54 protein-coding genes (1 of these 54 running past the window's edge) are annotated in these 57671 nt (G+C 55.5%); 32 read left to right on the forward strand and 22 right to left on the reverse strand.

The genetic code is table 11. From position 1 onward, the window contains the following. Positions 1 to 73 precede the first annotated feature (73 nt). On the reverse strand, positions 74 to 1924 hold the full coding sequence (locus tag ACCD05_RS05895; protein ID WP_413391658.1) for a DNA cytosine methyltransferase: 1851 nt from the start codon (positions 1922 to 1924) through the stop codon (positions 74 to 76). A 146-nt stretch (positions 1925 to 2070) separates the two neighbouring features. Beyond that, entirely contained in the window at positions 2071 to 2655 is a 585-nt protein-coding gene (locus tag ACCD05_RS05900) for a PIN domain-containing protein (RefSeq protein ID WP_413391660.1), read from the reverse strand. A gap of 828 nt (positions 2656 to 3483) precedes the next feature. Here ACCD05_RS05900 and ACCD05_RS05905 point away from each other — a divergent pair. The 5 genes from ACCD05_RS05905 to ACCD05_RS05925 all read left to right on the forward strand — a co-directional run bounded on the left by ACCD05_RS05905 (position 3484) and on the right by ACCD05_RS05925 (position 8936). Beyond that, complete coding sequence (locus tag ACCD05_RS05905; RefSeq protein WP_413391662.1) at positions 3484 to 4503, forward strand: ATP-dependent DNA ligase; 1020 nt, start codon at positions 3484 to 3486, stop codon at positions 4501 to 4503. A 162-nt stretch (positions 4504 to 4665) separates the two neighbouring features. Then, on the forward strand, positions 4666 to 5259 hold the full coding sequence (locus ACCD05_RS05910) for a hypothetical protein (protein WP_413391664.1): 594 nt from the start codon (positions 4666 to 4668) through the stop codon (positions 5257 to 5259). Between the two features lie 53 nt (positions 5260 to 5312). After that, positions 5313 to 7295, forward strand: a complete 1983-nt coding sequence (locus ACCD05_RS05915) for an AAA family ATPase (protein WP_413391666.1) — start codon at positions 5313 to 5315, stop codon at positions 7293 to 7295. Continuing rightward, positions 7292 to 8119, forward strand: a complete 828-nt coding sequence (locus ACCD05_RS05920; protein WP_413391667.1) for a metallophosphoesterase — start codon at positions 7292 to 7294, stop codon at positions 8117 to 8119. Before ACCD05_RS05915 ends, ACCD05_RS05920 begins: the two co-directional genes overlap by 4 nt. After that, complete coding sequence (locus tag ACCD05_RS05925; RefSeq protein ID WP_413391669.1) at positions 8112 to 8936, forward strand: hypothetical protein; 825 nt, start codon at positions 8112 to 8114, stop codon at positions 8934 to 8936. The genes ACCD05_RS05920 and ACCD05_RS05925 overlap by 8 nt, the downstream gene beginning before the upstream one ends. Before the next feature lie 152 nt (positions 8937 to 9088). On the opposite strand, the gene ligD is transcribed toward ACCD05_RS05925, so the two are convergent. Further along, positions 9089 to 10156 (reverse strand): non-homologous end-joining DNA ligase, encoded by a 1068-nt coding sequence (ligD, locus tag ACCD05_RS05930; protein ID WP_413391671.1) that lies wholly within the window; start codon positions 10154 to 10156, stop codon positions 9089 to 9091. A gap of 176 nt (positions 10157 to 10332) precedes the next feature. Between ligD and ACCD05_RS05935 the strand changes: the two genes are divergently transcribed. The 6 genes from ACCD05_RS05935 to ACCD05_RS05960 all read left to right on the forward strand — a co-directional run bounded on the left by ACCD05_RS05935 (position 10333) and on the right by ACCD05_RS05960 (position 16969). Next, positions 10333 to 10644 (forward strand): hypothetical protein, encoded by a 312-nt coding sequence (locus tag ACCD05_RS05935; RefSeq protein WP_413391673.1) that lies wholly within the window; start codon positions 10333 to 10335, stop codon positions 10642 to 10644. 14 nt (positions 10645 to 10658) lie between these two features. Then, positions 10659 to 10871: a DUF2945 domain-containing protein gene (locus ACCD05_RS05940; RefSeq protein ID WP_413391675.1), complete on the forward strand. Its 213-nt coding sequence runs from the start codon at positions 10659 to 10661 to the stop codon at positions 10869 to 10871. A gap of 810 nt (positions 10872 to 11681) precedes the next feature. Continuing rightward, positions 11682 to 12341: an ABC transporter ATP-binding protein gene (locus tag ACCD05_RS05945; RefSeq protein WP_413391677.1), complete on the forward strand. Its 660-nt coding sequence runs from the start codon at positions 11682 to 11684 to the stop codon at positions 12339 to 12341. Beyond that, complete coding sequence (locus ACCD05_RS05950) at positions 12338 to 14746, forward strand: ABC transporter permease (protein ID WP_413391679.1); 2409 nt, start codon at positions 12338 to 12340, stop codon at positions 14744 to 14746. Before ACCD05_RS05945 ends, ACCD05_RS05950 begins: the two co-directional genes overlap by 4 nt. Further along, complete coding sequence (locus tag ACCD05_RS05955; protein ID WP_413391681.1) at positions 14736 to 15809, forward strand: lipocalin-like domain-containing protein; 1074 nt, start codon at positions 14736 to 14738, stop codon at positions 15807 to 15809. Before ACCD05_RS05950 ends, ACCD05_RS05955 begins: the two co-directional genes overlap by 11 nt. Positions 15810 to 16198: 389 nt before the next feature. Continuing rightward, complete coding sequence (locus ACCD05_RS05960) at positions 16199 to 16969, forward strand: alpha/beta fold hydrolase (protein ID WP_413391683.1); 771 nt, start codon at positions 16199 to 16201, stop codon at positions 16967 to 16969. A 416-nt stretch (positions 16970 to 17385) separates the two neighbouring features. Here the strand turns inward: ACCD05_RS05960 and ACCD05_RS05965 are convergent, their stop codons facing one another. The 3 genes from ACCD05_RS05965 to ACCD05_RS05975 form a co-directional block, all read right to left on the reverse strand. Continuing rightward, a complete protein-coding gene (locus ACCD05_RS05965) occupies positions 17386 to 17646 on the reverse strand; it encodes a hypothetical protein (protein ID WP_413391685.1) in 261 nt (86 codons plus the stop codon). Positions 17647 to 17744: 98 nt separating this feature from the next. After that, positions 17745 to 18335 (reverse strand): hypothetical protein, encoded by a 591-nt coding sequence (locus tag ACCD05_RS05970; protein ID WP_413391687.1) that lies wholly within the window; start codon positions 18333 to 18335, stop codon positions 17745 to 17747. Between the two features lie 132 nt (positions 18336 to 18467). Next, on the reverse strand, positions 18468 to 18899 hold the full coding sequence (locus ACCD05_RS05975; protein WP_413391689.1) for a hypothetical protein: 432 nt from the start codon (positions 18897 to 18899) through the stop codon (positions 18468 to 18470). A gap of 607 nt (positions 18900 to 19506) precedes the next feature. On the opposite strand from ACCD05_RS05975, the gene ACCD05_RS05980 reads away from it, so the two are divergent. Further along, positions 19507 to 20148, forward strand: a complete 642-nt coding sequence (locus tag ACCD05_RS05980) for a helix-turn-helix transcriptional regulator (RefSeq protein WP_413391691.1) — start codon at positions 19507 to 19509, stop codon at positions 20146 to 20148. Between the two features lie 48 nt (positions 20149 to 20196). Next, complete coding sequence (locus ACCD05_RS05985) at positions 20197 to 21675, forward strand: hypothetical protein (protein ID WP_413391693.1); 1479 nt, start codon at positions 20197 to 20199, stop codon at positions 21673 to 21675. 39 nt (positions 21676 to 21714) lie between these two features. Here ACCD05_RS05985 and ACCD05_RS05990 read toward each other — a convergent pair whose 3' ends face one another. From ACCD05_RS05990 to ACCD05_RS06015, 6 genes are all read right to left on the reverse strand, one after another. Then, positions 21715 to 22152 carry a hypothetical protein gene (locus tag ACCD05_RS05990; RefSeq protein ID WP_413391695.1) on the reverse strand — a complete coding sequence of 146 codons (438 nt, stop codon included), beginning with the start codon at positions 22150 to 22152 and terminating at the stop codon, positions 21715 to 21717. Positions 22153 to 22290: 138 nt separating this feature from the next. Further along, positions 22291 to 22731 (reverse strand): hypothetical protein, encoded by a 441-nt coding sequence (locus ACCD05_RS05995; RefSeq protein WP_413391697.1) that lies wholly within the window; start codon positions 22729 to 22731, stop codon positions 22291 to 22293. Positions 22732 to 22957: 226 nt separating this feature from the next. After that, positions 22958 to 23578, reverse strand: a complete 621-nt coding sequence (locus tag ACCD05_RS06000; RefSeq protein ID WP_413391699.1) for a Pycsar system effector family protein — start codon at positions 23576 to 23578, stop codon at positions 22958 to 22960. Then, entirely contained in the window at positions 23575 to 24330 is a 756-nt protein-coding gene (locus ACCD05_RS06005) for an adenylate/guanylate cyclase domain-containing protein (RefSeq protein ID WP_413391701.1), read from the reverse strand. The genes ACCD05_RS06000 and ACCD05_RS06005 overlap by 4 nt, the downstream gene beginning before the upstream one ends. Positions 24331 to 24332: 2 nt before the next feature. Beyond that, positions 24333 to 25289, reverse strand: coding sequence for a hypothetical protein (locus ACCD05_RS06010; RefSeq protein WP_413391703.1), 957 nt, complete (start codon positions 25287 to 25289; stop codon positions 24333 to 24335). Further along, positions 25289 to 25558 (reverse strand): hypothetical protein, encoded by a 270-nt coding sequence (locus ACCD05_RS06015; RefSeq protein ID WP_413391705.1) that lies wholly within the window; start codon positions 25556 to 25558, stop codon positions 25289 to 25291. The genes ACCD05_RS06010 and ACCD05_RS06015 overlap by 1 nt, the downstream gene beginning before the upstream one ends. Positions 25559 to 25731: 173 nt before the next feature. Between ACCD05_RS06015 and ACCD05_RS06020 the strand changes: the two genes are divergently transcribed. Beyond that, positions 25732 to 25944: a hypothetical protein gene (locus ACCD05_RS06020; protein WP_413391707.1), complete on the forward strand. Its 213-nt coding sequence runs from the start codon at positions 25732 to 25734 to the stop codon at positions 25942 to 25944. 101 nt (positions 25945 to 26045) lie between these two features. Then, complete coding sequence (locus ACCD05_RS06025) at positions 26046 to 27284, forward strand: hypothetical protein (RefSeq protein WP_413391709.1); 1239 nt, start codon at positions 26046 to 26048, stop codon at positions 27282 to 27284. A gap of 90 nt (positions 27285 to 27374) precedes the next feature. Here ACCD05_RS06025 and ACCD05_RS06030 read toward each other — a convergent pair whose 3' ends face one another. Further along, positions 27375 to 27926: a TetR/AcrR family transcriptional regulator gene (locus tag ACCD05_RS06030; protein ID WP_413391711.1), complete on the reverse strand. Its 552-nt coding sequence runs from the start codon at positions 27924 to 27926 to the stop codon at positions 27375 to 27377. Positions 27927 to 28017: 91 nt separating this feature from the next. On the opposite strand from ACCD05_RS06030, the gene ACCD05_RS06035 reads away from it, so the two are divergent. From ACCD05_RS06035 to ACCD05_RS06050, 4 genes are all read left to right on the forward strand, one after another. Continuing rightward, on the forward strand, positions 28018 to 28779 hold the full coding sequence (locus ACCD05_RS06035) for an SDR family NAD(P)-dependent oxidoreductase (protein ID WP_413391713.1): 762 nt from the start codon (positions 28018 to 28020) through the stop codon (positions 28777 to 28779). A gap of 547 nt (positions 28780 to 29326) precedes the next feature. Further along, entirely contained in the window at positions 29327 to 30286 is a 960-nt protein-coding gene (locus ACCD05_RS06040; RefSeq protein ID WP_413391715.1) for a S1C family serine protease, read from the forward strand. A 34-nt stretch (positions 30287 to 30320) separates the two neighbouring features. Then, the gene (locus ACCD05_RS06045) at positions 30321 to 30995 is read left to right on the forward strand and encodes a hypothetical protein (RefSeq protein ID WP_413391717.1); all 675 of its coding nucleotides are present in this window, start codon (positions 30321 to 30323) and stop codon (positions 30993 to 30995) included. Positions 30996 to 31059: 64 nt separating this feature from the next. Then, entirely contained in the window at positions 31060 to 31992 is a 933-nt protein-coding gene (locus tag ACCD05_RS06050) for a DUF4365 domain-containing protein (protein WP_413391719.1), read from the forward strand. Between the two features lie 17 nt (positions 31993 to 32009). Here the strand turns inward: ACCD05_RS06050 and ACCD05_RS06055 are convergent, their stop codons facing one another. After that, entirely contained in the window at positions 32010 to 32807 is a 798-nt protein-coding gene (locus tag ACCD05_RS06055; RefSeq protein WP_413391721.1) for a hypothetical protein, read from the reverse strand. A 169-nt stretch (positions 32808 to 32976) separates the two neighbouring features. Between ACCD05_RS06055 and ACCD05_RS06060 the strand changes: the two genes are divergently transcribed. Continuing rightward, complete coding sequence (locus ACCD05_RS06060; RefSeq protein ID WP_413391723.1) at positions 32977 to 33834, forward strand: hypothetical protein; 858 nt, start codon at positions 32977 to 32979, stop codon at positions 33832 to 33834. A gap of 113 nt (positions 33835 to 33947) precedes the next feature. On the opposite strand, the gene fucP is transcribed toward ACCD05_RS06060, so the two are convergent. The 4 genes from fucP to ACCD05_RS06080 form a co-directional block, all read right to left on the reverse strand. After that, positions 33948 to 35213, reverse strand: a complete 1266-nt coding sequence (gene fucP, locus ACCD05_RS06065; RefSeq protein ID WP_413391926.1) for an L-fucose:H+ symporter permease — start codon at positions 35211 to 35213, stop codon at positions 33948 to 33950. A gap of 161 nt (positions 35214 to 35374) precedes the next feature. After that, complete coding sequence (gene flgD / locus ACCD05_RS06070) at positions 35375 to 35875, reverse strand: flagellar hook assembly protein FlgD (protein WP_413391725.1); 501 nt, start codon at positions 35873 to 35875, stop codon at positions 35375 to 35377. A gap of 244 nt (positions 35876 to 36119) precedes the next feature. Beyond that, on the reverse strand, positions 36120 to 36485 hold the full coding sequence (locus ACCD05_RS06075; RefSeq protein WP_413391727.1) for a VOC family protein: 366 nt from the start codon (positions 36483 to 36485) through the stop codon (positions 36120 to 36122). Between the two features lie 296 nt (positions 36486 to 36781). Further along, on the reverse strand, positions 36782 to 37771 hold the full coding sequence (locus ACCD05_RS06080; protein WP_413391729.1) for an MBL fold metallo-hydrolase: 990 nt from the start codon (positions 37769 to 37771) through the stop codon (positions 36782 to 36784). A gap of 112 nt (positions 37772 to 37883) precedes the next feature. On the opposite strand from ACCD05_RS06080, the gene ACCD05_RS06085 reads away from it, so the two are divergent. The 7 genes from ACCD05_RS06085 to ACCD05_RS06115 all read left to right on the forward strand — a co-directional run bounded on the left by ACCD05_RS06085 (position 37884) and on the right by ACCD05_RS06115 (position 48159). Then, positions 37884 to 42320: a hypothetical protein gene (locus ACCD05_RS06085; RefSeq protein WP_413391731.1), complete on the forward strand. Its 4437-nt coding sequence runs from the start codon at positions 37884 to 37886 to the stop codon at positions 42318 to 42320. 307 nt (positions 42321 to 42627) lie between these two features. Then, positions 42628 to 43059 (forward strand): organic hydroperoxide resistance protein, encoded by a 432-nt coding sequence (locus ACCD05_RS06090; RefSeq protein WP_413391733.1) that lies wholly within the window; start codon positions 42628 to 42630, stop codon positions 43057 to 43059. A 137-nt stretch (positions 43060 to 43196) separates the two neighbouring features. Further along, positions 43197 to 44099, forward strand: a complete 903-nt coding sequence (locus tag ACCD05_RS06095) for a TIGR03571 family LLM class oxidoreductase (protein ID WP_413391735.1) — start codon at positions 43197 to 43199, stop codon at positions 44097 to 44099. A 30-nt stretch (positions 44100 to 44129) separates the two neighbouring features. Continuing rightward, positions 44130 to 44882 carry an LON peptidase substrate-binding domain-containing protein gene (locus ACCD05_RS06100; protein WP_413391737.1) on the forward strand — a complete coding sequence of 251 codons (753 nt, stop codon included), beginning with the start codon at positions 44130 to 44132 and terminating at the stop codon, positions 44880 to 44882. Positions 44883 to 45249: 367 nt separating this feature from the next. Further along, entirely contained in the window at positions 45250 to 46383 is a 1134-nt protein-coding gene (locus ACCD05_RS06105) for a hypothetical protein (protein WP_413391739.1), read from the forward strand. Positions 46384 to 46722: 339 nt separating this feature from the next. Then, positions 46723 to 47487 (forward strand): DNA-processing protein DprA, encoded by a 765-nt coding sequence (locus tag ACCD05_RS06110; RefSeq protein ID WP_413391741.1) that lies wholly within the window; start codon positions 46723 to 46725, stop codon positions 47485 to 47487. Continuing rightward, positions 47488 to 48159, forward strand: coding sequence for a phosphoribosyltransferase (locus ACCD05_RS06115; RefSeq protein ID WP_413391743.1), 672 nt, complete (start codon positions 47488 to 47490; stop codon positions 48157 to 48159). It begins immediately after the preceding gene. A gap of 550 nt (positions 48160 to 48709) precedes the next feature. Here ACCD05_RS06115 and ACCD05_RS06120 read toward each other — a convergent pair. Then, a complete protein-coding gene (locus ACCD05_RS06120; protein WP_413391744.1) occupies positions 48710 to 50545 on the reverse strand; it encodes a methyl-accepting chemotaxis protein in 1836 nt (611 codons plus the stop codon). A 250-nt stretch (positions 50546 to 50795) separates the two neighbouring features. Between ACCD05_RS06120 and ACCD05_RS06125 the strand changes: the two genes are divergently transcribed. The 3 genes from ACCD05_RS06125 (at position 50796) to ACCD05_RS06135 (ending at position 52384) form a co-directional block, all read left to right on the forward strand. After that, positions 50796 to 51278: a hypothetical protein gene (locus tag ACCD05_RS06125; RefSeq protein ID WP_413391746.1), complete on the forward strand. Its 483-nt coding sequence runs from the start codon at positions 50796 to 50798 to the stop codon at positions 51276 to 51278. 40 nt (positions 51279 to 51318) lie between these two features. Continuing rightward, entirely contained in the window at positions 51319 to 52062 is a 744-nt protein-coding gene (locus ACCD05_RS06130) for an SDR family NAD(P)-dependent oxidoreductase (RefSeq protein ID WP_413391748.1), read from the forward strand. A 94-nt stretch (positions 52063 to 52156) separates the two neighbouring features. After that, positions 52157 to 52384: a hypothetical protein gene (locus ACCD05_RS06135; RefSeq protein ID WP_413391750.1), complete on the forward strand. Its 228-nt coding sequence runs from the start codon at positions 52157 to 52159 to the stop codon at positions 52382 to 52384. A 12-nt stretch (positions 52385 to 52396) separates the two neighbouring features. On the opposite strand, the gene ACCD05_RS06140 is transcribed toward ACCD05_RS06135, so the two are convergent. Together ACCD05_RS06140 and zwf are read right to left on the reverse strand one after the other, a co-directional pair. Continuing rightward, positions 52397 to 53080, reverse strand: a complete 684-nt coding sequence (locus ACCD05_RS06140; protein WP_413391752.1) for a gamma-glutamylcyclotransferase — start codon at positions 53078 to 53080, stop codon at positions 52397 to 52399. Positions 53081 to 53124: 44 nt separating this feature from the next. Next, a complete protein-coding gene (gene zwf / locus ACCD05_RS06145) occupies positions 53125 to 54651 on the reverse strand; it encodes a glucose-6-phosphate dehydrogenase (protein ID WP_413391754.1) in 1527 nt (508 codons plus the stop codon). A gap of 194 nt (positions 54652 to 54845) precedes the next feature. Between zwf and gnd the strand changes: the two genes are divergently transcribed. After that, positions 54846 to 55871 carry a phosphogluconate dehydrogenase (NAD(+)-dependent, decarboxylating) gene (gene gnd, locus ACCD05_RS06150; RefSeq protein WP_413391756.1) on the forward strand — a complete coding sequence of 342 codons (1026 nt, stop codon included), beginning with the start codon at positions 54846 to 54848 and terminating at the stop codon, positions 55869 to 55871. An 85-nt stretch (positions 55872 to 55956) separates the two neighbouring features. Here the strand turns inward: gnd and ACCD05_RS06155 are convergent, their stop codons facing one another. Then, positions 55957 to 56727 carry an alpha/beta hydrolase gene (locus ACCD05_RS06155; RefSeq protein WP_413391758.1) on the reverse strand — a complete coding sequence of 257 codons (771 nt, stop codon included), beginning with the start codon at positions 56725 to 56727 and terminating at the stop codon, positions 55957 to 55959. Positions 56728 to 56879: 152 nt separating this feature from the next. On the opposite strand from ACCD05_RS06155, the gene ACCD05_RS06160 reads away from it, so the two are divergent. Then, positions 56880 to 57671: the 5' portion of an AraC family transcriptional regulator gene (locus ACCD05_RS06160; protein WP_413391760.1), read on the forward strand. It continues 201 nt past the right edge of the window; 792 of the gene's 993 nt are visible here — the first part of the coding sequence; it begins with the start codon at positions 56880 to 56882; its stop codon lies beyond the right edge, outside the window.

Below are 57671 nucleotides of genomic sequence, written 5' to 3' on the forward strand. Positions count from 1 at the left end.
AGGTTTCTCCGCATGATTCATGCTGAGAATGAGCGATCTTTCGATACCGCGCTACGCGGGATGGCCTACCCGCTTACAGTGGGACACGCGTATACCTTTTCAATACTCTGTCGCCGAGGCGGGGAAGATCGCTCCGCTGCGGACTAAATCCGGCGTTCCGCCAAAGATGCGCCGAGGAGCCGCGTGGTTGAACTCGGTGCCTGTCCAAGTCTGGTGCCACTTGATCGCCGTACGTGTATGCCCAAGCCTTCGCCCATTCGTCGTAGTCACGCTGCGCTTCACTTCGATCCTGCGAATCTTCAACGACCTCAAGGGCGTCGTTTCCAAAGAGCGCCTTTTTGACCTCGTAAGCGCCAAAGTCGCTTAGCTCTGGGAAGGCGGTGGTCCAAATCGCTGGTCCGACGGTCGCCTTTTTCGTCGACCGCGTCGGAGCGCAAAGGTCTCCAAGCTCATTTTTGATCCCGACCAAATACATTCGGGTCCGGTCCTGCGGAACGCCAAATTCCTGGGCGTTAAGCCTCCATTTTTTGGTCTTATAGCCAAGATTTGCAAAACTAGCGATCAGATCTTGCCGAAACTCGTCGTTGCGAAGCTCGCCGAACGCGAGGCCTGTCTCAAAGAAAAATGCCTTAGGATTCAGCGTCTCAATGAGTGATACGGCACGGCTGAAAAGCTCACCTTCTCTGATCTTTTTATAAGAGAATGGTGCAATCGGGAACGAGGCTGAGACCAGGTCCAAGTTAGCTGCCCTCCTTTTCGTCCCACGCCATACATTAATTTCCGCAAAACTCACGGGGGCGGCGAGGTCGGCCTTAACAACATGCCATCCCCGCCGATTGAATTTGAGAGTTCGCAGGCTGTCCGGGTCTCTATCGACGAGGCCGTGCACGTAATATCCTGCTGCCTCGATGCCGAGGGCCTGTCCACCGCCGCTTGCGCAGAGGTCCAATGCATTCAGCTTCCTTACATCACGGGGATCTATCTCTTCTTTCAGACGGAAGTCGTATTCGGTGGCGAGATCAGCGAGGAATCTGATTGCATCGAAAGACGACCACTTATAGTGGGCCGAGAACTCTCCAGGCATGCTGCCATCGAAGGTTGGCTGGGACATGGCTTCGAGAGAGAAGTGAGCTTGAGCGAGAAAGGCCTTATCCGGAGAGTGATTAGCAATATACGCCCACTCCCGCATCGGCGCAGCGCTTCCTGGAAAAATGGCCCTCATCAAATTCAGCAACTCTGCTGACGTCGCGATAATATCAGCTAGTAACGTGTTCTGGCTTTCACGGAAGAAAGAATAGCGAGGAGAAGAGCTAACTCGCCAAGAGCGTTTTGGCGTTCGATTTACGTATGAAGATCGGCGAGAATGTTTTTCCATCATACCGAAAAGCTTTGTCGCGATCCCCCGGAAATTCTTTTCAACAATGCGATTCTCCTCGGCAAACGCATTCTCGAAGGCCGCCCTGCTGCTCTCGAAAGCGCGATGTCCCTGACTTGTTTTCTTGCGGGCAATTCGTTCTGAAATACCCAGGATTTCGTCATGGGTGACGGCACTGTCTCTCTTTATAGCTCTAGCTGCGAGCGCCCGGGAGTCGTCATCGATCTTCACGAGCGCACGATACTGTTCGAAGTGTACGTCCTCGCCCGCGATCTCGGTCTCCACGTTTGCGAGGCGGGCAGTCAGATTGGCGAACGTCTGGTATTCCGCGTCGGTATATCCGAGGTCCCTCATCACGACCTCGACGTTAGCGCGCCCACCCTTTGTCAGCACATCGACGTCGGAGACGAGTTTGGGGATCTGCACTTTTATATCACTGCGGATTCGCGCCAAGTGTGCTCGCGCTCGAACAAGCCGCTGCTCCGACTTCGAGAGTTGTTTGCCCTTCGTGGTTTCAGAGGTATTCTTGTTCGGTGTCGATTTCGGCATAAAGGTCGCCCACATTTGAGATGAGGGCAATCTTCCAGACAAGGATTTCCGTTACGCAAAGGAGCGAGGTAAACTTTTGGTTGCGATCGCTTTTTTCCCTATTCGAGGACCTCACTACCGTCCGAAGAGGATCCCATGTTGGATGGTCAGCCGATAACGGGGGCAACCAGGTCAAGGGTGGACGATGCATTGTCGTCGTTTGCAGTCTCGATGGGATATCTCTCGGACAGCGGCTCCATTCGCCGATGCCATATGCCTTCCTTCGGATCGTAGATGCCGGGCAGGGGATAGATGGCGTCAATCATCATGAAGTCTCTGACGTTCATCGTCGCGATCGGAAGCCTTCTGGCGAGTGCCGCTGCCGCTATGTGAAGATCCTGGCCACCTCGCGGTTTGCCAGTGACCTTGCCTTCACTGTTCAACTGGCGCTCCCACAAATTCTTGAGTTTGTTGTCCGCGATCAAGACGCCCATAATCTCGATCACATCGCGGTCGGTTTCAACAATCGGTAGGCCGCTTCGCATCAATTCATGGTACCAAGCGCTCAGCTTAACCGCCTTCAACGGGTTGGTCGCGCAAACTTGGGTTATGCCCATCATCAGCTCGATCAGAGCACCTGCTGGGAGATAGAACTGCTCAGTAGCCTCCAGGAAGCGCATTATGCGTGGGTCCGGATCCGGCAAGTTGGTCTCACTGATTACGCACGTATCAAGCAAAAACGCTGTGGTCATTTGCGGACGCTCCGTTTGCACAAAGCGTGGCGATGATATGGTTAACGTGAGCTTGACGTTGCCGTGCAAGATTTTACCCGGCGAGCGGTGTGCGTTTCAGTGGCTGCCGTCGTGAGAATCGTGGTAAGGAGTTCCTGTAAGACGTTCGGGTCCTGGGTCCATGAAAACCACGGAAATCCTTGATATCGGGGCCGATAAGAATGAGCTCCGCGAATTCCTTGAGCTTGCTCGGGATAATGGGCCTGTGCGGGTCCAAATCGGGGACGCGATTTATACGGTTAAGGTGAGCCCTGATTCCGTGTCAACATCTGCAAAAAGCTTCCTGACGAAGGGTGCGCAGGGCAGAAGCCAATCTTGATAGCCATCGCGGCGCGCTTCTGTGTGAGGCCTCAGCGCAAACAAAGCTCGTGATACAAGGCTGCCACCCGGCTCTCAGCAAGCGCAAATTGTTCGGTGCTCATCGAAGGCAGCTTGGCTCGGGCCTCTCTGCACACCTCCTGTTGCGGGACCGGAGGCCGAGGGTCACAGAGGCTTCCGATCCCGCTGGCGGTCTCGCGCCCCATTGCGACCGCCGTTTAACTGCATAAAATCCGTGCCGCCAAGGTCACGGAGCATGGCCGGGCGTCTGCGACTGCGGGAGTTAATGCAGCTTGAAAGACTGGCCATAATCAAATCGGGTGAAACAGCCTGATACTTTGACGAACCAATGCCCTTTGGTGCTTGATACGGACAGCTCGCTCATCCTGCTGCATCCTTTTGGTGTCGTGCACGTTGTCCGGGCACACACACGCCAGTTGACGCGGGCGCGACGCGGCCAGGGGACAGAAATTGGTCAAGAACACTAAAAGGAAAGTAGTATCTACGGCGCTTTCCATTGAAACGGAGCCTATGGAAGCGCGGCTCGCGGAGACGCTGCCTGAAGGCGACGACTGGTCGTATGAACCCAAATGGGATGGCTTTCGGTGCCTGGTCTTCAAAAACGGCGCAGAGGTTGACCTACGCGCTAAGTCGGGCAAGCCGCTGGGGCGCTTCTTTCCTGAGGTGATTGCCTTCATGGCGTCGATGGCTGTCGAGCAGTTCATTCTCGACGGCGAGCTGGTTATCGAGAGGGACGGGCACTTGTCCTTCGATGCCCTTCAGACGCGCCTGCATCCTGCGCAGAGCCGGATACAAAGACTAGCGAAGGAAACGCCCGCAGGGTTTGTCGCTTTCGACATTTTAATGAATGGCGACGGCAAAGTTATGATGGAATCGCCGCTGTCTGAAAGACGGCAGGCGCTGCAGGCTCTCGCAGAGCAGGTCGGGCAATCGAAGGCCTTTCAGCTATCTCCGATAACTTTAGAGCTGTCGGAAGCCGCGAATTGGTTATCCAGTTCGGGAGGAGACACCGACGGGGTGGTTTGCAAGCGCTTATCCGAGCACTATCAGCCAGGCCAACGGGCTATGGTGAAGGTCAAGCGGATCAGGACTGCGGACTGCGTCGTTGGCGGGTTCCGATACGAAAAGGACAGTGAGCTCGTCGGATCGCTACTGCTTGGGCTATATAATGAGGAGGGCAAGCTCGATCATGTCGGTTTCACTTCGGCGATATCTGATTCAGATCGAGCAAAGTTGACGGCAGAATTGGAAGCGCTTCAGCAGGCTCCAGGCTTCACGGGCAAAGCGCCCGGCGGTCCAAGCCGGTGGAGCACTGAACGTTCGACCGAGTGGGTCCCTTTGAGGCCGGAACTGGTTGTAGAGGTGAAATACGATCAAGTTACCGGCCGACGATTTCGGCATGGCACGAAGATCGTTCGCTGGCGTCCCGACAAAAAGCCAACCCAGTGCAGGTTCGAGCAAATAGCCTGACTGCAAAGCAAGCCTGAAGAAATCTTCGGCCTGTGCTTGACGCCATAATCCGTGTTCTGTATATGTTCCCGCATGTCCAAATTTGCTCTCACCCTCATACGAATAGCAGGCTGACCTACCCCCAGCGGGGATCGCGTCTCTACGTCTATTCGAGGGTTCATGATGAGCATCTCTTCCTCGCGCACTGTTGCGCAGCATAATCCCATTCAGATTTTCTATCCCCTAAGTACGGTGCGATCCTTCGGTCCGGTCTTGTTTCGGGATCAACTCGCCCGCGATATCGGCTGCTTACTCGACATCGACGATGATGTCGTGGCCTGGTCGTGCCAATCTTTGCCCGTGACCGATGGACAGAACACGTACCGACCAGACTTCGTGGTCAAACGTGCCGACGTCAGCTTCGTGATTGATGGCCTTCGCGATGATCCCCCACCATCTTGGGTGCGGGATAAGGTGCGCGACGCAGGGCATGCATATGAGCTGATCGAAAGCAATGCTGTCCCGTACGTTCGGTTGAAAAACGCCAAAGATCTTTTGCGTTATGCACGACACGAAGCCGCATTGTCCGACCGCATCCGGTTGCTCGCGGCTTTGGATGAGCATTCCAGTCTAACCGTTGCCGAAGCGCTGATGGTATTCCGTGAGACGAAACCGGTCGCGGGCTTGGCCTCCCTTTTCTTGCAGCGCTTCATCACCATGGATCTCGACGACAGGTTCATTGGACCGGAAACGATAGTCCGCCGTAAGTCTCGGTAATTCATCAACACGATCGCAAATTTCAGCGCCGCAATCGCGGTGGAGGGATAACTATGCCTATCGATCTCGCAGATCTGGCCATCACATGGTCAGTCAGAAAGTTCGCATACTACCTTGCATTTGACCGTTCCCTTGAACACTGCCCAAGCTTCAAGCTGGGGGGCTCGGGTGTCGTCATCATGGTTACGCCACCAGAGCAGCCCGCTGACGCTTACGTCCCATCAGCGCGCGCCTTTTTATATGACGGTCTCGGCTCTCAGGGCTCTGACGCAGTGGGAATTGGCTGTGCAAATGCTGATTATAAGCCCGGACGCATCAGGCAAGAATTTCTGGAAAACTGTAATGGACGTGACCGCGCGATCCTTATCTCGGAAACAGGTGATCTCCCGGCGGAAGTCGTTGTTGCATCGGATTTCACTGTTCAGCTTCAGAACCTAACTGCCGACGATATCAAAGCAGCTTGCCAAAAAGTTCTGATGATCAACCTGACGAAAGGTCAGGCGAGAAAGCTTCTTAGTTATCCAAGAGAGCTTATGTTCGCCGCGATGAAAAGGGGAAGGACGTTTTCCGACATCATCGCGCGTCTAGAATCTGCCGTATCGATTCCGATTGACCGGAAGACGCCGCTTGTTGAAACCGTGCGGCCCCTCGAAGAGCTCCACGGCTATGGCCCGGCCAAAGAATGGGGTCTACAGCTAGCCGAAGATTTGAAGGTTTGGCAGCGCGGCGACCTCGGTTGGTCTGACATTGATCGCGGGCTGCTTCTGAGTGGTCCGCCGGGCGTCGGCAAGACCATTTACGCCCGCGCGCTGGCTAAGACCTGCGGCGTCAATTTCGTCGCCACCTCGGTGGTCCAGTGGCAAGCAAAGGGTCATCTGGGCGATCTTCTGAAAGCAATGCGCGCCGAGTTCAAGGCGGCCGTGGATCGAGCGCCGTCCGTACTGTTTATCGATGAACTCGACTCCATCGGTGACAGGCTGACCTTCACTGGCGAGCACACCTCCTATTCGATCCAGGTCGTAAACGGTCTGCTGGAGTGCTTAGACGGCGCTGGTCAACGAGACGGTGTGGTGGTCATTGGGGCTACGAATTTTCCGGACAATATTGATGCCGCTATTCGTAGACCGGGTAGGCTCGACAGACATGTGGCGATCGGATTGCCGAACAATAGCGACCGACTCGCGATCATTTCTCAATTGCTGGGTAGCGCGGAACTACCGGACCTGGAAAGTCTTGGTCCTTCTACCGAAGGCATGACCGGGGCAGATCTTGCCCGTGTTGTTCGTGATGCCAAAAAGCAAGCGAGGCGCGGGAGTCGCCCTTTGAGAATGGCGGATCTAGCTTCGCAGCTGCCGATCCCAATCCGGATCACTGGCGCATATAGGCGAAGAATTGCGGTTCACGAAGCCGGACACACGCTGGTCGGACGAGAACTAGTGACGGGATCATTCATCGAGGTCACGATCGTCAGTCAGCTTATTGCGAGGCCTGGGTATCAAACAGCTGGCGGCGCACGCTTTGACGCGCCGCTGCTTGCAATTCGCAACGAGCAATATTTTCGAGACCAGATTTGCTTGTTGTTGGGCGGTATCGCAGCTGAACGGTTGCTCTTCGGCGGCCACAGTGATGGTGCAGGCAATGGCCCGACCAGCGATCTCGCGGTCGCTACGGATCTCGCGCTGCAGGTGGAGACAAGAACGGGATTGGGCTCTCGTCTTCAGAACTATGGCAGAGGCACAAGTTGGGAAGACTTCAGTCCTCACAGTGTTCCGTGGCTGATGGAAAAGATCGAAAGCATTTTGAAAACCGAGTTAGCACGGGCCATCGACATTCTCGAATCCAATCGAGAATTGCTAGTCGCCGTGACCAACGAGCTGGATGAGAGAGGCGTCGTTTCTTCTGACAGGGTAAATGCGCTCCAGAAGGAGTCCGAAGCAAAGGGCAGTCCAGGAAGAAAGCCTATTAATCGTCGCGATGCCGACGTTTCTCATTCGAAGGACGAACCGGAACGCGCAGATACGGACCTGCGCCGATGAAAGCCTGGGTCGTCAGTGACTTTCACGTAGCTCGAGCTGATCTGCTGCATGGCAGAAAGCTGACAGTGCCACGCGCGGATATCTGCATCTGCGCCGGTGACATCTCCAATGACATCGAGCGATCCATCGACTTCCTGCACGCCGAGATCGCCCCACATATGCCTGTGGTCGCCGTTCTGGGCAACCACGACTACTATGGATCGTCGATCGATCAGGCACTCGAATACGCACGCAAATGGACTGCAGGGACCAACGTTCACATTCTTGAAGATCAAACTGTTCAAGTGGGTTATCTCCGTGTCGTGGGTTCGACACTTTGGACGGACTTCGAGATCAAGCATCACGAATTCGGCGATCTTCCGGTGAATGAACTTCGTGAACTCGTCGCAAGGGAGTCTTTCCGGTACTTGCTGGACTTCAGGCTGATCTTTGACACTTCGGGTCTGATCAAGCCTGAGCAGATGATGGCGCGCCACCGAAAGAGCTTGTCCTTTATCGAAGGCGAGCTTGCTAAGCCATTTAACGGCGTCACGATGGTTTTAATCCATCACGCGATCTCAGCCAAGTCACTTGATCCCAGATTCGCGGGTCACGTCTCGAACGCTGCTTTTGCGTCAGACCTGACCGGGTTCATTCGCCGGGCTCGGCCGCACTTTTGGGTTCATGGTCACATCCATCGCTTCTCTGACTACACAATCGGACACACTCGGGTTCTCTGCAATCCTCTGGGTTACTTGCGCGAGACAGATAGTGATGGCTTCCGGCCAACATTTGTCATCGAGACATCGATGAGCGGAAGTGGGGATGGTCAGAGCGATGACTGATCCCAAGATTCACTTTCGAACTGAGTGGTCCAACGGTGCACCGACCTATCTTGTCACGGTCTCTGGTGCATCAATCGCGCAGCAGGACGAGATCGAGGAGATCGCAGACAGTGAAGGTTTTCAGAGAGACGGCGACAGATGGACACCCAGGCGCGAGGCAAAGCTATACAAATTATTCGAGCTACTTCGCGCGACTGGCATCGCACTGGAATTTGAGCCTGAACACGACGGTCCTTACAACCTGCAGCGTCTACACCTGAGCGATTTTACGCGCTACCGCCTCGAACAATTGCATGACTTCAGGTTAGATGAGCTCGCTGGGTGGTGTCCTGTGCAGGCCGAGGGAGTTTTCGATGGCCTCCACTTTTACTTCCGGGCGAGGGGGTCGTATTGGCGTTTCGAGGCCGGTGGAAATCCGACTGGAACGAAAGGGCCAACCTGGTGGCACGAGGAGCCTTGGCCGGGCAAGACCGGCTTCGAAGCGGGGTACATGAGCGACGAAGACGCCATCCGCTGTATTATCAAATCAGTCGAAACCTACAGGACGTCTGACCGAAGCAGGTTCCAGAAGGGACATCCCGAGTATGAGCGGACGACCTTAGAGGGATGGTCACTGGGTGCTCTGAGCCTTGCGCAAGTGGCCCGGCGGCTGGGCATCGGCGGCCAGGAGGCAATCGAAAAGATGAGGGCACACGGTTTGGAGGTGCCATATCACGCTAAACGAGAACTGACAGCCCTCCCGGAAAACCCGGGTATGGTGAGGGTCCTCGATGAGGAGAATGGCGTCTGGAGAGATGTCCCGGACGAAGACGACTGATAGTAGCCGACGGTGAGCTTACGTGGGTTACAGATGCGAGTGGGCGGCGCTAAACGTAGATGATCGCTCTCGGAGCTTTGCGCGTTCGGGCACGAACGCCTCGATCATAGCGGCGTGGAATGCCAGGATTTCAGCATCCGCTATCCCTATCTTTATGACCCCTCCGCTTCATCGCTGGTCCGGTAGACATCGGCATTGTCTTGCACCTCGCGTAGCCCTTTGAACGAGCTATGCCGCAGCTTCCGATCTGACGTCCAAGCTCTGTATTCAATCTCGGCAATTAGTGTCGGATGAACCCAAGCTACTTTTCGAGCGCCACCGTACTCCACCGGCGGCTGCTTCCGCTTCCACCTCAATTTGTCGAGGATCGACCGAAGGTCAGATACTTGCGTATGCTTGAAACCGGTTCCGACATTGCCGACGTAAACCAAGCTATCGCCATCATACGCGGCGAGCAGCAACGAAGCAAAGCCTCCGGTCAAGCTTGTTGAGGGCTCGTAGCCCACGATTAGAAAGGCGTCGCTCAACACGCATTTGCACTTCACCCAGTCCTCAGTCCGCCCGGACCGATAGGTGCTGTCCAATTTTTTTCCGACGATGCCTTCGAGGCCAAGGCGGCATGCATGGTCGAAAATAGTGTCGGGGTCGCCGTCAACAGCTTCTGAAAGCCGGATCGCGTTCTCACTGCTGCGCAGGAGATCTTCCAGTAGATGACGCCGAGAGGCATATTCAACGCCGCGCAAATCATGCCCGTCGAAATAGATGAGGTCGAAGGCCATCATGAGGGCGTCAGATGTCAGATTCCCCGGGGCCTTGCCAGTCGCGCCTAGTGAAGCTTGCAAGAGATTAAAGTCGCTTCGCCCCTGGTCATCAAAAACGACGGCTTCACCATCCAAGATCATTGTCGCTGGACCAAGCTCTTCGGCTGCCTTTGCGATGGCCGGAAACCGGTGTGTCCAGTCGTGGCCACCTCTTGTCAAAACTCGGACGCGACCCGGCTCGACGTGCACATGAATTCGGTAGCCGTCCCATTTGATTTCCCAGCTAAGGCCTCTGGATGGCGGCCGCTGCTTCAGCAACGCCAGAGCGGGTTCAACTCTTTCCGGGAGCGGGTCAAAAGGGAGGGCGGGCTGGTCTGGAACACGTTTGCGGCGCGGCCGTGATCGGATTGGCGCGTCGACATCTCCGAGGAGCGGCTTTGATTTCGGCGGCTTGGTCATCCCGCTATATCAGCAGTATTTGATTAAACTATTCCTATGGGGCCACCGGCGGGTTTGAAATTAGTGGGCGATCTGTCGCCCTGCCTTATCGCAAGCGCGTTGTCGTAGCTTAAAGCCTGGCGTGCGGGAACTTAGTCCCTAGATGACACTTCTATTCCTGTCGAAGGAGGACGAAAATGTCAGGAAGCAAAAACAAAACCGTGACCGCAACCTTTGAGACGCGCGAAGCAGCAGACCTCGCGGTCGAGCATCTGGTCCAAAAGATCGGTATCGATCGGACAGATGTGTTTGTTCAAGCCGCCGGTCGCCAGAATTCCTCGGGTGTTGACGTCAGTGGTGGTGATGCTCCGTCTGCCGATGAAAACGGACGAGAAGACGCGAAGCTTGGTGGCGAGATCGAAGTCTCCGCAGACGTAGCTGAGGATCAGATCACGACGCTTCACCGGACGTTCGGCGATATAGGGGCGCTGCGTGTTACCGCCAAATGATAAAGGAGGAGGGCATGAGCAATGACCTGAACAAGGGCGACCATGTCGCCTGGAAAACCAGCCAGGGTGAGACGGCTGGGACCGTCGTCAAGACGCAAACAAGCCCTACCAAAATCAAAGGTCACCAGGTAAAAGCGTCCCGATCGAACCCTCAGGTCATCGTCGAGAGTTCGAAGACCGGAGCAAGGGCAGCTCATAAGCCCAGCGCTCTCAAGAAGAAATCGTAGGCCTGAGAACGACCATAGGGAGCGACATGATCGCTCCCTTCTTCAAGCAGTTCCCTGACGGTCCGTGGCCACCAGATACCTGGGCCATAGGTGAGGCGAGTTTACCGTTTCCAATCGCAGCGCAATCTCAGGCTTTACGTAGAGCGTGACGGCCGCGTCGGGTTCGGATCGGTCAGCGCAGGGGGTGCAGCTCAAGCCTTTTGGAAGTTTACAGTGTATGCGCGAGTCCTGTTTCGTCATTTGCTCGAACGCGTGCTCTGCTATCGGCGCGATTGTTCTGCAAGGACCCGCTTCCCGTCTTCAGTCAAAATGAGTGTCGGTTCGCCGTTGAAAGCAACCTCCCTTAGGAGAGATTTCTGCTGAAGCGAAGCGATGGCGGCTGACGGGATCCGCTTGTTGCCAACGAGCCAGCCTCTATTTGACCGGTATTGACGGCGAAATCTCGCGATAGCGCCCAGGTTGTCGATAGCACTTTTCGAAATGGACCCACCGTTTGACATGAGAAGGCTCCCGATTGAAGTTCTCTTTATGTTCATGTGCGCATTCGAGTGATTGCTTTCAAGTAGTCAGTTGTTGGCACGCCTTGAACCACCGGTTTTGGAACTCCGAGAGGTCGCAGATGTTTGTGAGTACCGCGACATGCGCATGGCCGCCTCCTGCGTGAGCCTCGCGGCAGGTCGTCCAGACCGGAGCCCTCGGACCGCCACAGGACGAGGGCTCTGAAATCAACCGGCTGCGGCCTTGTGGAAAGGCCGCTTCCTGCATAGGTCAGTTAGATCGACTTCTCCTCGAAAGTGGCCAGAGCGAACAATGATCCTCACCCTCGTCGCCGTTCGCAAATCATACACATCAAATGAGGGGCCAACCGAGATCCTGAAAGGGATCAACCTTAGTGTCGCGGCCCGTGAGAGCGTAGCTCTTACAGGAGAGTCTGGAAGCGGCAAGAGTACGCTCCTTCATCTGGCGGGCGGTCTCGATCGAGCAGACAGTGGCTCTGTTATCATGGACGGCGACGATCTGAGCCAGTTCTCCGAGGACCAGCGGGCCCGATATCGAAGAACCAAGGTCGGTCTTGTATTCCAACAATTCAATCTCATTCCTTCCTTGACCGTCGCGGCCAATATCTCCTTCCATGCGAAACTGGCAAAGCGACACGACATCACCTGGGAAAGGAAGCTCATCGAGGCCTTGGGGTTGGAGCAGTACACTGCCCGATACCCAGAACAACTATCTGGAGGACAACAACAGCGGGTCGCGATAGGTCGAACCCTCGCTGCCAAGCCTCGGCTTATCCTTGCCGATGAACCGACCGGGAATCTGGACGAACAAACCGGCGACGCCGTACTCGACTTGATGCTTGATTTGGCGAGAAGCGCGGGATCGGCCCTGCTGCTTGTCACGCACTCGACACGTCTAGCAGCTCGACTGGATCGTACCGTACTGCTTCGAGGTGGGAAGATTGCCGAATGAGCGTTGAAGCGTTCAGCGCCCTCCTATCGCACTGGCGTCGAAAACCCCTGCAGCTATTGACGTTGGTGATGGGTATCGCGCTCGCGACGGCACTGTGGTCCGGTGTGCAAGCGATCAATTCCGAGGCAAGAGCAAGTTATGCTCGGGCGGCTTCGGTTTTAGAGCAGGGAGCGCTAGCGCAAATCGTGGCCGACGACGGCACCGGGATCTCGACCGACATCTATGGGAAGCTTCGGCGCTCAGGTCTCAAGGTCTCGCCGGTTGTTGAAGGGATAGTGCGCCTTGGAACGACCCGCATCCGCTTGATCGGCATGGACCCGTTGACCATGCCCCGAGATAGCCAAGCGGTCGCCATTGAAAGCGGAAGCGATCTCACGAGCTTCTTCGATCCGCGAGGGCAGCTTTTGATGTCCAGCACCACAGCTGAACAGCTCCGTGGCAATACGGATATGAAAGTCCGGATCGACGAGAACGTGCCGGAGGGCGCAGCCTTCGTGGATATCGCTGTGGCGGATCGACTCTTGGAAAAACACGGACAGATCGATCGTCTGGTCGTCGCCCCGGAGCAAAGTTTAGCTGCCAGTACCCTTGGCCAGCTCCCACCTGGGCTCGTTGTCCGCATACCAGCCGAGCAACCGGATGTCGCGCGATTGACCGACAGTTTCCATCTGAACCTAACCGCCTTTGGTTTTCTGTCCTTCGTTGTCGGTCTTTTCATCGTGTATTCGGCGACAGGTCTTACGTTCGAACAACGACGTGGCACATTTCGAACGCTGCGATCCCTTGGCGTCTCCCTCCGTCAACTAACAGCGATGCTCATTGTCGAGCTTTCGATAATCGCTCTGGCATCCGGCGTAATCGGGGTCATACTCGGATACGTGATTGCGTCGATCCTGATGCCAGGTGTCGCGGCGACCCTTCGCGGGCTTTACGGGGCCAATGTCTCCGGGTCGCTCTCAATCCGCCCGGAGTGGTGGCTCGCTGGACTGGGGATAGCGCTTGCCGGGATGGCGATTTCTTCCGGTCAAAGTCTATACCGGGTCTGGAAACTTCCAATTCAGGCCGCCGCGCAGCCGAGAGCTTGGGCGCGAGCGTCTGCGCGCGGACTGATGATCCAAGCCGGGGTTGGGGGTCTGCTCCTGTTACTTGGTGGCGCTTTGGCGCTGGCGGCGTCGGGCTTGGTGGCTGGTTTTGCGGTGCTTGGATGCCTGTTGCTGGGCGCAGCACTCTTGCTTCCGTCAGTTTTGGCAGCCGTACTGATGGGCATGCAGCGTTTGTCACGCAGCGCCATTACTGAATGGTTTTGGGCTGACACGCGGATTCAACTTCCTGGGTTGTCGCTCGCTTTGATGGCACTCTTATTGGCGTTGTCGGCTAATATTGGCGTCGGCACCATGGTTTCGAGCTTTCGGCTGACGTTCATCGGGTGGCTCGATCAACGTCTTGCCGCCGAGCTCTACGTCACTGCCAAGGATGAAGCCGAGGCGGCGAGGTTGCGAGCCTGGCTTCCCTCGCACTCGATCTCCGTCTTGCCAATCTGGAGCATCGAAGCTGATGTCGCAGGGGAGCAAATTCAGATTTTCGGAGTCGCGGATGATCCTACCTACCGCGAGCATTGGCCCCTAATCGCGTCACAGGATGGCGTCTGGGACACGGTCGCAATAGGTGAGGGTGCCCTCGTCAACGAGCAGATGTGGCGTCGCGGCGCGGCAAAAATAGGTGACGCAGTAGCCATGCCCGGCGGCTGGGATGCGAAAGTCGTCGGAGTCTTTTCTGACTATGGAAATCCAAACGGGCAGGTCATTATCGGGATTGACGCTTTGGTCGCTCATTACCCGCAGGTCGCCAAGCTCCGATATGGCGTCCGTGTTCCTCCTGAAAAAGCGGGTGATCTGAAGCGACAATTGATCGAGGACTTCGGCCTCCCGGAGACTGCTGTCGTAGATCAAGCCGCGTTGAAGAGGCAATCGCGAGCGATTTTCGACCAAACATTCAAGGTTACTGGTGCGCTAAACGTCCTTACCTTGGCCGTAGCCGGTTTCGCCATGTTCTCCAGTCTTCTAACTCTATCCGGAATCAGGCTTCCCCAACTTGCGCCTGTCTGGGCGATGGGGGTGCGTCGGCGGAATCTGGCTTTATATGAGGTTGCCCGAACGCTGGCCCTGTGGCTAGCTACATTTATCGCGGCAATTCCCGTCGGTCTAGTATTAGCGTGGGTGCTGCTGGCAATTGTGAATGTTGAAGCCTTTGGATGGCGGCTTCCAATGTTCGTATTTCCCATGGACTGGCTGATGCTGGGTGCAATCGCCTTTCTCGCGGCCGTCGCTTCAGTATTTCTTCCTGTCCGTCGGCTTGCGAGGATCGATCCGGCCGATCTGCTTAGGATTTTTGCCAATGAGCGGTAGAGCAGCTGCTTTGATTTTGGTGGTCGCCGCCATGATGGGTTCAGCGGGAGAAACGCTAGGGCAAGGGTTCGCTGGATTAGGATCGGACGCCCAGGGCTTCGCTATTCCAGAGCGCGGCCATGAACTATCTTTTCCGAGAGATCATGGGGCACATCCGGAGTATCGCATCGAATGGTGGTACGTCACTGCCAATCTCAAGGGGCAGGACGGCAAGCCATACGGAGCGCAGTGGACGCTCTTCCGATCAGCGCTTGCTCCGGAAAGCAAGGCGGGCTTCGCTGATCCCCAGATCTGGATAGGTCATGCCGCTGTCACGACACCCGACCACCAATACGTCGCGGAGCGGCTCGGCCGTGGCGGCGTGGGCCAAGCGGGGGTTGATGCTGCGCCTTTCCGCGCCTGGATAGACGAATGGACAATGTCGGCCGTCGACAATTCCACGTCCGATCCTTTCGCGAACCTCGCACTAAAGGCCACTGGGCTGGACTTTAGCTACGCTCTGGACCTGGAAGCAAACGGTCCACTCATACTCCAGGGCGACAGCGGGTACTCGGTGAAGTCGGCAAGCGGACAGGCGAGTTATTACTACTCTCAGCCGTTCTACAAGGTCTCCGGGACGATCGAGTTATCGGGGAAGGCGATCACGGTCAGTGGCAATGCGTGGCTTGACAGGGAGTGGTCCTCGCAACCTTTGGCTCAGAACCAGACGGGGTGGGATTGGTTTTCCCTGCACTTGGCGAGCGGCGAGAAGCTGATGGCTTTTCGTCTCCGCGATGACAAGAACGGGTACATCTCAGCAAACTGGATCTCTCCTGATGGACGCACAATGCCGCTGACCGGAGAACAGGTTCGTCTCACGCCATTGAGGACGGCGACCGTCGATGGAAAGCAGGTCCCGGTATCCTGGCGGATTGAGGTCCCTTCTAAATCGCTTGATGTTCAAACTCAGCCGGTGAACGATCAATCTTGGATGGCTACGTCCACGCCGTACTGGGAAGGCCCTATTTTGTTTGAAGGCTCTACCACCGGCGTTGGCTATCTTGAGATGACAGGTTACGAGTGAGCTGTCAGGCGAGGTCCGTGACAGCCAATGTTGAGCGAATACGGGCGATAGACCGCGAAATGACCCCCTAAGGGCACGCTATGTTTTGGAATACGGCTGCAGTTGCTCGGGTTTTCGATGCCCGGGGGATGTTTGTCCTAGGGTATGCGGTCGTCCGCCTTGGCAGTTGTCATCGACCGAGAGTGCTGTTCCGAGTGATGTCAGCGCAGCCGACAAGATAGCTCGGACTTTCGTAACTCAACGTGGCGGGTTCCAGTGGCGGCCGTCCATATCAAATTCCAGATAGCCGAACGATCTGTTCAAATCCGAGTGATCGCTGTCGACAACGCTTGCTAAGAAAAAGATTGCGCGTAAATAGATTGTGCGCAATCAAAAAAAGGAAAGTGACCATGTTGAGAGAAGTTTTCGCCGCAGCAGCTTTAACCGTTGGCTTGGCGTTCGGTGCCCACGCCGCAGATAAGCCGACGGTCGTTCTAGTCCATGGAGCATTTGCGGACGCGTCTAGCTGGAATGGTGTGATCATTCGATTGGAGAAGGACGGATATCCTGTTGTTGCGGTCGCCAACCCGCTGAGAAGTGTGAAGGGCGATGGTGACTACGTCCGCAAGGTGCTGGCAGGCCTCAAGACCAACGTGGTTCTTGTGGGTCACTCGTACGGCGGGTCGGTCATTAACGAGGCTGCTCAGGGTAGCTCAAACGTGAAGTCATTGGTCTTCGTCGCCGCCTTTGCGCCTGACGTTGGCGAAACAGCGCTCGCTCTTTCGGGGAAGTTCCCCGGCAGCACGCTGGCACCGACACTTGCAGATCCGGTCGCACTGGATGATGGATCAAAAGATCTCTACATCCAGCAAGATAAGTTTCACGACCAGTTCGCCGCCGATGTCTCGGCAAGTGACGGCAAATTGATGGCTGCTACCCAGCGACCGATCACCGACAAGGCACTCGGCGAGGCTTCAACTGTGGCAAGCTGGCAGACGATCCCTTCGTGGTTCGTGTACGGCGATGCGGACAAAAACATCCCACCTGAGGCGCTCGGCTGGATGGCAGAACGAGCCCACTCGAAAGAAACGGTTGTTGTGAAGGGCGCTTCCCATGTCGTAATGGTTTCGAACCCTGAGAAGGTAGCGAAAGTTATCGAAGACGCAGCCGCTGGGAAGTGACTGCCATTGGCGGCTGCTCATAAGGCAGCCGCCTTCCGCACCAACAGGGTTTCCTTAAGGCCGCACTTTCGATCAAGCCCATTAGCGCTCGGGCGACCGATTTTTTTTATTCCAGGCCTCACTGAAATCGCCTGGCGTGACGGCAAAGGCCTGGCTTGATTCTTGCCAGGCCCTCCCAGTGCCGCCTCGTTAAGCGCGGCGGCGCGGGTCATAGGAAATTGCAGCTGCTCGGTCAACGGCGACGAGGCAACTTTCTTGGAACCGATGCTGCTTCAATTGGTTTGCTTTTCGGGACGTCCGTTCAGCAATGGCGTTCTCTGTCAATGGATTGGCACAGAAAAGCCCTTGGCCGCGACTCCAAGGGCTTTTCGCTGCTCTGAAAAAATGGAAGCGACCTAGACGCGGCGAGTAGCGAGCTACGAATCCCATGACTGAGTCCCATCAGGGTCATCACGCGTCTCCATGGCCAGATCGTGAAGCGCCTGGGTGTCCTCCGGATCATATTCCGCCGATAAGATGACACTCAGGAAAGCCGCCCGGGCGATCTCCTTCTTAGACGCCTTTGGATGACGTTGTTTGACGGCGTCGATCAGAGCCTTCGGTTTCATAGCCGGAACAGCCAACTCACGAATAGTGTTGGCGATTTCTTCGATCTCCCGAAGCTTCTTCTCGCGCATGGTGCCTCCAGTCAATTCGACGAGGTTGCCATATTTGCATGAGAGTTCGGTGACGGGCACAGTTCATGAAGGTCCTCAAAGGCGGCTCGAACGAATGCTCAGCCAAACCCAGCCTCCCGTCGGGCATTGCTGAGCAGCTGGTCCGCAGTCGCGCTCGATCCGAAAAGGTTTGTGAGCCTTTCCATCTCGCCGCTGCCGATCCTATGTCGAGCGCAAAAGTCGGTGACCAACCAGACTTTCGATAGGCCGGAATGCTCAGAGGGTATTTCGACATCCAGCGTGGAGCTCGCTGCCACGATGTCTGATTGAAGATCTGGCTTCTCCTTGTCACGAACACGCAGATGACCTTGCTGACTGGCTGATCGCGCACTGAGGGCAGGTCTTCTCGTATCACAGGTCTTTCCAACAGCGCTGACGAACAGAACTCGAGATGCACTTTCCATTAGTTGCACGAATGCGCGTTCGCAGGTGCAGTCGGCCTCGTTGACGAGTGCAATCAGCGGGTCAGCGAGGGCATCGGTAAATGAGAGATCGCTGAATGCAGAGGTGGTTGCCAATCGGATTTGAACTTGCGGCGTATCGATCAAGTTAGGGGTGTCCAACATCTTCGCCTCGCCGGGACCGGGCCGAGGAGTTGGCATTGTTGGATCGTGTCTGATTGGCTCAATATGAAGCTTGATCTTGGGCAACGGTGCATCCAATTCGATGGCGGAACGATCTCACGTCGACGGGGATGTTAGGCTTTGGACCAGCACTGTCCATAACACAGAGGTATGGGAGCGTAGTCATCGATATGCCTAGATCGTGCTGCCGTCGTCAGGTTAACCTCGTCCACCGACTCGCCTCGGTGCTTTGCGGCTCGGTGTGCCGATCCACTCGGCTAAGGTTGAAGACAAATCGAGGCCACCAAGTTCTCTGATCGCTGCTTCATGCGCCTGATGTGCAATTATCCCGTAGAGCTCGTCAAAGGTCGTTCTTGGTAACTCTCTCGCCGGAATGACGGCAACGTAGATTTCGGACAGGCTAATTTTCCTGATCGATCGGCGAAGACGATAGCCTTTAGTGTCACCCGTGAGCAGTTCAGCAAATTCGAGCCGCTCGACTATTTGATCGACATCCGATGCTGCCAGACCGTCGATAGCCCTGAGCTGTTCCATGCTGGTAGTCGAGCGAAATTGATTGGCTCCGATTTCCAAAAGGATACGGAGAGCTTTGTTGAAGTCGGGGTTCAGCATGACAACATTTTCAGCCATTCGTGTCCGCCGTGAGGTCTTGAATAGCCGTTAGCGATAGAGACGAGGCAGCCCCGTCTCACAGCTGGCGCAGCCGCGTCGGCCTTGGTCGTCCAAGTCGTCCGTCAGCATCGCAAAGCGTCACGGTCTGCAGCGGCTAACACTAGCGATGGCGGGCGTGTCGCACACTCATACTTAGGTTTGAGATGCCTGCGATTAATGTCCGTAGATCAAGACACTGATTGTCGGTCGCGTTTACTGTCATCGATCGTCCGGCATATTGCTTCAATAAATGAAGCTTGATAAAAGGCTTGAGTTGTCGCGTCTGCGAGCGAAGCGCGGACTGCGGCTTGGACGAGGGCGCTCCCTGCGGGTTGAGCGCCCTCTCTTCATCGCGGATCGGAGAGTTCGAGCGATTGGTATCGTTCACCATGTCATGGAGCAGCGATCCCCAATGGTTTTTCTGGGGAAAGGAATTGACTTCACCGCTCACCGGTTGTCAGGTGCGCAAGCATGATACTTATCATGTTTTGACAATCTCCCGGAAACCGGTTTGCCTAAACAAGATGCGTCACAGCGGAATAACCAGGGCCGGTTGTCGGCTCACTGTCAGTTTACGAGTGCCCGGATGTCCGATCCCGACAATGCAATGAATGACATAGCGTCTCGCTTCGACTTCCAGCATTACTTGCTATTGGCCGGAAACGACGATGGTCCACGCACTGTAATTGCCACCAATTGGCACCCCAAACTGTTGTCGGCGTATGACAGGCAGTCACTTATATTTCGGAGCCGATTTGTCGCGGAACTACGGGGTCAATTGATGCCCGTCGTCGACCTTAAAGGCCAAATGTTCGAGCGTGAAAGCGGTGAGCGAGCTTCGTCGCTCTTAGAAGCCGCTAGAGCTATCGGCATCAAGGAGACTCTCGGGCTCCGGGTTATCTATAGTAAACATGTGATCTATACGGCGCTCTTGTCTGCTCCCAAGCTACCGTCGGTGGATTTGCCCGCGTTTATGTTCGATTTGATTGGGGCAATGAGTTCTTTTGGTCGCGACGGTGTGGGCGCGAACCCATCACCAATATTGACCCCCAGGGAGCGCGAGTGTTTGAGATGGATTGCGGCTGGCAAAAATAGCAGCGAGGTTGGGGCGATCCTCGACATCTCGGCACACACCGTGAACAGCTACATGAAAAACGTTATCAGCAAGCTCGGGGTGGTCAACAGAGCGCAAGCGGTAGGAATTGCGTTTGATTTGAGTCTAATCTGACTAGGCTTGCCAGCAACTAGGGTGCCTACGACACAGTGTGGATAGAATATGACGCCTGATCAGGAAGCGCTTTACCGGCAGGCGCTAGATGAAATTAAAACAATCAGCGTCGCAGGCTCCTCGCCATTGGACACTAGCGATCTCTCCGATCTGTTGCGGCAGCACGGGCTCGTAACTGCTTCAATCGATCCCAGAAATAATACCATTACTGGATACACGGCTGCAGGCGTTGCGGCGGTCAACTCGCTCGCGAAGACATTCCGACCTGCCTTGAGCCACCATAGTAGTCGCGTAAGCAACGTTACGCTCGCGAACGTCATGAGACGTGATATTTTGCAGACCTGGCGCGAAAGGGGTGCATCGCAACCCGAAAAATCCGATTTCGACACCTTTGAACGGGCCATTGCTGAGTGGTTGGGGGCCTTCACCCAAGTCCGTCAGCACCTTGTGCCTTGTACCATTTATCCCTTCGCCATCCCCTCTTTCGACGTTGGGCCAGTGACGTTTCGCCATTTTTCCGAGCTCCCCACCGAAGGCTCTGGAATTTCACGCGAGGAGTTTTGGCCCAAGGCTCCACCGCTGTGGAGGCAGTGGTGCCGTGATGTCTGGGCTGCAATCCGGCGAAGGCCGGTTGAGCGAGAAAAGATCGGCGGATTTCAATTCTCCAGATTCGCTCAGTTCGCGACTGAACGCGCCGCGCCGTGGGTTGCATTCGTAAAAGTGACAGGACGGCCGCCCGACGAATCTATTCGAGCAGCAGACCTTTTATCTGATATTGCCCTCGCAGCGATCCAGTTGGTTTCGCCGAGCAAGGATATGCGTGCTATTACCCGTGCCTCGGCTAGAACCTCGCCAGCATGGCGAGCAGACATGTCATGGACCGAGGACGCTGGTTTTAGTCCCGGCGTACAAAATCTGACACCCGCACTGACGCGTTCGCCCTTGATGACTGACAAGCACATCCGGGAAGTGGGGCCGAGCCTGCGATCGATGGGAAATCGTCTCTCAGCGTTCCTTGACGGTTCAAGCTCCGTCCCTGATCTCGAAGAGGCATGGTGCAATGCGGCCTACTGGTACCACGAGGCGTTGGCTGAGACCCTTGATACCGTTGCGGTCGCGAAACTGGAAACGGCGATCGAGGTGCTCCTTCGCGCTGCGAGCCTGAGCGGCAGCAAACGACGGCTTCACGAAAGCTTCGAAGTGTTTCTCGGGTTGACCGGTGCCGATCTGATCGGAACGGGAAAGTCACTTACTGTCGAGCAATTCATCGAGGCAATCACAACAGCACGTTCTCGGGTGCTTCATGGTACCTGGCCCACCATCCAGTTCGATCTTCCTGCAAACAAAAGCGGTCAGACGATCAGCTATGAAGACGTCGAAGAGCTAACCCGTATCTTGCTTCTCGAATTTTCGGTGTGGCTGGACGAATATATCGCGACCGGCAGCGCTATCGATGGAACAGAAGCCTTCTTCTCCTGGATAAGATCTGCTCGTCTCGCGGCCGCCACGTCGCAGGCAGCGCCCTAGCATTTGCTGCGGAAGATGGGCGTCCCTATTGATTACGGATCAAAAATTGGATCCATCAATTTTTGCCTGCCGCTTTTCCTCCCACTGTCGAAATTGCTCGGCAATCATCCTACGACGTTCTACCTTCAGCCGCTCTGCCTCATCTCGCTTTGCCTGCTCCCTCTTCGCATTGGTGTTGGCGGTCGCCCGCTTTCGTGGTTTGGCCGTTTTAGCTGATTGACGTGACTTGGGCTTCTTGCTTTCGGGCACCACCCGACCAGGGGGCCGTCGAAAGTGCCATTCCACGTTCTCCGGTTCGAAGCCAATCTCAGGTACCTTCAAGGCCAAGAATCGTCTTGAGGCATGGGATGGGGTTGCGTCGATCAAATCCTCGTAAAACGAGGCAAAATCTCGCCGCCACCGCTCGCAGATAGGTGCGCCCGACGCAACAATGCTGTCATACTCGCGCTGGAGGAAGGCCTTCTTGTCCATCGCCAACGAGTAGCACTCAGTTTAGAACAAAGCAAGAACTCGACTTCCTACAAGGCGGTCTCGCAACCTGCCGGATAAGTACGAGCAGGTGCGTCTTCGTTAAATTCCGGGTGGGCATTCCTTACCGTCACCGCATTTGCCCGCTTAGAGGCTTTTTGTGGTCTTGAAATCGGCGGTAAGATTATGGCTCGACACGAAAGCTCGGGCGAACTCCATGAGGTCTGGCTCGACGGTTAACGATGCCTGCCAGATCTCAGTGGGGACATTCGTCTTATTCGCGGCCAGCTTATCGATACGGCTGGCAAGCACATCAGGTTTGACCCCGGCTTTGGCGAAAAAGCCTCTCGCGCTCCGCACGATTTCGTCAGTCTGCCCGGCCGCGAGCACCGTCTTGGTCTTGGGGGCTTCGGCAAGGAATCGCTTCTTCAGCCCCTTCGCCGCCAGCACCTCCAAGAAATTACTCACAGACTGAGCGGTGTGTCGCCGGTTCGCTGTATTCTGGTTGCTCGCCTTCAGCCATTTCCGTTCTACTAGAACAGTGATAACAACCAGGTATTGACTATGACGGGCCAGATTGGCGGCCAAGCTCGAAGCGCAGGATGCTCTCATTGACGGCCTTTTCCGAGGCGATCTCTTTGGGAGATTGGAAGGGTGTTCCCGGGGATGTTAATTCCGCGACCTGGCGATCGTTCAAAGCCGATGTTAGCCCTGCGAAGCCCACGATGAGTTATTGCTCATCAGAAGCTCAGAAGTTAGGCCGTAAGGGATGTTGCTGCAAGAGCGTGAGAATGCATTCCCGTGTGAACAGAGACTATTTCGCTAATATTACGGCTAGGGCTCCGCTGATGGCTGGCAGGCCAAACCAAATAGCTTTCCGGAGGCTATCGTATTTTTTCGCGCATACGCGCGAAACATCAAAACAGTGTTTCAGCCTGACTTCGGCAAGCTCGCTAGCGGAATGGGATGCCACATCCTTGATATAGCTTACCGCATCGAAATGTTTCGCAACCGCTCCAAAAAAGACGATTCCTTCGCCGGAAGCCGACATCAAACGCGGAGCTACGACCATAAATGAGAAGACAGCGGACAGCGATAGCAGGAGCACGGTAGTTAAAGTAAGGACAAAAAATGCCGTCCACTCTGGCTTTACCAGGACGGCCTGTACGGTGTCGTTACCAAGTAGGTATGCAAGAACACCAGAGCCTATCGTAAAAGCCCAGGCCGCCTTAGTGTCTGCCAAAGTGATATAATTTCTGACGTATTCCTCTTGAAATTCAGCGAAAGCGAGATGCTGTTCATTGAGTGTCACGTCACTTGTGGAGGTGACGGTGCTCACTCCATGTTCCGGCACCCGCAGGGTTGGTGCATTTAAAATGGCGTCGCGAACCTGAGACGGGGCTGGCGTTGAGGAAGGTTTCAAGTCGTCGCTCATTCTGTGGGAACCTTCCATCTTCCGTTATATTGCCAAAACCCATACGGCTTTCCAGTTTCGGTAAAAATCCAACCCGTGTCAGCAGATTTGAGAGTTACCCAATTTTGCAACCAGTTCGCAGGAAGGCCGGAAAGCATTGATTGACCAAGCAGCAGGGTATTCGCGTCAGCGACGGCAAGCATCTTGCTCGCTATGTTTGCGGTCGCCCCTATCGCAACGATTCCATTGAATCCTCTGGCTGCGCCGACCTTCGCAACGGTGATAGGACCATGATCAATGCAGATTCGGAAATCTATCGGAACAAGATTTGACGCAATTATGAGTGGGTTCACGATTTCAGCCGCTGCTGTGAACATAGTCAGCGCAGCCGATACGGCCTTCTGTTGAACGGACACGGTGTCCCCAGCCTCTTTCGTGAAATATGCCATCAGTCCGTCGCCCGTATTCTTTTCCAGATAGCCGCCGTAATCTTCGATGACCCGTATCATTTCCGTGAAAAAGAGAGACAGAATTCTGAGCAAGTTCTCTTGCTCGGCGTCGGTGGACGAAGGCCGGGAAGAAAATTTGCTTATATCGAGAAACATCACTGCCGCGTCTAATCTGCGGCCCGCGTGAATAGGCAGGTCTGTTGCGTCTGGGATAACGCGACCGGCGGTAACGGCGCTTCTCTCACTAATTTGCTTAGCGGCAGCGAGATTGCGGGCCAGTTGGCGTTCAAAATAGGTTTTAGAGAGGCGAAGAAAAATCGACACGATCACCTTACAATGTAAATTTGATAGTTTTCGATACCGACTTCCGATCCGTCAAATTCCGCCTCGGTGCATCTTACCAACCATTGAGTATGGATCAATTCATACAAAGCGCGACCGATCCTGAACTCGTCACGCGCACAGGACTGTTCAATTTTCACCGATCGATTGAGAGCGTCGCTACTAACCTCGCTGGTAGCAAAGCCGGTCGTCGCGATCATAACAGACCTTATTGTAGCCGCGCCGTAGTCCGCGCCGATCCGGACATGCAACTCAGGTAACCCGACTTCGGAGAGAGCTGGATTTACTGAATCGCGAAGAACAGTAAGAATCGTTAGGCCTAGGTCAATTGTGTTATCGCATTGCGTCGTGTACGCGGGATAGTCGATATAGGCAATAAAGCCATCGCCCGTGGTTTTTAAAATACTGCCATGGAACTGCCCTACGACGGTCGCTAGCTCACGCAAGAATATCTCGTAAGCCTCCTCAAATCGCTTGGCGTCCTTCCGCCGAAGCGACGTACTTCCGCAAAGGTCCACAGAGATAAAGCTCAAATAGCTCGGGACATCGGAAGCCACTATCGGGGTATGAGGAGCAGCTTTCTCTTTTGGCGGCTCATAGCCCGCACCGGCAAGTTCGGCGTCAAGGGCATTGCGCCGCGCGCCAGCGTACTTTCTCGCGGAGCCAATTGTTGGAGGCTTGTAATGGACTGGCAAACCGCGCAGGTGTTCAGCGGCCATGCGCTGAACTTCTTCGACTGGAATGACGTTTTTGAGGAAATTATCAAGGTAATGAGGTTTTCCCTCCACCATAATTTCTGAGTATCGGCGAGGGTCAGGCTTTATACTGAGGTACGCGGTGCGCGTTTTATCGTTCGTCGAGATCGTTTCCATGACGAAATCGAAGCGGGCGCGGGTTCGCCCACCGTCATCCTTATCATGCCAATCTTCTTTACCGGACACTATTTCGACTCACATTGAGAGGAACCCACTGTATCAACTTTTACAGGTTCTGGATATGTTCGGTGTCCTGTCGCCTTCAACATCATCTTCTGGTTGGTGTTTTTCTCTTGTACATTGGAGCAAAGTTTGAGGGCAAAAAAATTTTGCTGAAGCACTCGCTTAGCAGCTTGCTCATTTTTGCTCTTCAAGCCAACAAACGGTGGCAACTGCGGGACGCTACGAGCTTCGATGACCGCCATGAAATAATGGTAGGTTGCATCGGTTTCCATTCGTCGAGCGACGTTCGCGACGCTTGATGCCAGCGACATTGATCCGCAGATCTACGCTCTTGTCTCTCGATTAGTCGGGGCACTCACCAACCGAAAGGCGGGTTGAAATGGCGGCTGTTCCGCCTGACGAATTGCGATACTAGATGAGTGGTTTCCGAATCGCGGGGAAATGCATGCCGTTCTACAGAGTTTCCTCTCGTACCTTGCTCATCGAAGCTGACGATCCTGCCAAGGCTGCGATGACCGCCTACAGGATGTTCGAGGATCGGACACCCACGGATTTCGAGGTCGTTGGCCCCGACGCGGAGGTCGACGATATTCATCTGTCCACCCAGCAACAGGAACAAGCGATTACGATCGAATTCCTCAGCGGTTCACCATCTTAGCCAGTCAAGCTCACTGCGACAAACGCTAGGAATGAGCGCGGAGACATTATCGGGCGCGACCTGCGTATAGTAAGCAGCTCGCCAATAGGGAGGATCACTGCATGAGCAGGCAGCATGCGACACCGCTTATTATCTCGGCTGACGGTGGGGCGGTGGCTCGCGCGGTGCCTCTTGGGCTTGGACTGGCCGGTCATGGAATGAGCGAAAGCGACATACAGGAGCTTATCCATCGTCATCCATTGTGCCTGCCGATAGGCGAAATCGATCCGATGTTTGCTGGAGCAATTGCTATCTGTCGGGAGCTTACGACACCCGCCGGACCGATCGACAACTTCCTCATTACACCGTCGGGACTGCCAATTATCGTCGAATGCAAATTGTGGCGTAATCCGGAAGGCCGCCGTGAGGTGATTGGCCAGATCCTCGACTATTCGAAAGAACTGACAAAATGGTCGTCTTCCGATGTGCAGCGGGAAGTAAGTAAGCGGACGGGTCGGAAGGGCAGCGTCGTTCTGGACCTAGTTCGTGAGGCAGGGCACGAGGTAGACGAGATCGCCTTTAATGACGCTTTGACGTTCAACTTGCGGCGAGGTCGATTTCTTCTGCTCATTGTTGGCGATGGCATTAGGGAAGGGGTGGAGGCAATCGCGGATTACCTTCAGATCCACGCTGGCCTCCATTTCACGCTGGGCTTAGTAGAAATGCCGGTGTACTCGACCCCATCCGGGGAGAAGCTCGTCGTCCCACGAGTGTTGGCCAGAACGCAAACGATAACCCGGACAGTCATCAGCATTCCCGATGGGATGACTATCGCGGAGGCCGAGGACGATGAGGGGGAAACTGCGTACAGTGCGGCGGAAACACCGGAAAGAGCCGAGGCGAGGGAGCGTCGCCGAGAGATCCGGTATTCATTCTGGAGCGAGTTCCTTGAAGGCCTCAAGCTTGACGATCCCGAACAAATGCTGCCTTCTCCATCACTAGGCGGTCATGTCGTTTTCAAGCTTGGAGCACCGGGCGGCTCAAGCTGGATTACTGTATATCGGGATGTCCGGTATAACGCCGTGGGTCTTACCCTGTCATCGAATGTGAATTCTCCGGGTGAACGCGCATCTAGATTGTTGTCGGATCAGGCTGATGACATTTCGAATGAGCTACCTGGCGCTACGGTGGACTTTTCGGGTGATCGTCCAGAAATCTCGCAGCGGCTCGTTCTACGCGACCTCAATAATGTGGAAGATCGGCAGAATGCCCTTAGTTGGCTTCGAGAGCGCACGAATGCTTTCGTAAACTGCTTGAGACCCCGCATTCGGTCAGCCCTCAGTGAGATCGACAAGGGGTAGGGAACCGGTTTGGCCGACAGCCCCAATCCGGTCACGGCGGGCGGCTCGATCCGCAGCCATTATCGGCCAATAAGGGTGCGGTGAGAAATGTCATGCTCCGGATGGGTCGCCGTCCCCTGAGGCTAACCGCAAGACTGCGGAACGGATGGCATTTGCGAGGTCCTTGTCATCGCTGGCCCGCTCCAGGACAAGGGCACCAACCATGGCAGCCAACGCGGCTAACTCCTCGTCTTTCTTTTTGTCTTTGCTCAGAAGCCCAACCAGCTTTTGGAGTCCGGCTGTGAAGGCCTGCCGGAGCGGGCTGTCACTCGGCGCTCGAGCCGCATCCCCTGACAGCGCGGCCAAGGGACACTGACTACCAGCGGGTTTCGGCTCAAAGTAATAGTCCGCCAGCCTTCGAAGACGCCCTTTCTCAGCTCCAGCCAAAATGGTTTCCCACGAGTTCGACGCCCCCTCGAATGCGCTCGTGCACGCTTCGGCATTGAGAGCGTCCTTAGATCCGAACATCTTATAGAAGCCGCCACGCGTCAGGCCCGCTTCTGCCATCAGCCCATCAATATGCAGCCCATCGACGCCGTTCTGCCTGAGCAATGACGAGGCGGCCTTCACAACACGTGAGCGGTTTTCGGCCGCGTTTTTCAAAGAAGCTCTTCCCATTACCGCACCTTGCATTTTTAGATGAAGGACATCATCTATTGTGAGTAGATGTTGACCAACATATAAGGACGGTATCATGGGTATGCTAGATGGTAAGGTTGCGCTAATCACCGGCGGCACCTCTGGGATTGGCAAAGCTAGCGCTTTGCTATTCGCAAGGGAGGGTGCCAGCGTTGCCCTAACAGGCCGCCGGTCTGCAGAGGGCGAAGCTGTTGCCCAGGAGATCATTGCCACCGGAGGTGAAGCAATCTTCATCCAGGCTGACCTCGCGGAGATCGAGAAGATACCCGAGACGGTCAAGAAGGTTGTGTCGCATTACGGTAGACTTGATGCCGCGTTCAATAACGCAGGGGTGTCCGGTGGAGGCCCAATCGAGACTTTGGATATCGCGACATGGGATCGCATTATCGATACCAACCTCAAAGCGGCGTTTTTTAGCCTTCGAGCGCAAGCTGAGCAGATGAAGCGACAGGGATCTGGGTCCATTGTGCTCAATGGTTCGGTTCTGTCGACGATCGCGTTTCCGGGCACTTCCATTTACAGCGCTAGCAAGGGCGGCATCGTGTCTTTGTCGCGCGCCGCTGCCGTCGAGCTGGGTCCTTTCGGAATCCGAGTGAATTCTATTAATCCTTCGATCACTCGAACGGAAATGACGGAGAAGAGGATCGGTAAAGATGACGCTGGCGGCGAGACCCATCCTTTCGCGCCCAACATTCCGCTTGGCCGGTTGGCTGAGCCGGAGGAAATGGCACAGGTGGCTCTATTTCTGTTGTCCGACCGAGCGTCATACGTCAACGGGCAGACAATTATCGTCGATGGAGGGCAGAGCGTAAGCTGATGCCGCACTGACGCTTCCGTAGCCTTCATCGATCTGCGGGCCGCGAACCTTCGTTGAGCAGCCTGCAGCGGCTATCCATCGCTGCACTAACTTTGTTGGTTCCGATAGAGTGGTGGGCGGCGCTCATCTGTCCACCGAGCAACAGGAACCGGCGATAACGATTGGGGTTTGCCGAGCGGCACTCGCCTCCATCCATTGGGCGGCGGCCTCGTGGCGGCTGCATACCTAAGTATGATGGTGGATGACGCGGAGTAGCGTACGTTCACCCCATCACCTCGCTATCCTCCCTCATGACCGCGAAGTGATCGCCGCGACGTTTCTCCACCGTCGTGTGCTCGCGGATAATATCTTCCGCGTTGGGCCGCCTCCATCCGCCCTGAGGCGGCCCCTTTTCCCAGTTGCCCTCATGCACTGTCTCGGTCCTTGAAAGCGCGTCTCGTCGATCTCACTTGATATGTTGACTTCAATTTTTGAACTGACAGCTCCTTGCCAGAGCAGCTGCTGCCGGTCCTCAGCAACGACGCCTGAAGACGTCCGGGAAATCAGAATGGGTATCATCGAGAAGAATATCAGCGCCGCCGACGACGGGGAGTTGTTGGACAGCTATTCGAAAACGATAGCAGGTGCTGTAGACCTGGTTGGCCCAGCGGTCAGCCGCATCGAGCGGATCGGCGGAAAGGGCGGGCATGGCTCAGGCTTCGCGATTTCGCCCGACGGTCTCATCATCACCAACAATCACGTCGTCAACGACGCTAAGGCCGTGCGGATCAAAACGGCCGAGGGGCTGACCACTGAGGGTAGGGTATTGGGTCGCGATCCCGATACCGACATAGCCCTCGTAAGGGCAAACACCAGCGTAGGATCATGGGCCCGGCTTGGCGACTCCAAGAGGCTGAGGCGAGGGCACATTGCCGTAGCTATCGGAAACCCGCTTGGTTTCGAGTGGACGGTGACAGCCGGTATCATATCGGCGCTCGGGCGCTCAATGCGAGCCTCCAATGGCCGATTGATCGATGACGTCATTCAAACTGACGCTGCGCTGAACCCTGGGAATTCTGGAGGGCCGCTCGTCTCCTCGTCCGGCGAGGTTGTCGGTGTGAACACGGCAGTCATCCAGGGCGCACAGAGCATTGCATTTGCCGTTGCTTCCAACACCGCCAACTACGTGGTGTCCGAGATACTGCGGTTTGGCCGCGTGCGCCGGGGCTATATCGGGATCGCAGCCGATACCGTCGACCTTCACCGCAAGATCGCCTTCGCCGCAGGGTCACTTCAGACAACATCTGTCCGGATCAGACGCATTGAACCCGATAGCCCCGCCCGCTCAGGTGGGCTGCAGGAGGGCGATCTGGTCCTAGCCATCAATGGGTCAGCGGTAGCAGGGATCGACGATGTCGTCCGATTGCTCGATGGCGACAGGATCGGTGAGGAAACGGAGTTTCTTATCTTTTCGGTTCAGGGCACACTTGAGCGGAAAACACTGATTCCGTCTTCGCGTGCATCGTGACGCCACTTACGTCTCCAGTTAAGTGAGGTGACATTTGACGCAGTTTTTCGAGACAACCCAGGGGATCATGGCGATTGGAGCGTTGATTGGCGCTGGCTGTTTTGCCGCCGGAACCGTTCTTCCTAACCTCGCTCGCCTTGCTAAGATGGGTTTGCATCGGCAGCCGAAGCAGGAAGCGCGTAGCTTAGCAATGTTGACGGTATTGGCGCTGGACGATTTTGCGGGCGCTAGCTATGCAGCTATCACTGACACCGCTGAGTTCAACCCAATGGACGAGGGAGAATTCGCGTTCCATGTACCAGATCCTCGCCTTTCGCTACCGAAAGATGTCGATTGGAGCATCTTGGGGACGGACCTAGCACAAGAGGTTCTTTGGCTTTCCAACAGGGTAAAGAACCTCTCCAACGCGCTGGACACCCTTGATCTCTCCATGCCGAACTATGATGGTTTCTTTGAACGACGTCAGGAAGGGTACGCTGGGCTGGCAGCTGAGGCACTCGACATAATCGAAAGGATGCTTGAAGAGTTCGACCTGACCTTGCCCGCAAAGCCAGATTATTACAATCAGCGAGAGGGTTTGGCGGCCGCGATCCAGAGTGTCGGGGAGCGCAATGCTGATCGTCGCAAGGCTAGCCCGGTGATCCGTACGAATGGCACAAATGTATTGCAACTCTTCCCGAAGACTGGCGAAGAAGCCGACGGAAATTAAGTCAACTGTATCGGCTTGTTCAGGGCCGCGCCTTTAATGCCTGCAAACAACCTGGAGCATACGAGTGTCGAGCGATCGAGAAAGGGCTGGGAGCGCGAGGACGGAGAGGACCAATCGAAGTGGTGTCCATGCGGTCGGCTCCATCTTCCTCGGAGACGATTTCGAGTGGTTCTTTCGGCCGCAGGAAGTGTCCGACGTGGGCATCGACGCGATCGTTGAAATCCTCGACAACGACGAGCCCACTGGTCGGTTGATTGCCCTACAAATCAAGACTGGAGCGTCTTACTTTCGAAGTTTCGGCGATAGTTACGCCGTGACGATCAAGAACAGACATCTTGAATATTGGACCAAGTACGATCTTCCGGTGTACCTGATCCTCGCCGATCCAAAGAAACAGGTCTTTCTGTGGGTGAAGGTCGAGCGGCGGTTGTGTGAGCCCACTCGAAAAGGGTGGAAAATCAAAGTTCCTAAGAAGAACGCGCTCGATGCGTCCGCTAAGGCATTTTTCGAGCGTTTCACCTCTAACGATCCCCGATCGATGATGCGGTCGAACTTCGCGCTTGATCGCGAACTGATCGAGGAAATCGAGAAGACAGGCGATCCTGCGATATTCGTATGGGAAGAGTGGGTCAACAAAGGGCTGACTTGGCGAAACCTAAGAATCCATATCGATGGAGATAGGTCCCTAAAGCCAGACTTGGAGGTTGATTATCGTTTGTCAGCTAGTGGGCTGCCTGAGATAATGGCGAAGCTGTTTCCATGGTGCACGTATAGCTATGCGGAGGACGTCACCGACCAAATGGGAGAGGTCAACCTGCACGTCTTAAGCGTTGAGCTGAGAGCGGAGGCGATAGCTTATCTCCAGGTCGAGCGCTTTTTTGAGGCTGGATATCCCGCCGAGCAAGAGTTGGACATCCCGTACGAACCGGATGACCAACTCAGTGAAGACGAATACAACGACATGATGTTTAACCGGCGTGTTGCCGAGGATGGGTGAGCGCCGAGACGCGCTAATCAGTCGAACTCGGGAGACACGACGAGAGCATTATTGTCCGTTGCGAGAAATCGGGAGGCTGATGATGAGATCTCGCTCAGCTCTCTGGCTGTAATCAATCGACGTAGCTTGGGTGCAATTGGACTGCCGGGAGCAGTCTTTCGCATTCTCTCTAAAACGCATTTTGCCGCTGTTAAATCTTCGCTACTTGACACAAACAGCGAGAGACCACGATAGTCGTTATCGTTCTCGCCTACATTGATCCGAAAAATGAACATGCGCAGATCAATTGACTCTCGACGGCCGCCGACGAGATAAAGCTTTTCGTCATTGACAAAAAAGGCTCCACGATAAGTTCGTCGTTCATTGGCTTCTGTCTCTCTCCACATGACAAACTGGGGCGCACCATCAGGGCCTACTGCCTTCCGAAGGAGGCAGTAGTACACTGCATACTCATCCGCATCGCTCGCGATAATCAGGCGATAGTTGCCGCTGTACTTGGTCGATCGAGTTACAGCCGTGTCGTTGATCGCCATGTCAGTTAGGAAAGGCGTACCGATGTACGCTTGTCGCTCGAACTGGGCGTAAAGGCCGTCCTCGTCAATAACTGGATTTATCTCACTCACGAGAGACGCGCGTCGCACATGCTTGCAAAGTACATATGCGTATTCCCTTGTCGGCGTCCAACGGCTGTGGGCTACATCCTTGGCCCGTCTATGGCCCAACTCACCTTCGAATTCCTTCCAGCCTTCAGATTGCGCATCGAATGCTTCTTTGGTCAGTTTTCTGACCGCGTCCACCCACTCAACCGAAACCAAAGTCTTCCCCCTTGTTCTCCAAGCAATGGTTACACACAGACTTCAGTTGCACAAGCTGTCGTAGCGAGCCGGTGGCGTGCACAGTTTTGCGCAGTCTTTGCACAGATCTGTCCAGTTATTGCGGAGTTTTGAATAATTAAGGCTCTGTTATTAAACGATTTTTCGAATTATGATCATTGTGTTGGCGAAATCGTTCGGTGGCATCAGTCGCGATTTCGTCTCCAAGCCACGAGTAGCATTGTCTAATGCCGAACTCGCCTTTGAAACGATTGTCGCTCAGGAGGTTTTCATGATTGTAACGAACTCATACGCTGGATCTTACAGCGAGTTTCGCGGTCGCGCTGCCGTCGACGGGGGTCGTGTTCCTTCGCCGTATGATATCATTAGTGGAAAGGCATACTTTCCGCCGGATATGCGCCAACGCGACCTTCACGATCCGGGGAAGCCTTCAGGCTTCAAGATGAAGGCAGCGCTGTTGGCTGCCGGGATCGCGATCGGAACAACCTTTGGGGCGATGGTCTATACAGCTGACGGTTTGACCAAGATCGAAAAAATCTGGACGATTATCGTAGATCGCTGGACCGATAAGATCGGTGTCGACAAGGCTAACGCCGCTAGCGACGCTTTCAATGATCATACCAAGCCGTTATACGCGGTTCTTTCGCCTGCATTGAAGAACGTGAAGCCGACAATCGACATGATCGTTGCCGCGAAAAGTGAACCGGCGAAACGCGACGACCTTGTCCATGACCGACAGACGAAGGCAAGGACAACCATCCTCTCGAACTCGCAGTCCAAAGAGAGCGCAAGTATCCTGATCAATGAGCTCGACACGGCCGCTGCTTGCCTGAACAGTAGCGGATGCAACGCCGTCATTTGGCACGAAAACTTTGATGGTGCTATGTGCGGAGCGCAGCGCACGTTTGGGAAATTCATCGATCTGCAGCGTCAACGACTTCCGACTTTTGCAAACGATTACTCGCATGCTCTCCAGTCCATCGACTGCGTTAAGGTTCTGTATCGGTAGACCAGATCGACGAACTGAGCAGCGCCCCGCCGATTTTCGTTAGGTCGATCCGCATATAAGCTCCTCTTCGGCTCCCGGCGTCCAGCGCCGAGAGCTTTGAGAAGATTATACGCTCACGCTGGGCGCGATCCGATCAATCCATAGTAAGCAATGAAGAGGTAGCACACTATCGGCATCGCAAACGCGAGGTGGATGCCGATCGTATCAGCCAAGAACCCTTGAAGCAAAGGAATCAAGGCCCCGCCAACGATCGCCAGGCAGAGAATACCCGAACCTTGACTCGTATGCCTGCCAAGCCCGTGTAGCGCCAAGCTGAAGATTGTCGGGAACATAATGGAGTTGAAGAACCCAATTACGAGCACGGACCACATCGCAACGTGCCCTGTCGTAAGCACTGTCACGACCAGCAGAAGGGCTGCAATAAGGGCGTTGAAGGCGAGAGCTTTGCCGTCATCGACATAGCGCATAACTGCCGATCCAATGAACCGGCCGATCATTGCGCCACCCCAGAAGTAAGAGACGTAGTGAGCAGCGTCCGCTTCCGGTAGGTTGGCCACCGTCGGCTCCGCGAAGAAGTTTACGAGGAAGCTGCCAATGCTGACTTCAGCGCCGACGTAAACGAAGATACCCACGGCACCCAGAACAAGGTGACGATAATCCCACGCTGAGTTCCCGGGAAGCTGTTCCCCGCCACTTTCCTCCTCCGTAACGCTCGGAAGCTTCAATGCTGCGAAAACAACCGCGAGAACAAGAAAAGCGAGGGCCAGGATCAGATATGGCAGCTTTACCGCAGCTGCCTCTGTGACGCGCACTGCGTCCAGCTGTTCTGGAGAGGCGTCAACTGTAACCGTAGCTGCCGACAATATAAGAAGTGCACCGAAAAGAGGTGCAAGGGTGGTGCCAAGGGAGTTGAACGCCTGGGTCAGGTTGAGGCGGCTCGCCGCCGTCTCAGGCTTGCCAAGCACTGTTACGTACGGATTTGCGGCCACCTGCAGAATGGTGACGCCTGTCGCCAGAACGAAGAGCGCTCCCAAAAAGATTGCGTATACCCGGTAGCTGGCCGCTGGGATGAACAGTGCGCATCCTATCGCTGCGATCGCCAGTCCAGTGACAATTCCCCACTTGTAGGAAATCCGCTTAACGAGAGCGCCCGCCGGGATCGAGACGATTGAGTATGCGCCAAAGAAGCAGAGCTGGATCAGCATCGTCTCAGTATAGCTGAGTTTAAAAACGTTCTTTAGATGGGGGATCAGGATATCGTTGAGGCAGGTTATGAACCCCCACATGAAGAACAGGGACGTGAGAGCGATAAGGGCTCCGACTTGCTTCGAAGATGAAGAGGGGACAGCGATCGGCGAGGCGGCCGGATTATCTTGCATTGCGGACATTACGGGGGCTTTCGAAAGGGTGCCCGGTTCGGATCTCTATCCGGGCGTCTGCTATGTGAGTGCACACCAGATTTAATTGTCATACTTTTGTAGGCATCGCCAAGATTTGGTGTGTTGACGACCCGACGATCCGCCCTATGCGCCTTCGGTGATCAGACCTTGTCGCTCTTGTCGGCACCATCATCCTTGCCATCGTCTGAGCCACTGTCTCCGGAATTGTCTGCTGGAGCCTCGTTGCGCACGACGACGCCGGGCCCCATGAGCACTTGCTTTCCATTTTCCAGGGTAGCGATGACGCCGTCGGAGTAGATCTTTACCGATGCAACGATGCCCTTCGGGCCGTCATCACCGGGGCCCTCAATGTACTTGCCAACATAGCCCTGGGCGCTTTGCAGGTTCGACAGTGACAGCAGGGAGTCGAGCTTGGCGTTCGACTGGATGGTCTGCTCCACCTGTGAGAAACTCGCCAACTGTGCCAGCTGCTGTGCAGGATCAGATGGTTGGGTCGGGTCTTGATGCTTTATCTGCGCGATCAACAGCGTCAGGAAGCTGTTGTAGTCCAGCATATTTTTCGCGCCTGCCTTTGAGCCAGCCGACTGCGGTTGGTCCGCGCCAGAGCTATCGCCAGTTTTTTGAACGGGTCCAACTGTCATGCCACGTCTCCTGATGAAAATTTCTAGGGCTTAGGAAGGCTTGTTGATTTCGACCGCGCGACGGGCGCTATTGGCGAGCGCCGACCAGGCTTTGACCGTTAATGTTGGAGATTGACATCTGGAGCGGCTGGCCCTTTGCGATCTGGTGCGAGCTTGATGCTAGCGCGGCCATGCTCAACACCCCGCAAATCATCACAGCAATGATCGCATCCATAATTATTTTCATGACTGGCCGACCTTCCAATCACTCGGGACTGCGGCAGATTGCCGACAGGTTATTGCCGTCAGGGTCGATGACGAAGGCGGCGAAAAAGTCCGGATGAAACTGAGGTCGGAGACTCGGGCCACCATTGCTTGTGGCTCCGCTTTCCATTGCGGCGTTGTAAAACCTCACCACGCCCAGGCGATCCTCCGATTGAAGAGCGATATTGACCCCACGGCCGTTATGACCGGTCGACACAAGCCAAAGCGAAATCTCGCCATCCTGGCCGAAACCAGCACCGTCCTCATGTTCGAAAATCTTCTCGTATCCAAGCGGCGCTAAGGCCGTCTCATAGAAGTCTTTCATCAAGGGAAGCTGATGGGTGTGTATTCCAATATGATCCAGCATCTCAGGGTCCTGAATGGTCGCAATAAGCGAACAGGGTCGATCTGATGCCGACCGGGCTAGCGCGACGGGCATCACGGCATTCAAAATAATAGCTTCAATAAATAAAGCTATTATCTGGTTGTATGATGGAAAGCAATTGCGGTCTGGCTATTTTGGATGTGGATAAATCCACAGGAGCAGACGGCCGCCAATCGCACCGGGTCGTCGCGAGCCATGCGATGTCGTGAGATCACAAGGAGGTGATACCCCCCGTGGCCCAAGTCTTTCGCTCTATTAAAAGTGTGTTTTCGTTTTAATCACTTCGACGGCCAGTCGGCGTAGTTCACCGGAGACCACTCATACGTGTCGCCCGTTCGCTTGATGTAACCCACACCAGGGAACGGCAAATGTGGTGCGGCGATCAGTGCACGCTTTGTCGCAATCTCCTTGAAAGCTGCCGCCCGCGTCTTCTCAGCCACCTTCTGATCTGTATCGAAGATGATCGTTATCTCTGGATCCTGAAACTGAACGGCGGAGTGAACGATGTCACCGACGAAGGTGATTTTCTGGCCTTCGCTCTCGAGCGTGTAGAATGCGCTGCCTGGGGTGTGGCCAGGATGGACGGTGCCTGTGATGCCTGGCGTGATCTCTGCCGTGCCTGTGAAGCCTTCCACCTTTCCAGCCTTGTCATAGGGTCCTAGCATTTCCGAGGCCTCCTTTTTAAGAGAGGCGTCTGCGCTCGATCTCGAGTCGCGCAAGAAGAAGTCGAGGTCGGGTTGCCCGAGATGAACGGTCGCGTTGGGGAACATAATCTTGCCACCTCGCACGAGACCGCCAATATGATCTGTATGCGCATGCGTGATCAGAACGTCGTTGATCTGGTCGAGAGCTACGCCAAGTGCAGCCAAAGCGCCGGGTAGCTTCCCAGCGGTTTCGGGCCCGAAAAGGTCACCGGTGCCCGTGTCTATGAGAATCTTTCGATCTCCAATCTGGACAAGATAAGCATTGATCGACGTGTGAACTGGGTTTGCCAGAAAGTCACCGTCCAAAAGGCTGTCGATCTTCTTTTCGCTGGCCCCCTTTAGCAGCTTATGGAGATCGAGGGCGGCCGTACCGTCGGACAACGCAGAAACCTTAGCAGCGCCGACCTTGAACGAGTACACAGAAGGAATCTGGGTGACGGAAGCTGGCTGATCGACCGGTGCGGCGAATGCGGGAGCGTGTAGCGCCGCTGTCGAGACCAACCCAGAAACGATCGTAAACCACAGCTTATGACGCAGCGACTTTTTACCCGGATTGTGAAGCACATGAACCTCCCTGAAGCCTTATAGCTATCAGGTATGACCTTGTAGAGGGCGCTGTGTCAAGGGCGTCTGGACGTGATGTCTCACGCGAAAGTCGGAGCGCTGCGAGGTTGGATTGGCTGAATTTCTGGTTGCGTTTGGAGGCGGCTTGCAATGGGTCATTCGCGTTCTTAAGCTGCCGCGATTTCATCCGTTCCCCGCCAGCTCAGCAGTGATTCTCATGACGAAACAGACCTTTGTTGACCTAGATCGCCACTTCGTGCAGCTAGACGACGAGTTCTTGGGAAATGTTGATGAGTGGATCTACGCTGGCCCAGGGGTAGGCTGGGAGAGCCTGATCGAAGAACGTCGTGCCATAGTCTTGGCTGAGGCAGGCGCTGGCAAAACTCAAGAGATCAAGGCGACTGTACGGAAGCTGCGGGGCGCAGGGAAAGCCGCCTTCTTCCTACGTCTTGAAGAGCTTTATGAAGGTGTGACACGGGCTTCCTTCGACGGGTCTGACACAGGCTCTCTTCGAGACTTGGAGATATGGCTGAGCGGTACCGATTTCGGCTGGTTCATGTTGGATTCGGTAGACGAGGCACGACTTGGGAGCTCAAAGAATTTCGAACGGGCAATCAAGCATCTTTCCGGAAAGCTCGGGGACGCCGCCCAACGGGCCAACATCGTCATCACTAGCCGCGCGAGCGAATGGCGACCTGAGAGCGATCTGAGGCTGGTGAATAGTTTCCTTCCGTATTCTGAAGCGGAAGAAGAGGCATCGACCGCCAACGATGACAATTTGGAGCGAATCTTTGATGCGGTGACCGATGCCGTGGATGGCGGTGAGAAGCGGACCGGAGCAAAAGTCTATTCGCTCTTGCCTTTGGATGAGCCGCGCATTCGACAGCTGGCTGGTCATTTCGGTGTCAACGATGTGAATGCGTTTTACGACGCGGTTCAGCGAGCTGACGCCGTCGGCTTTGCGAGCAGACCCAAGGATCTTGAAGACTTGGCCGAATATTGGCTTCAGAACGGGGCAATCGGCGGGCGACTGGAGCTGGTCCAAAACGACATTGCATTAAAGCTGAGAGAGCGCGACCAAGACCGAGCGCAGGCACGACCCCTGGCGGTCGAACAGGCTCGGGTCGGAGTCAAGGTACTTGCAGCCTCATCCTTGCTACTCCGCGATCAGCAATTTCGCGTGCCCGAGACTGATAGCGATCTTGAAGGGATCGATGTCGCCGCGATCTTGAGCAATTGGAACGAGGTTGATTGCCAGACCCTGCTATCGCGTCCGATTTTCGATGAAGCCATCTATGGACGCGTTCGGTTCCATCATCGGTCCGTCAGGGAATACCTGGCGGCACTATGGATTCTAGAAATGCTGGAACGAGGAAACTCCCGGCGACGAGTCGAGCAGCTATTCTTCGCGACCCAGTATGGCATCGAGCTTATCATTCCGGCGATGCGTCCACTGCTGCCGTGGATCGCGCTCAAGGATGAGCCAATCCGCAACAAGCTTGCTATCATCGCGCCGGAGGTCCTCACAGAGGGCGGTGACCCGAGCGCATTCCCGCCCGCTTTTCGCGAAGCGCTTATCAGGGACATCTGCTCAAAGGGAAGTGGTGAAGGGCAAGGTCGATTACTGGATGCTGCCGCCGTCAAAAGGATGGCAACCAGCGAGCTGGGATCAGTAATAAGCGAACTGCTCACGACATACCATGACAACGGGGTCGTTCGCATGACTTTGCTTCGTATGGCATGGCAAGGTAGGATGAAGGAGTGCCTTGAGCAGGCTAGAGCGATTGCGTTGGAGGCCTCGCTTGACGGTACCACTCGTAGCGCCGCAATTCAGGTCGTTGCCACGACGGCCGAGCCTCAGGAGCTATCAAGGTTTCGCGATGACTTGCTGGGATCGCTAGGTGAGCGGGATATCATTGCATTCGGCGAGTGCCTTCGCAGCCTTGGCGCGATACTGGACACGAAAGTGGCGGTCGACATGGCGTCGAAGCTGCTGGGGCCGGACAGAATTGGATTTCAATTGCTTAAGGGTCGCTTTGTCGCGTTTGTAACGGAGTTGCCACTGGCTGAATGCCGAACGGTGATCGATGAGATCTCCGTGAAATTGCGCGAGGGTCCCTTTGGAGAGGGTGGGCACTACCGTATTTCGGATAAAGCCTACTGGCTTCTGCCGGTCGTCGCTAGAGCGTGCGAAAGGCTTGTTGCTGCGAGGGACCCCTTTGCGCTCACGCCAAACGCTCTGGATGTCATATCACTCATCGAAAAATCGGCGGCATATGATCTCAGCTCGCTAAAAACGGACCTTGAACACACGGTTAAGCCCTGGGTGGATCTGAACGATCATCTGTTCTGGCGTGAGATTTCTAATGAACGAGCCAAGGGGCGTACTGTCAGAGACTGGTGGGAGGTGAGTGGCTTTCCATCGTTTTGGGAGTTTTCTAGCGCCGACTTTCCGCGCATCGTTAAGGAGATCGCCCAAAAACAGGGCGATGATAGGTTCGTCGCCCTTTCAGTTGCTGTGAAGATCGTTCCGGCGGATGGGTGGGAAAAAGGCGTCATCGCAATCCGCGAAGCGATAGGCGACAATCCAGAGCTGACGGCACGCCTCGAAGAGTTGTCAAACCCGAATCCAACTCCGGAAATGCTCGAGCATGAGCGCCGACGGCTTCAGCACGAGAAAGAGATGGAGCGGCACGAGGTTGAGCGAGAGAGCCGACATGCGGAGTGGAAGGTCGAGCTGTCACAAAACCTTAGCTGGCTGGCTGCCGTCTCCCCTGATGGCATAACACGCGCTCAGAGTTATATGCTAGAAGCCCTCCGAGATCTTGACTTTGATCGAAATCGTCACGCGCACCCTAACTGGCAGGGGTTGGTGCCGAGCCACGGTGTCGAAGTCGTCCAGGCATTCAAGGCAGGAGCCCAGCGATACTGGCGACATTATATTCCACAGCTCCGCTCTGAAGGTCTCGCGAATATGAACTCCGTGCCGCGTCAGGTCTCACTAGGCCTGACCGGCTTAGAGTTCGAGGCCCAGGAAGCAGGATGGCTCGACAATCTGTCATCTGAAGACGCCAGGCTTGCTGCACGATATGCCCTTTGGGAGATGAATGGCTTCTCAGACTGGCTTGGCGCGTTGAGCGAGAAATTCCGCAGCGAAGTTGTCGAGGTCCTGTTCACGGAAATCGCATGGGAGTTTACTCAAGACGGGCCTGGTGGCTACGTGATTTCTGACCTGGTATGGCATGGCGACCAGCTCCGATCTTTGGTTAGCCATCGCCTCCTCGCACTTTTAAATGAACAGGAGCCTCGGTCCGCAGGGGTTCTGAGGGGAGCGTTGAAAATCGTCTCGGCGGACGAGACGGTCAGCGATGCCGAGCTCGCGACTTTGGCGGAGAGAAAAGTCAGAGACAACGGCGTGGCTGGCAACAAGCCCCTTTGGATGGGGCTTTGGATATCCGTTCAAGCGCCGGAAGCGATCAGCTTTATGGACAGCTGCCTGCGGGCCTTGGGAGAGGAAGAAGCCAAGCGTTTCGCCATGGCTGTCAGCTCGGCTTTCATGTCGGACGATCACGATTGGGTTTCAAGGCGGGAGAATTTCAAAACCCCTTCGTCACTGAAACGGCTTTTTGAAATATTCGGCCGCCACATCAAACGCCCCGAGGATACCAAGCGCTTCGATCGTCGAACCTCCTCGCCAGAGGGTCGGAACTACGCGCAGCGAGAGCGGGATGCCATTCTGACCATGCTTGGGGAGATCGAAGGTAAAGAAGCGTTCGTCGCTTTGATGGAGCTGGCCGATACCCATTCTGACCTAAACCTCCGTCCGTATATCCGACGTGCGGCCATTGCGCGTGCAGAAGCGGACGCCAATCTAAAGCCTTGGAGCGCCGCCGACTTTCATGCGTTCGGAAAGGACCTTGATCGGAAACCTGGAAGTCCGCGCGAATTGTTCGACCTCGTCTGCAATCGGCTGCTGGACTTCAAACAGGATTTGGAGGAGGCTGACGACAGCATCGCCAGCATAATCCACAAGGCGACAGAGGAGACGGAGCAAAGAAACTTCTTCGGGAAGCTCTTTCGAGACCGCGCCAACGGCCGATATTTCGCGCCAAATGAAGAAGAGCTTGCCGATGCGAAGCGGCCTGACCTCAGGATACACGCACCTGGCGTCCAAGGCCCAGTCCCCATCGAGTTTAAGGTGGCTGACAAGTGGACCGGGTCTAAACTATTCGAACGGCTGCAGAACCAGTTGGTCAACGACTACCTGCGCGACGCCCGGTCATCTCACGGCGTTTTCCTGATGTCCAATCGTGGCGTGGAGCGAGGGAATTGGGTGCATCCGCTCACCGGCGCAAGCCTGACATTCGACGAGCTTTGCTCGTCGCTGCAGGAGTTCGTGGACGACTACATTGCGAAGCGCCCCGATGTCGACGGCATCAAGGTCATCGGGATCGACCTCACGAAACGGCTTCGGGAACGCCGCCCCGATCCAGCGCCGCGCGCCAAGCGGAAGATTTCCCAAAAAAACGACAAGACACCCCCGGCCTGAACTGATTTTCGCCGCATTGTTCGTGGGGTGAGACAAACTCTGCATGGGCCGGTTATTATCCAAAATCCCGAAAAATTACTTTTCGAGATTTTGGATAATTTTCGGGAATTTCGACGTGCGTTCGACAGAACTTAATAGCCATTAGGTGCGGCGTGAGTTTGAGATGCAATCGTCATCCGTCAATAGCACCAGGGTATGGATTGCAAATTGGGTCTGACCGATAGGTATTGCGGTTGCAGCGGTCACGACAGGAGCCGCCGGTGGCATAGCGTCACCGCCCCACATAGCAAGTACATGGAGGTGACCTATGACGGTCAATGCACTATACAAGACGAGCGCAACCGCCCAAGGCGGCGGACGCGACGGCCATACCGCGCTGTTCGACGGCACCCTCGAATTCGACCTCGTGATTCCGAAGGAACTCGGCGGTCCCGGCGGTGATGGCGCGAATCCCGAAAAGCTCTTCGCACTCGGCTACTCCGCATGCTTCCTCGGAGCGCTCCGTGTTGGCGCACAGCAGCTGAAAACGAAGGTGCCCGAGGGCTCGACGGTCTCCGCAACAATCGGGATGGGGCCGCGTTCCGAGGGTGGTTTCGGAATTACTGCTGCGCTCGACGTTTATTTGCCGGGCATGGCTGAAGCTGACGCCCATAAATTGGTCGATGCCACGCACAACATCTGCCCGTATTCGAATAGCATTAAGGCAACTGTCGACGTGGCCTTTACGATCAGGACCTGATCCCCGGGAACCGGCTCTTCTGTCAGAAGGGCCGGTTCTCATCTCCAGTTGCTCGTCTGTCGCGGCTTATTGCCCCTTGATTTCGGAAACACTCTTCCCCACCCATTTGGGGATCGGTACGAAGGTAGGCGAGCGATATGTTATTCCGACGAGATCATTTGAGCCTAGGGCTCGTCCTCCCAGCACAGGACCGGATCAAATCTGACTTCGAGTTTGATAGCCAGCTCGCCCTAGCCGGAAATGCCGATGAGGCGGGCTTTACCGCGCTGTGGGTTAGGGACGTGCCATTGAACGGTCGCGATTATCCCGACCCAATCGGACATTCCGATCCGTGGGTTCTTCTCGGAGCGCTGGCAGCCACTACCTCAAGGATCCAGTTGGCCACGGGGGCGATTGTCCTGCCACTTCGTCATCCATTGCACATTGCGAAATCGGCGCTCTCCATCCAGGCCCTATCAGGCGGTCGGTTTACGCTGGGGCTCGGATCTGGCGACCGTCCAAAGGAATACGAGGTTTTCGGCAAGAGCATCGAGCAGCGCAAGACGCTGTACCGAGATCATTGGGATCAGGTGGCTGCCGTACTGGGTAGCGCAAAGGCAGTGCTGGATGCCAACGGTGATCCAAGGCACGATTTTGAAGTCAGGCCTCGTCCTACTCCTGAGGTGCCAATGCTGTCGGTTGGGTCATCCTCTCAATCGCTGGAGTGGATCGCTCGGCACTCGATTGGTTGGATGACCTACTATCGTAGTCTGGACGTCCAGAAAGATCGAATTGCGCTGTGGCACGCCGCTGTTAGTAAGAGCGCAGCGGACTTCCGAGGTTTTGGACAATCCATGGCGCTTGAACTGGCGGACGATCCTTCTGCGAGACCCGAGCCTATTACCCTCGGCATGAGAACCGGGCGTTATGGCCTCGTCGATGCACTACATGCGATGAAAGAGGCCGGTGTTCACCATCTGGCGCTCAACCTGACAACGGCTAAACGATTGCCTGCTGATGTGATCGATGAGATCGCCTCTGAGGTGATACCCATTATATGACGTGACGCACTTCACGTCAAATGTTTCGTCTTGACTACCAGTGAGAGCCAGGAGCTCATCGCTCGAATTTTAGGCTTCCGTGACTGGAACGTGTTGGCCGCAAGGATTAACGAAGCGGCAAATCTGCCTGTCTCTGCTATGAGAGAAAGTGCCCCGACTCTCTATGAAGCAGGCATCCCCCTGATTCCTATGCGAGATCTTGTATTGTTCCCGCATATGATCTCCCGCATTTTCGTGGCACGCGATAAATCTCGCCAAGCTGTGGAGCGCGCAATTAGCAGCGGTCAGCCTATCCTCATTGTCGCCCAGAGACATGGCAAAGATGATTATCCCGACACACTCGAAGCCCTTCATTCGGTCGGCGTCATGGCGAGCGTGATAGACCGCCAAACCCAGGTGGATGGCACACTCAAGGTGACTGTGCGGGGACTGAAGCGGACAAGGCTTATTCGTTTGTTCGATGGCGAGTGCTTGGCGGCGGAGATTGCGCCGATAGAAGAGCAGCGTGGCCAATCGAAGGAGGCGGCTGCACTTTCGAGTGCCGTTCTTGATCGCTACCAGGCCTACGCCGAAGTTGATTACTCCGCGCTTCCGTTGGGCTCCAAAGCCCGTTTTAGCCTACCTTCTATCGGCGACTCAAGTCTTCTAGCCGATACAGTTGCCCCGTTGCTAACGAACAGCATCGAAGTGAAGCAGCAAATATTGGAAGCTAGTGACGTGGTAACGCGTCTCGAAGGCCTAGTCGAGTTGATGAGAGCTGGTCGGCCGAAAGCTGTTGCCTAAACTCCAATTTGGCGGCTGTCTCCGGATTGTGTCCTGCGACAGCCGCCATGTGCTTTTTTGAGCGTTCGGGCCATGGCTGCATCGGCCCATTGCGCACATGGAGTGTCAACTCCCAGCTGCAGTCATACAGCGGGTGTTGGGCACCGCCATCTTATAAAGCTACGACGCCCATAATTGCTATGGAGAGGTCGTCAGCACCTTCCAAGCCAGTGGCCCATCCGGGGATCATAATAAGCTCCACCAAAGGGCCCGGTTGTGATCACCCGTCTGAAGGCAGCTCGCGTTTGCAGTCACACATCAAAATAAAGCCCTAAAGCTACCCATAGCTGTCCGAAGTCGAGGGGAGGGAACGTTTGTGAAATCGTTGATGCTGACGATTGCTATTTTGGCAACTGGCGGTGTTGCCAATGCGGACGAGGTTCCCTTTTTCGGCAGGTCGAACGTCCCGGATTACGTCGCCACAATGGTCGGGCATGAGACGTACTCCAAGGCTCCCGACACCTTTCGCACCGTTAAGCAGCACGATGGTTGGACGTTTGTCGAGGAAAAGCGTGGCGATTCCACAAAGTCGATTTATGCAAATTTCTTCAAGAACGTCACCTCGAGGGCCGGTCGGGAACATGGCAACGAGATAATTTGGTTCGGGGTGCGCTTTGTCGAACCAAAGGACGACTATTCGGGAATCAAAGCAGTCATTGCGTCAAAAGATGAAGAGGCGGTAGCGGGCGAGAAATGCAAGTGGCTGGAACTGAAGCGCGGCGCGCCGCAAGAACGAAAATACGGCCCGATTTGGATGAGCTGCATCACCGAAGATGGAATCGAGGTCGCGAACAAGGTCTTGTTCAGCGACAAAAAGCTTATGTCGGAAATGCGACTGACAGAACTGAAACGCATGCCTGTAGCCGAAGCCGACGTGCTCCCACCCAAGGCGCTGTTCGATGTAAATTTCTGGCTCAAGCCTTTCGCGAACTATCCTGACCACGTGGTTGGCGAAGCCGATTTCGAGGCGAAGCAGGTTGGTGACCGGTCCGAGGTCAGGCTACTGCGGCATTATCCATGGTATTTGCGCGAGCGTCGCGGCAACGACGGCAGTCTGCAGCTGACAATCTGGAACACTCAGGAAAACCAGGGGCTGTACTATTCGTCGTCGAAGACCGAGCGCCGACTCGACTTTCGTCGCGAGCGTCTCGATCCAAAGCGGCCTTGGAATCGATTCGACATGGCTACCGGCAAGGTCAATCTCGGCCGCACCGATACATACCTTGGGCAAGCATGCACTTGGTTTGATCTCATGCCGAATGTAGCCGACGCCGGTCGATCGCAGTGCCTGACATCAGACGGCATCCCACTCAAGGACATCCACACATCGGGCTGGGGCGCTGGTGAAAGTTTTGAGACGAATAGTCTCACCCGCCGGGCGGTCGATATGCAGGAGATAAGACCGAAACAGCAATATTTGGACCCTATGCGCTGGGGCTTCCCCGTCAGCAATGACCGGTAGGTTTGAGGGACCTTTGTTTTGCCGTTCAGACCGGTCCGTTGAAAACCGCTACTTGCGCAAACCCGCCATTAAGATTGACACTGCCGAAGTTAGAACATAAAGAGAACATAGGTTGTGCGCACGGATTCAGCGTCATGTTTGCCTTGAGTTCTGCACGCTGAATTGGTGCGCGTGATGTCGTCGCAGGAAGAACCGAATAATGGCATCCGACGTTGAAAGTGTAGCGGTCAGGCCGTACGCTCAATTCTCGAAGAGCTAGTGTGAAACCGAAAGTTGATCTTCTCTGCGTTGCCCGAATCGCGTTAGCGTCGCGAAAACGAGCATTCCAGGGGAGCAGAAATGCTTAGTATGGGATTGGATCATGAAGCAGGCGCGACATCAGCGCCATCTAAAACAGTGGTGAAGCGGTCGGGATACGTCCCGCCTCAGCACGTGACCCCGATTCCGCTTGGCGAGCTCATGGAATACGCTGGCCGTCCAATATTGAAAGAGCAGGAGGGCCTGTTCAAGAAGCCAGAAGAGCGCGATCCTATGATCTTCTACTCCGGCGATCTCGGCCTCCTTAAGTTCAAGTCGATCTCCGTCATCGGCGCACGATCTGCTTCGACTGAAGCGTTGATGCGCGCGTCGCGCGTTGCAAGGGAGCTGGCAAACGCGGGCGTCGTCGTGACCAGCGGCCTTGCAAAGGGTATTGATACGGCCGCCCACACCGCCGCAATAAAGGCTGGCGGCCGCACGGTGTCGGTCATAGGCACGCCCTTGGCGAGCGTGTATCCAGCCGAGAACGCTGCGTTGCAATGCGAGATCTATGAGAACCATCTTCTGGTCTCTCATCTCCATCCGGGTCAGCGGACGTTCCAATCCGACTTTCCCAAACGGAATCGCCTCATGGCGGCGCTGTCCGACGGCAGCGTAATCGTCGAGGCATCGGACACCTCCGGAACGCTCCATCAGGCATCCGAATGCATTCGACTCGGCCGCTGGCTGTTCATCATGAAGTCCGTGATGGACAACAAGGACCTGTCGTGGCCTGAGCGGTTTCGAAATGAGCCGAAAACCGTGGTCCTTACGAGCGTGAACGACATCCTCGACCGGATCGGGTAAATGCTCGTCCATTTCATCAGTGCCTACTATTCGGAGCGGGCAAACAAGCATATCAAAAAACGTCCCCCTGAGTATTGGGAAGCGTACATGTTCGTCTGGGCCGTTAAATTCGGCACTTACAAGAACAAGTTCCTGATACAGATGAAGAACAGGACGGTTAAGGTCACCGCCGACAATATTGGCGTCGCACGGGAGATGTTCGGCCGATTCATAGCCTACTGTCTCAACAAAGATGACAGTGAGGTCGAGGACGACGTGCTACTCATCCCGGTGCCGTCTAAGGACGCGCTCAAGAACACAGACACCTACAGATCGTTAGAAATGCTTGAAGAGGCTATGGACGGCCGGGACTTCGAGGATCGCGTCACCGACGGCGTGCGCTGGACGAAGAAATTGGCTAAATCCCATGAAGGTGGGCATCACAACAGAGGATACTGGAAGCCGCATCTCGAAGTGATCGCCGATGTCGACGGCAAGGACGTCGTTCTCATCGATGACGTCCTCTCCACTGGGGGAACCCTGCTGGCGGCGATGGAGGTGCTCGAGGAGGCAGGAGCAAATGTGCTGTTCGCTGTCGTCTGCGGCAAGACTGTGTACGACTGCCAACTCAAGCCATACGGTCGCCAGGAGCTCGAACTGGTAAACGAAATCCACGAATATGAAGGCGAGTGAGCATGGGCATGCTCGAACTACTCGCAAAGCCGGAATACATAGCCGTTCTCGCGGTGCTCATCGGTGCCTGATCGGCTAGGTGATCGTGGGACTAGCGTGAAAGATGTCTGGGGGCGCTCACAGCCTTTGGCGGCAAGAACTCCGATGTACGCTTTTCGTGTCGAGTGTTCAGCCGACAGTCGGCTAGCGGCCACGAGCTTGCCGTCCCACTTCCCATCTTCCTCTTGGCGAATAAACGTGCTGCCCGATCCCGTAAAGTCTTCGATCAAGTACACGCTGTCGAAACATGCACCACAACGAAGTTTGTCGCGCAGCGTCTTGCAAGCTTTCCCACTCGGCGTTGTCCACCGTCAGCGTGGCAATAACGTGTTCTTGGTTGACCTTCCCAACGGTTGCCCGCAGAAAAACGTCCATTCGGCTTCCATCACCTATTCCGACGAGGAGGGTTGCACGAGGCTGCATTTTGAAGCACGCCATCCCCTCTTTTGCGCTCTATATCAATCGAGACGCCGGGTGCCCGTTCCGGCGTCTCCTTAAGCTTCCCGATGAATCAGCTTGCACGAAGAAGCGCCACGTTTCCATACGAGACAGGCCCGTCACCACGGCTCGCAGAAACTTGGAAGCCTTGGATAAGCGATACGAGGTCGCCCGTGTCCGCCGCCAATGCGGTAGCTGATGCCGTTGTCTCTTCCGCCATTGCCGCGTTCTGCTGAGTAGCACTGTCCAGCTGGTTCATTGCAGACGAGATCGAACGAAGGGTCAGGTTCTGCTCTTGGGCGCTGTGAGCGATCTTAGAAACGGTGCTGTCAGCGCTCTTGATCTGCGCCGATATCCTCTTGAGCGCGTCACCAGTCTTGGCGACGAGATCGACACCTTGAGCTACCTGCGTAGATGAGTTCGAAATCTGTGCCTTGATTTCCTTGGCGGCCGCTGCTGAACGTTGCGCAAGCTCGCGAACTTCTTGGGCGACGACCGCGAAACCTTTACCGCTTTCCCCGGCACGCGCAGCCTCCACACCCGCGTTGAGCGCGAGCAGGTTGGTCTGGAAAGCGATCTCATCGATGACGCCGATAATAGTGTTGATCTCGGCGGCTGATTTCTCAATGGCACCCATAGCAACAATTGCCCGTTCAACGATGGTATCGCTGTCGCTTGCCTCCTTGCTGACCGTCTTGACTTGGCCAGCTGCCTCGTAGGCTCCCTCGGCAGTCTGGCGAACAGCGACCGTCAGCTCGTCCAGTGCAGCTGAGGTCTCCTCAAGGTTAGCCGCCTGTCGCTCGGTTCGCTGTGCAAGCTCGGCTGATGCAAGCCGGATTTCGTCCTTGCTGATCTCAATGTCCTTGCTCTTCAGGCTGACGCGGGTCATGGCTTCGTCCAGTTGAGCCAGGGCTGCGTTGAAGCTATCGCGCAATGCTACGTACTTGGGACCCAAATCCGCACATCTCACCGTGAGGTCGCCGCTCGCAAGCTGCTGCAGTGACCTTCCGATCGTCGCGACGACATTGGCTTGCACTTCAGCCTCATCGCGTTGCCGATCGAAATTCTTCTGGCGCTCCGCGTTAAGCGCTGCCTCCTGCTCACCCTGCAGCTGCCTCATCGCCTGGCGCTCGCGGACCTTCTCCTGGAGGGAAAGGGTGGCTTTTGCCATTTGACCGACTTCATTTTTCAAGGTGGTGTGAGGAATCGCTATGGAAACATCCTCGTCGGCTACAGCTTGGAGTGCACGATGAATTGCAGACAGCGGATTGGCGATACTGCGGACAACCCAGAAAGAAGCACCCACTCCGATGACGAGGACCACCACGCCGATCGCGATAGCGTTCCAGACCTCACGCATCACCGTAGCATGGAGATCGTCAAGATAAGCCCCGGTTCCGACTACTACCTGCCACGGAGCGAACTCCGCTGAGTAGGCGGCTTTTGGAAACTGCTGGCTATCGGGGCGACCCGGCTGCGGCCAATCGTACTTGGTCCATCCACCGCCGTTCCGTGCTTTCCGCACAATTTCAAGAAGGAACTTGTTCCCTTTGTCGTCGGTGAGAGCCGCGAAGTTTTTGCCCAGGCCCTTTCGATCGGGATAGATTACGCGTGTGGCTTCATAGTCATAGCCGAAAAAGTAGCCGTCAGGCTTGAAACGCATGTCATCTACGACATCGAACGCTGCCTTCATGGCGTCTTCGCGGGTCATCTCCCCGGCAATTTCCTTGTCATGAAAACGCTTCAAGACTGAAATCGCGGACTCGGTTTGCGTCCGCAGCATGTCATACCGTTCGTTGTAGATAGCCGTCGACGAGCTGTGGATCTGGAGGTACACAGCGAGCGTGAAAGCCGCGAACAGACCGCCAATCAATATTATCAACTGAGACGAGATTTTGAGATTTTTCATGGGGTAACCTTAGCGGAAACATACGCGATGCAACGTTCTGCAGCCGCACGCGTATTCCTTGGCAAATTGTTTGAGGGCGCTTCATGCGCTTTGGCGGTAGGGGTCCGCGATTAATATGTTGATGGTAGATCTATTAAAGATTAGCTAAAGCAGCGTTAACTAATGCCGCGATGCTTATAGCACCTTCGTATGAGTGTTACTCTGCCGAAAAACTGCCAGAGAGTGGGGGCCTTTTGTCTGGAGCCCCACAATGAACTTGCTATTCGACTTCACCATTCTCCACGTCCTGATCAGCCTGATCGCATTGATTTCGGGGGGTGCACTCGCGGCTGCGTTCGCCAAGGGCGATGACCCACGCGGTACCCGGTTAACTTTTCTTTGGTCTACTGCTGCCAACCTTCTGACGGGCTTCCTTTTTCCTTTCCATGAGGTCACACCAGCGATTGTTGTAGGCGTCATCAACACCGCTATCTTGATTGGGACGATCATTGCCTACCGGAAAGGTGGCGCGCGCGGGTTGTGGCCGGTGACCTACAAAATTGGCGCTCTCACGCTTCTGTACTTCAATTGTCTCGTGCTGATCGCGCAGAGCTTTCAGAAGGTCCCGGTCCTCCATGCGGTAGCCCCGGTCGGTAACGAGCTGCCCGTCATCGTTTCCCAAGGCGTGCTCTTCGTAGTTGCGCTTTTGGTCGGGTACGCGGGTCTTCGCGGCTCACGACGTCAGTTTCCCTGAAGTCTCATCCCACTGATCATTTCCATTGAAAGAAAATCACATGCTCACACTGCATAAAAAGGTGGCGTTCGTTACAGGCGGGAGCCGAGGCATTGGTGCCGCGATCGCGAAACGGTTGGCCGCTGATGGTGCGTCTGTTGCGATAACTTATGTAAATGGGAAGTCCGCCGCCGACGCGGTCGTCGCTGCGATACAGGCGGATGGTGGCAAGGCATTGGCGGTCAAGGCCGATGGTGCGGATACCGATCAAGTCGAAAAAGCCATCGCTCGAACTGTTTCGGAGTTTGGCCCGATCGACATCCTCGTCAACAATGCCGGTATTTTCCCGACCGGTCTGATCGGCGATACCGCCGATTCGGAATTCGACCGCGCATTCGCCGTCAACGTGAGGTCTGGCTTCGCCGCATCGCGTGCCGCACTCAAGTCGATGCCGGACGGGGGCCGTATCATCTTCATCGGTAGCACGCTCGCGCTACGCATCCATGCACCTGGGTTGAGCGTCTACTCAGCCTCCAAGGGAGCCGTCACCGTGATGGCGCAAGCCCTGGCTCGCGAACTGGGTCCGCGACGGATCACTGTGAATACAGTTCACCCGGGTTCCACCGACACAGACATGAATCCCGCCGATGGTCCTTTCGCCTGGGCGCAGGTGGATCTGATGTCGAACCCGGTCGGGTTTGCCAAGGCGGATGAAGTCGCAAACGTGGTTGGCTACCTTGCTTCGCCCAATGCTCGGTCGGTAACCGGTGCAGCCTGGACGATCGACAACGGTGCTACCGTTTGAGAAAGCAGCGACCGCATCCCTCGGCGACGGGGTGCGGTCCTATCTACGGCGTGATATGTTGAGAGTCCCCAGCGTTTTTAAAAGAGGGCAGCAATTGACCGAACGAAAGATTCCGCTGAGAATCTCCAATGCCGGGATGCAGGACGACGCGCACATTATTACGGTTGAAACGGAGGATCAGACTCCGTTCATGGAATTTGCCAAGCGTTGGCACGTCGAAGCCCGGCGGGTGTCTCCCGCCATTCTGTCGCTGTTCTTCCCGGCCCATGACCGCGAACTCCTTGCCCGCTTTGAGCTTGAGTTTCCAACGACTCCGAAGTGAGATGGCAGACGACTAAGCCAGCGCGGCCATACTTTGCTTTACGGCAATGGCCAAGGCATCGAGCTCATCATCCAAAACGCCACGAGTTCGCAATCCCTCCGCCGTCTGGAAGAGGTAGTCGGCCGAGGTCCCAAGGAAACCGGAGGCAGTTGCTAGTCTGGAGATAACGACTTCGCGTTCCAGGTTGCCCGCGTAGTTTGGACTCTCGTGATCGATAGTGAAGGCAATGGCGCTGCCGAACGGCTTGCCGTCAGCGTCCGCAATCTCTATCCAGCGGGGAGCGTAAGCGCCCGTAATCATCTCTCTCTTCCAGAGAACGGCCAGTTCGGTTTCAAGGTCTTTTTCAGCGACGCGGAAAGCGACACCGGAACACGATCCGCCCCGGTCGAGACCAAGTACGAGACCCGGCGCTTCAACGGTGCCTCTACCGGCGGATACGGAGAGGCAGAAGGAGCGGTGCCAGTTGTCGATAATCGCAACACGGCTTTCCTCGAACTTGAAGGTCGGGTTCCAGATCAATGATCCATATGCAAATACCCAGACGTCGCCAGCCGGGCGAGCAGCTAGCGTAGCGGCAATGCTTTCGGCTCTCTCTTCGTCCGTCCATAGCACAACAGTAGGAGCGTCGCGGGCTATTTCCGCTCCCCAGGACCCCGCCTCCAGTTGCTCTCTCGTGAGACCGATGTTTTTTTCCATTGCACAGCTATCAGCTTGAGGAACGGGAAGGACGATGTCTGCCGCTAGGACGTCGGAGCCGACTTATGGCTTCTTCGACTCAAGACACTCAGTTCACGCCAGCGGCGGCCGTCACGCTCAAGCAGATCGTTCGCCGATTTAGGACCCATGGTTCCGGGTTCATAGGTGTCAGGCCTTCCTCCTTTGGCCCAGAGGTCAAGGAAGGGTTGAACCACAGCCCAACCGGCTTCGATCCCATCTGCGCGTTGAAAAAGCGTCTGATCGCCTACGAACAGTTCGTAGAGCAAAGACTCGTATCCCGTCATCTTACCGATGTCGAATTGGTCGGCGTAGCGGAAGTCTAGGGAGACGGGTACCGTTTCAACTGACAAGCCAGGCGACTTTATGGACATTTCCATGCTGAGCCCTTCGTCGGGCTGAACCTGGATACGGAGCCGGTTTGGCGGCAAGTTCCGGTGGACATCTGTCTCACGAAACTGGGCGAACGGAACCTGCCGAAAGGTAACGACGATCTCGGTATCTCGTGCGGCCATCGCCTTGCCGGTCCGGAGGTAAAACGGAACTCCTGCCCAGCGCCAAGTATCAGCATATAGCTTCAGAGCAACAAAGGTTTCCGTATTCGACAGGTCAGACACGTCCTTTGTGTCGAGGTATGCGGCGATTGGGTTGCCGCTCAATGATCCTGCGCTGTACGCGCCGCGTGCGGAATGTACCGCAGCTTCGTCGGAATTGTAAATGCGGATCGCTTTGAGGAGCTTACTCTTCTCATTGCGTATGGCCTCAGCATCGAAACTATTCGGCGGTTCCATGGCGACCATGGCTAAAAGCTGAAACAGGTGGTTCGGGACCATGTCCCTTAAAGCGCCCGTCGCATCGTAGAACTTGCCTCGTGTACCAACGTCAACAACCTCTGCGGCGGTTATCTGAACATTGTCGATGTAGTTGCTGTTCCACAACGCCTCGATCATCATGTTGGCAAATCTTGCCGTCATAATGTTTTGAACCGTTTCCTTTCCAAGGAAATGGTCGAGACGATAGACTTGGCTTTCGGCAACGTGACTGAGTATCTGGTTGTTCAGCGCTTGCGCCGACGCCAAATCTGTTCCGAAGGGCTTTTCGATCGCAATCCTGCGAAAATTGCCGTCGGTTTCTGTGATTAGACCATGCTGGCTGAGCTTCTCTACAATCACCCCAAAAAACTGCGGCGGGACAGCCAGATAGAAAGCAGCATTTCCAGTCCCGCTAAGCGTCAGGTCACGTGCAATCTCTTCGAACACGGTATCCTTGGTGAAGTCACCGGAGACATAGGAGATCCGCTGCCGCAGCCTGAGCCACGCCTGATCGGTCGCTAGGGATTCTCGGCCATCCAAGGACTGCAGGAACTCATGAAGCTTGGATGTAAGAATCTCGCTATCGCCGGGTTCTATCCCAACGCCTATAATTCGCAGATCGTCTCCGACCAAGCCGCTCCGGGACAAATTAATAAGCGCTGGCAGCAACAATCTGCGGGTCAGATCGCCCGTAGCACCGAATATGACCAGAGTGACAGGAGGGGCGGGTATTGCATCCAAAATAGTATCTCCTAAACCTCGAAAATGCTTACAAGGACAGAGAGGCAGGATCAATATAAACTTCAAAATATGAAGCTAAGTTATTGTGATATGCCGCGTTTGGCGGTACAACGCTCATGCGATTGGACCTGCACTCAGGTCTCACACCGACATCAGCCCTGATGTCCTAAAACCCAAAAATCCGGAGTAACATTATGCAACTTGGCATGGTCGGCTTGGGCCGAATGGGCAGCTTTATGGTCCAGCGCCTTCTGCGCGACGAGCACGAATGCGTTGTCTATGACGCTAATAAACAAAACATCGATGAGCTTATCGCGCTCGGAGCTAAAGGCAGCTCTTCACTCCAGGACTTCGTATCGAAGCTCGCTCGCCCTCGGGCGATCTGGCTGATGCTTCCAGCGGCAATCACAGACAATGTCATCCAGGAACTGCTCCCGCTGTTGTCAACCGGCGACGTCATCATCGACGGGGGAAACTCGCATTATCACGATGATATCCGCCGTGGCGCTGATCTGATCAGCAAGGGGATCCATTATGTCGACGTTGGAACCAGTGGTGGGGTCTTTGGTCTCGACCGTGGGTACTGCCTGATGATTGGCGGCGAGAAATCAATCGTCGAAAGTCTTTACCCTCTGTTCGCGACGTTAGCACCTGGCGCGGGATCGACACAGCAATCACCTAACCGCGTGGCGGCTACTTCTGTGGTGAGCACTGCTGAACAAGGGTTTCTCCACTGCGGGACTCATGGTGCTGGACACTTCGTCAAGATGGTTCACAACGGTATCGAATATGGCCTGATGGCGGCCTATGCCGAAGGGCTTAACATACTTCAAAACGCCAACATTGGTGCGGGTACCCACGAGATTGACGCAGAGACCGCGCCGCTGTCGCATCCTGAGCACTATCAGTACGGCCTCAACTTGCCGGAAATCGCCGAAGTTTGGCGTCGAGGCAGCGTGATTACTTCATGGCTGCTCGATTTGACAGCGGATGCGCTCCACGCTGATCCCGGTTTGGCCAAGTATGCAGGTCGCGTGTCAGACTCTGGCGAAGGCAGATGGACGATCATGGCGGCCATCGACGAGAGTGTGCCAACACCGGTCCTGAGCGCTGCTCTGTATGGCCGCTTCGCCTCGCGCGATAACGACGAGTTCGCCAACAAAGTTCTTTCAGCGATGCGGGCCGGTTTTGGCGGTCACGTGGAGAAGACAAACAGCTGACAAAAGGGGAAGCCTGCGTGAGGCTTCCCCTTCCAAATCTCAGCGAGGCGAGAGGTTTCCGTGCTTACGACCGGAGGCCTCTTCGCTATTTAGCGAGTGCAGCCTCTTCGATAACGGCAGCGACTTCCTTCGCGTGGACGACCAGGGATGCGTGGCTACCTGCAACTTCGGTTGTCTTCGCCTTGATGCGACCGGCGAACATCTTCTGCGCTTCCGGAGCGACAGTCTTGTCCTTCGTGCTGATGACGTAGAAGTTCGGCTTGTCATGCCATGCCGCAACGGTCACCGGAGCGGTGTAGGCGGTGACGTTCAGAGGAAGTTGGGAGTTGGCCAGGCTTTCAGCGATTTTCGCGGGCAGATCAGCCGCTACCGCCGACGGGAAAACCTTCGGGTCGATATAGAGGTTGCCCTTGTCGTCCGGATGAATTGCTGCGGTACCTTCGGTAGCAGGGCCGCCCTTAGCGAGAGCTGCAAGGGATTCTCCCTTGTCAGGCGCGAACGCCGAGACATAGACGAGTGCCGAAACCTTTGGGTCATCCCCAGCCTGGGTTATGACTACACCGCCCCACGAGTGACCAACAAGCACAGTCTTGCCAGTCTGCTTGGCGAGCGCCTCTTTCGTGGCCGCAACGTCGGCGTCCAGAGAGGTCAGCGGGTTTTCGACGAGGGTTACGTTGTAGCCCTTCTTCGTCAGGATGTCAGCGACCGGCTTCCAGCTCGTTTGATCGACGAAGGCACCATGCACGAGGACGATGTTGTGTGCAGCGCCCTTAGGCAAATTTGCCGACATTGCAGGAGCTGCGAAAGCTGCCCCGGCGAGGAGGACGGTTGCAGCAGAAAGCAGAAGATTTTTCATTTCCAAACTCCGTGTGGGTTGCCAAATTAACTTTGGATCATCGGGATGCTGGCGTTTTGGCAAAGTTACGTCTGCCGATCCAAACTCTTGAGTATTCCGGGAGCCAGTGCTTCCACTGTCTCCTAAGTCCCTATAGAATGGTGCCTTAACTCATGAAGAAGGTAGCCTCGATGGCGTCCAAACCCCATGACGGCGACGACGGTCTTCTTGCTCCATCGTCCCAAAGTGGCCAGGCCTACGATCTGTTGTCCGACATCCTCCGGTTCGTCCAGTTGGCTGGAGAGCTCGTGTTTACGACGGAGCTCAAGGAGGGCTTTGACGTCAGGTTTCTAGCCAGTTCGGCGGTCCTTCATGTCGTCCAGGAAGGGCAACTGGCCGTCGAGATTGACGGTGAACCGCCACTGCAGCTTGCTTCCGGAGATGTGCTAGTCCTTCCTCATCCCGTGAATTACCGCATGCGATCAGTCGGACCTGCGCAGCGAGATAACGCCAACCTTGTGTTGGATGGCTTGGAACCTCATCAGACCGTCGTTCAACATGGCGAAGGAGCTACGGTAGCACGGACGATTAGCGCTACATTTCAGTTTGCGAACCCTAGCAACATCCTTCCACTGCTCACGCTTCTTCCGAATGCGATCCATATCGCAAGGGATGCTGATCAATCGGCCGTGCTAATCCGAGACGTAGCTCAGTTCTTGATCGTCGAGACCTCGGCTAGGGAGCCGGGTGCCACTCTGATGATATCGCGGGTCATCGACATTCTGATCATTCGGACTATTCGAACTTGGGCGAAATCGCTTGGTCCCCGGGAGGGTTGGGTCGGAGCACTACAAGACGCTCGTATAAGCCGGGCAGTCGCGGCGCTTCATCAAAACCCATCCCGCGCCTGGTCGGTTGAAGATCTGGCCTCGGTGGCTGGGATGTCGCGTTCTCGTTTCGCGCAA

The sequence above is a fragment of the Rhizobium sp. Rhizsp42 genome, assembly GCF_047304155.1.
In the GTDB taxonomy this organism is placed as follows: domain Bacteria; phylum Pseudomonadota; class Alphaproteobacteria; order Rhizobiales; family Rhizobiaceae; genus Rhizobium.

Bases quoted from the DNA above. Each gene is read 5' to 3' on its own strand.
- ACCD05_RS05895 (WP_413391658.1), bottom strand. From the start codon at position 1,924: ATGCCGAAATCGACACCGAACAAGAATACCTCTGAAACCACGAAGGGC.
- ACCD05_RS05910 (WP_413391664.1), top strand. From the start codon at position 4,666: ATGAGCATCTCTTCCTCGCGCACTGTTGCGCAGCATAATCCCATTCAG.
- ACCD05_RS05955 (WP_413391681.1), top strand. From the start codon at position 14,736: ATGAGCGGTAGAGCAGCTGCTTTGATTTTGGTGGTCGCCGCCATGATG.
- ACCD05_RS06000 (WP_413391699.1), bottom strand. From the start codon at position 23,578: ATGAGCGACGACTTGAAACCTTCCTCAACGCCAGCCCCGTCTCAGGTT.
- ACCD05_RS06020 (WP_413391707.1), top strand. From the start codon at position 25,732: ATGCCGTTCTACAGAGTTTCCTCTCGTACCTTGCTCATCGAAGCTGAC.
- ACCD05_RS06110 (WP_413391741.1), top strand. From the start codon at position 46,723: ATGCTTAGTATGGGATTGGATCATGAAGCAGGCGCGACATCAGCGCCA.
- ACCD05_RS06125 (WP_413391746.1), top strand. From the start codon at position 50,796: ATGAACTTGCTATTCGACTTCACCATTCTCCACGTCCTGATCAGCCTG.
- ACCD05_RS05975 (WP_413391689.1), bottom strand. From the start codon at position 18,899: ATGGCTGAAAATGTTGTCATGCTGAACCCCGACTTCAACAAAGCTCTC.
- ACCD05_RS05925 (WP_413391669.1), top strand. From the start codon at position 8,112: ATGACTGATCCCAAGATTCACTTTCGAACTGAGTGGTCCAACGGTGCA.
- ACCD05_RS05915 (WP_413391666.1), top strand. From the start codon at position 5,313: ATGCCTATCGATCTCGCAGATCTGGCCATCACATGGTCAGTCAGAAAG.
- gnd (WP_413391756.1), top strand. From the start codon at position 54,846: ATGCAACTTGGCATGGTCGGCTTGGGCCGAATGGGCAGCTTTATGGTC.
- ACCD05_RS06155 (WP_413391758.1), bottom strand. From the start codon at position 56,727: ATGAAAAATCTTCTGCTTTCTGCTGCAACCGTCCTCCTCGCCGGGGCA.
- ACCD05_RS06040 (WP_413391715.1), top strand. From the start codon at position 29,327: ATGGGTATCATCGAGAAGAATATCAGCGCCGCCGACGACGGGGAGTTG.
- ACCD05_RS06035 (WP_413391713.1), top strand. From the start codon at position 28,018: ATGGGTATGCTAGATGGTAAGGTTGCGCTAATCACCGGCGGCACCTCT.
- ACCD05_RS06115 (WP_413391743.1), top strand. From the start codon at position 47,488: ATGCTCGTCCATTTCATCAGTGCCTACTATTCGGAGCGGGCAAACAAG.
- ACCD05_RS06130 (WP_413391748.1), top strand. From the start codon at position 51,319: ATGCTCACACTGCATAAAAAGGTGGCGTTCGTTACAGGCGGGAGCCGA.
- ACCD05_RS06090 (WP_413391733.1), top strand. From the start codon at position 42,628: ATGACGGTCAATGCACTATACAAGACGAGCGCAACCGCCCAAGGCGGC.
- ACCD05_RS06105 (WP_413391739.1), top strand. From the start codon at position 45,250: ATGCTGACGATTGCTATTTTGGCAACTGGCGGTGTTGCCAATGCGGAC.
- ACCD05_RS06120 (WP_413391744.1), bottom strand. From the start codon at position 50,545: ATGAAAAATCTCAAAATCTCGTCTCAGTTGATAATATTGATTGGCGGT.
- ACCD05_RS05920 (WP_413391667.1), top strand. From the start codon at position 7,292: ATGAAAGCCTGGGTCGTCAGTGACTTTCACGTAGCTCGAGCTGATCTG.
- ACCD05_RS06060 (WP_413391723.1), top strand. From the start codon at position 32,977: ATGATCATTGTGTTGGCGAAATCGTTCGGTGGCATCAGTCGCGATTTC.
- ACCD05_RS06015 (WP_413391705.1), bottom strand. From the start codon at position 25,558: ATGGAAACCGATGCAACCTACCATTATTTCATGGCGGTCATCGAAGCT.
- ACCD05_RS05965 (WP_413391685.1), bottom strand. From the start codon at position 17,646: ATGCGCGAGAAGAAGCTTCGGGAGATCGAAGAAATCGCCAACACTATT.
- ACCD05_RS05980 (WP_413391691.1), top strand. From the start codon at position 19,507: ATGTCCGATCCCGACAATGCAATGAATGACATAGCGTCTCGCTTCGAC.
- ACCD05_RS06140 (WP_413391752.1), bottom strand. From the start codon at position 53,080: ATGGAAAAAAACATCGGTCTCACGAGAGAGCAACTGGAGGCGGGGTCC.
- ligD (WP_413391671.1), bottom strand. From the start codon at position 10,156: ATGACCAAGCCGCCGAAATCAAAGCCGCTCCTCGGAGATGTCGACGCG.
- ACCD05_RS06095 (WP_413391735.1), top strand. From the start codon at position 43,197: ATGTTATTCCGACGAGATCATTTGAGCCTAGGGCTCGTCCTCCCAGCA.
- ACCD05_RS05960 (WP_413391683.1), top strand. From the start codon at position 16,199: ATGTTGAGAGAAGTTTTCGCCGCAGCAGCTTTAACCGTTGGCTTGGCG.
- ACCD05_RS06025 (WP_413391709.1), top strand. From the start codon at position 26,046: ATGAGCAGGCAGCATGCGACACCGCTTATTATCTCGGCTGACGGTGGG.
- ACCD05_RS05950 (WP_413391679.1), top strand. From the start codon at position 12,338: ATGAGCGTTGAAGCGTTCAGCGCCCTCCTATCGCACTGGCGTCGAAAA.
- ACCD05_RS05935 (WP_413391673.1), top strand. From the start codon at position 10,333: ATGTCAGGAAGCAAAAACAAAACCGTGACCGCAACCTTTGAGACGCGC.
- ACCD05_RS06075 (WP_413391727.1), bottom strand. From the start codon at position 36,485: ATGCTGGATCATATTGGAATACACACCCATCAGCTTCCCTTGATGAAA.
- ACCD05_RS05900 (WP_413391660.1), bottom strand. From the start codon at position 2,655: ATGACCACAGCGTTTTTGCTTGATACGTGCGTAATCAGTGAGACCAAC.
- ACCD05_RS05945 (WP_413391677.1), top strand. From the start codon at position 11,682: ATGATCCTCACCCTCGTCGCCGTTCGCAAATCATACACATCAAATGAG.
- ACCD05_RS05985 (WP_413391693.1), top strand. From the start codon at position 20,197: ATGACGCCTGATCAGGAAGCGCTTTACCGGCAGGCGCTAGATGAAATT.
- ACCD05_RS05940 (WP_413391675.1), top strand. From the start codon at position 10,659: ATGAGCAATGACCTGAACAAGGGCGACCATGTCGCCTGGAAAACCAGC.
- fucP (WP_413391926.1), bottom strand. From the start codon at position 35,213: ATGCAAGATAATCCGGCCGCCTCGCCGATCGCTGTCCCCTCTTCATCT.
- flgD (WP_413391725.1), bottom strand. From the start codon at position 35,875: ATGACAGTTGGACCCGTTCAAAAAACTGGCGATAGCTCTGGCGCGGAC.